Raw genomic sequence first — 53,490 nt, 5'->3', positions numbered from 1 at the left:
AACCGCCAGCCTGCTGGCCGAAATCGACGGCGAGCGGCTCGGAGACGGCGCGGTTCAAGTCCTCCAGTCGCGCCGTGAGTTCGTCCTGTGCGTCGAGATACTCCGCCATGACCGGCAGGGAGTGAAGTTCCTGCTGGGCCTTCTGGACCTCCGCCACGTCGTCTTGGGTCGCCTCGCCCGTCTGTCGCGCGAGCATGAACTCCTGTCGGAGCTGTTCGAACTCCTTGATCCGCTCCTGTGCCTTCTCGTCGGCTTCGACGGCCGCCTTCGTCTCCTCGAATCGCTGGTAGACGGGGCTTTCCACGATCGCCTCACCGAGTTCCGTCGCCAGCCGTTCGATATCGGACTGCTCCGCGGTCTCCGTCGTCGTGTCGACGCTCATGTCTCGGGATTCGGGCTGAAGGACTTTAGGCCTGCCGAATCCCGAAATCGAGCAGATCGGGAAAACCGAGAACGCCGAGGTTAAAAGTTCTCGCCCGCAATGAGGGGATAATGAGCAACGAAAGCGAGTACAGCGAGGGGGACCTCAGGAACACGGGGATGTCCCTCAAGCACGACCGGGAGTGGGACTACGAACTCGACCGCATCATCGAAGCGGTCGAGGAGCGCGACGCCGACAAGGTGGGGTTGCAGTTCCCCGAGGGACTCAAACGCCGCGGCCCGCAGGTGGCGGACGACCTGCGCGAACTGCTCCCCGACGACGTGACGATTCTCCTCTCCGGCCAGCCGTGCTACGGAGCCTGTGACTTGGACACCTACCTGATGAAGCGAACCGACGTGTTCGTCCACTTCGGCCACTCGCCGATGAAGAACACGGACAAGGTCATCTACGTTCCGCTGTTTTCCAACGTCGATGTCTTCCCCATCATGGAAGAATCGCTGGAGGAACTCGAAGTCGGCGACGTCGGCCTCGTGACGACCGCCCAGCACATGAACCACTTCGAGAAGATGCGCGAGTGGTTGGAAGAGCGCGGGTTCGACGTACACACCCGACGCGGCGACGACCGACTGACACACGAGGGGCAGGTCTTGGGATGTAACTACGCTTCGGCGGACATCGACGCCGACCAAGTGCTCTACGTCGGCGGCGGGAAGTTCCACCCGCTCGGCTTGGCGATGGAGCACCCCGATAAGACCGTCGTCATCGCCGACCCCGTGAACAACGTCGTCACCGTGGCGGACACCGAAAAGTTCCTCAAACAGCGCTACGGCGCGGTCCACCGCGCGATGGACGCCGAGAAGTGGGGCGTCATCTTCTGCACCAAAATCGGGCAGGGCCGCTGGGACGTCGCACAGGACATCCTCGACGAAAACGAGAACGCCTACCTCATCACGATGGACGAGGTGACGCCCGACCGACTGCGAAACTTCGACATGGACGCCTTCGTCAACACCGGCTGTCCGCGCATCACCACCGACGACGGCCCGCGCTTCCACAAACCCATGCTCACGCCCGGCGAGTACGAAATCGCCGTCGGCAACGAGCCGCTGGACTCCCTCGAATTCGACACCTTCCACGGCACGTGGTAGGAAAATTTTTGTAGCTATCGTTTCCTTTCTCTATCATGTCCCCTCGCCCGGATAGCCCTCTCTCCCGCAGACGAGTTCTCCTCGCCGGAGGGTCGGTCCTCGGCCTCGGTTCGGCTTCATTCGTCACCAATACCATGCCCGCACCGGTCGTGGACGCGCGGACGAAACACGTCGGAATCCCGTCCATCCCGCCGCGAATCGAGATTCCCGCGAGTCACGTCCGAGTCGCAAAGGCACACGCACAGCGGATAATCGACGAGGCGAAAACGGAGTGGAAACGGGCCGACAAATCCGCGTTGAAGGAGTTCGACCGGGACTATCTGAACGATTTACCGGACCGATCACGAGCCACGATAGACGACATTCAGGATGGTTCCGGAACGCCACAAACCCTCGAACGGTGCCAATGGGCGGCGAGCACCGCGGCCAAAACGCTCGGAACGGCACAGTATCTGAACGACGAGTACACGGAGAAAAATCCGAAACGGTCACAGACGAAACTCGAACGCGAAATCGACTCGTTTCGAACGAACATCGAGTACGAGTGTGACGACCCGAACGACTTCCTCGTTCACGTCGGACGGGTCGAACGGCACACACAGCAGGCCGCGTCCTTTCTCGACCTCGATTCGCCGCCCGAAGACGCGATGGAGGCGGGAAAATCGCTCAGAGATATCGAATCGGCACGACGGGATTTTGATGATGGCAGACGCCTCTACGAGCGGTATCGTGGCGGTCTGAAGGATCCGAACCCGTTCGGAGACACACTCGCACGGAATCGAACGCATCTCGAACAGCAGGCGGAGGAACTTCGCTCGAAAGGGGACGACAATGCGGACGACGACCTGCCGAAAAGCCCGTATCGGCGACTTCGGGGTCGCATTTACACGCACGGATGGTTCTACGGCCGAAGTACCCTCTGGGACGCAACACGGTACCGGGAAGGCGGATACGAAGTGCTTTCGGCCACGACGACCGCCGACGCACTCCAGCACTTTCTCGCGTGGCGAGACGCGAAACGACGTGTCGATATCCCGGAAGAATCGGGCGAAATCGGTTCGAAACGCGTCTTCCGAGCGAAGAAACTGGCGGTGTCCGAACTCCGCACAGCGCTATCGAAAACCGACGACGGGTCGTTCGCTCGCATCCTTCTCGATACAGCACACGGTCTCATCGATTCGGGCGACAGCACGGTCGATGACGAGGATTTCCCCCACGCCGAAGCCTACGGCCGGTATCTGCTCGGGTGGGCGTATTCGAAGCACGCCGCGAACACCGCCGAACGGCTCATTCGGCGGTAAATTCACGAGATCTAGTCAACGCTTACATTGGCTGGCTCTCGTTCGTTCCTCCGTCACTCACGAGAACTCCGGTTCGCTATGCTCACTGGAACTGCGCGCGAGCAAAGCTCCCGCTGGCTCTCGTTCGTTCCTCCGTCACTCACGAGAACCGCGAAAAAGCTCCGCTTTTTCTGGCATTCGCTCGTTTCACTCACGAAAACTCCGTCGGAACGAGTTCCGACGTGCTCTCGTTCGTTCCTCCGTCACTCACGAGAACTCCGTCAGAGCAAAGCTCTGACTTGCTTCAGTTCACGATGCTCACTGAAACTCCCCAACAACGTCAGCCATACACCCGTCGCCGGGTTCGTGGTACGAGAAGTGGTCGGGGACGTAATCGACGTTGTGGTCCTCGTAGTTCGCGGGCGGCGTCCCCTCACAGCCCTCCTCGCCGACGGCGGCGTCGAATTCGCCGGTCGAGTACGCCCAGTTGAGCACGTTGTCGTCCGATTTCCAGAAATTGTCGAACTGTTCGACGACGTTGGCGATGGCGGGACCGTATTCGCCATCGACCGCCACGGCATCGTTGTCGGCGGCACCGCCGAGCAGGGTAGCCGACGCGACGTAATCGCGGTAGCCGAGCGAGTCCAACGCTTTGATGGTCGCCGGAACGACCCGCCCGCCGAGCGAGTGGCCGATGAGGCGCACGTCGGCACCGGTCCGGGCGCGGTAGTCGGTGATGAAATTGGCCAGTTTCGCGCCGTTTCGCTCCGCGATGTCCGTCGCGGGCCACCACTGGTCGAGGCGGGTGTCCGAGTCGTAGCTGAACCCGATAATGGGGTGGGTGTAACCGTTGTTCCGAAGCGAGGTCTTGACCGTCTCGAAGTGGTCCGGAGCCTCGTCCGATGCGACCAACCATCCGTGGACCGAGATGACCACCTCGTCGGGGGTCGCGCTTCCGTAGCCGGGGATGTCTCCCACGGTGTCGTAATCCCACTTCGTGTGCCCGTCCGTTAACTCCTCCTCGTACAGCCAGTTGATGTCGAAGTGACCGCGCGTCGTCGCACGGGGGAAGTCCGCTGGGCCGGTGATGTCTCCGTCGTCGCCCTCGAACCCGGCGACGCTTCCGGTGAACCCGGCCAACCCGACCGCCGCGGTGGCGGTCCCTTTCAGCATCGTTCGACGGCTCATTCCGGTCCGTCCGTTTGTATCGTCCGTGTCGCGTGGCATGAATACACATACCTAATCGGCGAATTTAATTCTATCGTAAATATTATTATATTTTATCGGATAGAGGAGTTCACTTTCTCGGCTTCGCGTTCTCACCCGTCTACTGGTGTGATTCTGTATGTCTCGCCCTCGTACTCGATGACCCCCGTGTCGGTGGAGAACGGGCCGGTCTGTTCAGTGTCGAGACGAACCCTTTCGACGCCCGATTCGAACGACGCGAGGAGGTTGCGAAGCGCGGGGAGACGGACGGCCTCCTCGGGCAGCACGCGCCGCGGGTCCTCCGCTTCCGACTCGTCGATGCGCGTGGCGACGAACGTTTCCCCGCCGTCTCCCTGCCGGACGCGTTTCTCGTCGCCGTTCCGTCCGACCACTTCGAGGTCGGCGGTCGGCGCGAGTTCGAGGTCGTCACCGTTCAGTTCGAACCGGGCGGCGACGCCGATTGCGTTCTCGTAGCCTCCCTTTTGGAACCACCCGTCGATACCGAAGGCGTAGGTGCCGCCGCCGAGTCCCACGAGCGCGATGTCGTCGGTTCCCTGTGAACGGGCGCTCGCGGCATCGAGGTCGGTGTTGTCGATGGTGAGAGTCCACGTGTGCGAATCGCCCGATTCGAGCATCATCGCGGGTTCGGGGACGATTTGGGGCGCGATGTGGAACCACTCGCCGTCCACGTGCTTCGATACGGACCACCCGTAGTAGTTCGTCGTGAACGTCGCCCCCGTCTCGTTTCGGAGGGTGAACGAAACCGTCGCTTTCGGAAGGTCCACCCGCGTTTTCGACGGTACCATCTGCAACGTCGTCCCGTCGTCGGCGTCCACGGAGCAGACGACCCGCGACTCGCCGAACGACGGACAGTGGTTTTCGGCCGGGATTTCGAGGGTCGGCGAGGCGGGTGTTCCGGTGGAGGTGTTCGGCTGCTCGGTGGTCGTGGTCGTTCCGTTCGTCGCGTTCGACGCGGCGGGGTCCGACCCGCCGGGTGTCGATTCGGAGAGACACCCGGCGAGGAGGACGGACCCGACGCACGCGAGGGCACGTCGTCGGTTCATGGCATCACATCTCCCCTCGTTCAGTAAGTACTTTCAGGTGACTGAAACGGTCGTTTGACCCATATTCAATTACTACTGGACATACACAAACCTTTTTGTATTCCCAGTAGGTATTGTGTGGTAGCCATGAGCGCCACTCGTCCCTCGACCATCGAAACCGCCATCGAACGCTGCCGACCCGCGGACAAGACCCCCGTAACGCTCGACGCGGCCGCGCTTCCGTCAGGACGCGACGACCTGCGCGACCTCCAAGCCGAACTCGCCGCGAAGGAGTACGTCCCCGCCGAAGTGACGGTGGATGCCTGCTTCGACGCCGACTGTTCGTTCGCCACGCAGGACGAAGCGGACCGCATCCGCGAGTACATTCGAACCGCTTCGTTCCTCGGCGCGGGAACCGTCACCGTCGAGTTCGACACCGTGGCAGACGAATCGAAGGTCCGTCCGTCCCTCGCCGCGCTGAAGGAGCGCGCCCGCCGCGAGGGCGTCACGCTCGAACTGGACGGCCCGCTGACACTGTAATTCGACCCTCGACCCTCGCATTCCGAATCCTGCTTCTTACGTCACCCCGTCGCGTTCGCCCGACCATGGGGAAACGCGCGCTGGAACGACGCCTCTCCGCCGTCACCGAGTTCGAGGACCCGCGGGTCGAGTTGGAACAGTACCCGACACCGGCGGACCTCGCGGCTCACCTCGTCCACCTCGCCGACGTGCACGGCGACATTGCGGGCGAAACCGTCGTCGACCTCGGAACGGGCACCGGCATGCTCGCCATCGGCGCGGCGACGCGCTCGCCCGTCCGCGTCGTCGGACTCGACCGCGACCCGGCGGCGTTGCGCCAAGCGACGGAGAACGAACGTCGGGTGGAACCTGCCCGTTCCATCGACTGGATGCTCGGCGACGCGACTGACGCACCGCTGTGTCCCGACGACCCCGTGACCGTCCTGATGAACCCGCCGTTCGGGGCACAACGGGGCAACGAACACGCGGACAGGGAGTTTCTCGAAACGACCGCCGCCGTCGCCGACGTGTCCTACTCGATTCACAACGAGGGGAGCATGGCGTTCGTCGAGTCGTTCGCTGCCGACGCGGACGCCGCGGTGACGCACGCCTTCCGCGCCGAGCTACCGCTCTCGCGGCAGTTCGAGTTCCAGCGAAGCGACCGAACGGTTCTCGACGCCGAGGTCTTCAGAATCGAGTGGCGATAGTTTCCGTATCGGTGGCGCTATTTTCGGTACTGTTCCTTCGCGGCGACTTGAACCCGCGTGTCGTTGATGGACGCCATGATGCGGCGTTTCTCGCGGGTGAACCGGATGCCGTCCACCGTGACCGTCGCGTTCCGCGTCGGCATCGGCGCGGTGCCGACGGTGGTGTTGTTCCGCGAGAGTCGAAGCGCGAACCGTCCCTTTTGCGCGACGATGGAGACGTTGTTCCCGGCGAGGACGGGACTCGCGGTCGCCGGTCCCGACGAGAAGGCGCGTTTCCACTGGCCGTCCGCCGGGCGAAGCCACACCTGATACGCCGTCCCGCCGCCGGTGGCGCTCCAGCCGGTGCGCTTTATCCGCACCGCCTTCGACCAGCCGACGCCGCCGACCCTAACCGTCGCTCCGCCGGAGTACGCGAGTTGTCCCTTCGACACCTCCCGCGACCATATCTCCCGGTCCGGGTTGACGACGATGACGCCGCTCGTGTTCACTTGCGTCGTCTCGCCGCCGACCGACACGTCCACGACGGACACCTTCTGATTCGGTACGTCCTCGGCGTACGTCACCGTGTATCCCCGCACCGACACGCCGGAGAGCGCGTTCTGACCGCCGTGTTGAACCGACGTGAGGTTGATGGGCACGGCGACGCCCGCCATGGCGATGAGCGGAATCAACAGCAGAACCGCCCCTACCTGTCGAGTCTTCGGGGAGAACGCGTTTCGGTCGGTCGTGCGGACGGCGAGCGCGACCAGCGTCGCCAGCGCGAGTACGAAGATGACGCCGAGGCCGCGAAAGAGAACGAACGTCTCCATCCCGCGGTACCACCACAACGCCCACAGCGACGACGAGACGAGGACGATGACGCCGCCCGCCCACGTCCTGAGCGCGCTCGGCCGGACGTCACGCGTTCGGAGGAGGTAGACGCCCGCGACCGCGCCGAGGAAAAATCCCAACGTGTGGCCCTGCACGGCGATGCCGAACCACCACGGGCGCGAGAAGTGCGTCGTCGCTTCGCCGATGGTTTGGGGACTCCGAAACGCCACGTACAGCGTCTGAATCACGTCTTGGGCGGAGAGGGCGACGACTGTTCCGAGCGGGTAGCGAACGAGGGCGAACCCGGCGAAGGCGAAGAAGACGCCGGAAAACCCGATGACCGGTCCCCACGAAAACAGGCCCGTACAGAGCGCGATGACGACGACGCCGAGGGGAAACAACACGAACGCCCTCACCCACGGGTTCGTTCGCCACGAGGAAAACGAGGTCTCGCCCCGCTCCGGGGGGTAGTGTCCGAAGTAGTACTCCGCCAACGGCGCGACGGCGAGCGTGCTGGTCATGTTGCCAAGGAGGTGGCTGGGGCCGACGTGCGAGAACGGCCCGGCGAGCATGCCGAGCGGGTAGAGGTACGACCACGACGCGAACGCCACCGTGACGGGGTTGTACCAGTGGTTCCAGCCGTCCTGTACGAACAGGTACACCGCGACGACGCCCGTGACGCAGACGAGGGTGCCCCACGGGACGCCGAACAACAACCGCCTCCGGAGGACCGTTCCCCACCGTCCACGCGGACGGTCCAATCCCCAGACGATGAGCGCGGATACCAACAGGCCGAGCGACATACCGAGTTGCATCGGCCACCCGTCGAGCGGCGACACCATACCCGGAGTGTGTGACCCCGATACCATAAAACGAACACGTCTCGATTTACCGACCCTCGCGCCGAAGACCCGGAGAAAACGTTAGGTGGATTCGTGTGAACGAATAGGCATGACAGCCACGCCGACGGAAGGCGAGACGAGGACCTTCTCGCGGACGTTCACGGCCGCGGACGTCGCTTCGTTCGCCGACCTCTCGGGCGACCGCGGGAGCCACCACGTCGAGGAGGAAGAACCGATGGTACACGGCCTGTTGACGGCGACGCTCCCCACGAAAATCGGCGGCGACATGGATTTTGTCGCCCGGACGATGAGCTTCGAGTTCCGCCGCCCGGTGTACGTCGGCGAGGAGATAACGTGTGAAACCACGGTCGAGAGCGTCACCACGCGCCCCGAGCGCCACGAGATGGTGGTCTCGTTTTCCTGTACGAACGAGTCGGATGCGGTCGTCCTCGCCGGTGATATCGACGGTGTGATATTTCGGGAGTCGGCCGAGGATTAGAAATCGGGCAGGTCGTCGGGCGCGTCGAACTCCGCCTCCCAATCCACGTAGTCCGCTTCGAGTACGTCACAGACCACCTGTCCGAGTTCGGTTAGGGAGGCGTTGATGGACGAGACGGCGTTCCACGAGTCGATGTCCGGGTGGATATCCCTGACCTTCCAGTCCTCGGGGATGCCCGGCGCGTGGTACCCCACGCGGTCCGCGAAGTCGTCCCAGAAGAAGTCGAACTCGGCGAACAGGTCCAGATCGACCGCGGTTTCGAACTCGCGTTCGTCCAACTCGGTGTCCGCGGCCCACCGGTCGAACGACTCCTCCCACGCGCCCTCGTGGAGGAATGCTTCCAGTTCGTCGCGGTGGTAGTCGTTCTCCGCCGCCACCGACACGTCGTCGTACTCCTGCACATCTGCCTCCGGACGAAGCGTCGGCGGGTCCGGGGTCGGCACGTCGAGTCCCATGGCCCCGGATAGAACGGGATGTCGGATAAGCGTTCCTTCGACCGCCGAGGGCCGGACGCCGCTACCGCCGCGTTAGGCGAGGATTTCGACGCGACGGATTCGCCAGAAACGGGAGTTACCGGGCTCGAAAACCGCCATTATGCGGATGGACGGTGTGGGCGCTTTATCCTCGTGGTAGCCGACGATGCCACTGGAATGAGGGAAACAACACGCACACTCGGAGTCGGATTGGTCGCACTGTTGGTCACACTCAGCGTCGGCTTCGCCGGCATGGGGGCGATGGCCGAAGGAAATCAGAGCGGTGACGCACAGGTCCGCATCGCGCACATGTCGCCCGATGCGCCGCCGGTTGACGTCCTCGTGGACAACGAGACGGTAGTCTCCAACCTGTCCTACGGGAACGTCACCGACTATACCAGCCTGTCGGCAGGAGAACACAACGTCACGATTACGGCCGCTGACGACCCGAGCACGGTCGTCTTCTCGGACAACGTGACGTTCGACGCCGACACGAACTACACCGTCGCGGCGACCGGCCTGATTTCCGGAAGCGGCGACACCGCCTTCGAACCGGTCGTCTACGAGGACAACTTCACCGCGCCCGACCAGGGCAACGCCTCGGTGCGCCTCGTTCACGTCTCGCCCGACGCAGGACCGGTGGACGTGACAGTCGCGGAGACCAACACCACGCTGTTCGATAACGTCTCGTTCCGCAACGCGACCGCATACAAGCAGGTCCCGGCGGGCGACTACACGCTCGAAGTTCGCCCCGCGACGGCGAACGATTCCGGCGAGGTGCTGAAGACGTTCAACGTGTCGCTCTCCGACCGCACCGTCTACTCGGCGTTCGCGGCGGGCTACGCCGACAACAGCAGCGTCCCGGCCGGAAGTCCCGATAGACCGCTCGACCTCATCCTCGTGACCGACTTCACGGCGGCCGCGAACGAGACGACGACCGCCGCCCCCGCGACGACGACGGCGAACGAGACCACCACGACGATGACCGAGACGACGACTGGCGAACAGACGCCGACCACGACGACCACCGAGCAGATGACGACCACGGCGATGAACGAGACGACCACCGAGCAGATGACGACCACGACGATGAACGAAACGACGACCGGAGAACAGATGACGACGACAACGACGGCGATGAACGAAACGACGATGACGAACGAGACCACAACGACCAGCAAGTAGGCCGACGGTCGAATTTTTGCGGACGTTTTTTCGCGGTCAGTCGATTCGGTCAACCACGTTCTGGAGCTGTTGGAGTCGCTCCTCGCGGGCCGAATCGCGGAGCGCCTGCTGGTTTTCGTCCGGGCAGTCGATATCCGGGACGGGCGTCGGATTGCCGTCTTCGTCCAGCGCGACGAACGTGAAAAACGAGGTCGTCGTCTCGCGTTCCTCGCCCTTCCGCGGGTCTTCCGCCCGGACGTTCACCTTCACGTCGATGCTGGTCCGGCCGGTTTCGAAGACGAACGCCTCCACCACGGCCACCTCGCCGCGGTCGATGGGCGAGATGAAGTCCACGTGGTCCATCGACGCCGTGACGCACTGGTTCCCACAGAATCGCATCGCAGCGATGGCCCCGCAGATGTCCATCCAGTGCAACACCACACCCCCGAGCGCCCGACCGAGGTTGTTCGTGTCGTTCGGCAACAGCAGTTCGGTCATCTCGGTGTACGAATCCATCAGGGTTGCCGTGTCTGCCATACCCGACCATTCTCGGGCGGCGTATTTAGTTGGCCGCGGTTCCCCGCGCGCCAGAGTTATCCACCTCGCTAACGGCTAGTATCGCAATGAGCGAGGAGCGGGAGGAGGGGGAAAAGGAGGGAGGGACGGATGAACCCCGACTGTTGGCGACCGAAAAGGTCGTCGCCGCCATCGGGGACGGAATCTACCAACTCGACCCGGCCGGTCGCTTCGTCTCGGTCAACGACGCCACGGTCGAGGCCACCGGATACGACCGCGCGGAACTGCTCGGCGAACACGCCTCGTTTCTCGTCGATGAAGCGTACGTGACGCGGGTCGAAGACGAAATCGCGGACCTGCTGGCGAACGACCCGAACGGGGTTCGGGCGATGGAGGCTCCGATCCGAAACGCGGACGGGGAACGGGTTCCCTGTGAACTCCGGTTCTCCGTGGTGCTCTCCGACGGCGAATTCGAGGGAACCGTCGGCGTCGTCCGCGACATCTCGTGGGAAAAGCGGCGGGACGCGGCGCTGCGAGCACAGCGCGACGAACTCGAACAGCTCCGTCACATCAACGCCGTCGTTCGGAGTATCGACCGCGCCGTCGTCCGTGCGGACACCGCGGACGAGATAGAGCGAACGGTCTGTGACCGCATCGCCGACGCCGACCCTTATCGGTTCGCGCTCGTGGCTCGCTTCGACCGGGAGTTGGAGACGTTGACGGTAGTGTCGCGGGCGGGTATCGACGAGGAAGACGCAGAGCGGCTCCGGCGGATGGACTTCGACGCGTCGGACGGACCGGCCATCGAGGCGATTCGAAATCGGTCGGTGTGGGTGGTACAGGACGCTGACCGCGGCGACGAGTGGGGCGCTTCGGACTCCGACGCCGGTCGCTGGTCGATGGCGTTCGTTCCGTTCCGGTACGACGATTCGATTCACGGCATCCTCGGCGTCTACGCCGACCGTGCGTTCGCGTTCGAGGGACCCGAACGCGAGGTTCTGGGGGAGCTCGGGGAGATGGTGGGCTACGCCCTCTCCGCGGCCAAAACGCGACAGGCACTCGTCTCGGAACGGACCATCGAACTGACCTTCCGGTTCTCGGAGGACGACTATCCGTTTACCGCGCTCACGAAACAGGTCGGTGGGACATCCCGGTTCGAAGACGCCGTACTGCACCCTGACGGCTCGCTCCTGTTGTACGTCTCGACGGAGGGTAGCGACCCCGAGCGCGTCTTCGAATTCTTCGAAGAATTCGAGGGCGTCACGCACTTTCGAGCCATCACCCAGCGGGAGGACGAGTGTCTGCTGGAGGTCCGCTACGCCGGGCCGATGGCGTTTTCCACGCTCGCAAATCACGGTGGCATCATCCGTTCGGCGGTTGCGGAGGAAGGGGTTGCGCACGTCACCGTCGGCATCCCGGAGTCGGGAGACGTTCGAGAGGTGGTCAACGCCATGACGGGCGTGTTCGAGGACACGGAACTCGTCTCCCGACAGACGGTCGAACAACCGACCGAAACGCGCGCGCGGTTCCGTGATACGCTCGACGACCGTCTCACCGAACGCCAACTGACCGCCCTCACGACCGCCTATCGGGCCGGATACTACGACTGGCCGCGCGGAAGTACCGGCGAGGAACTCGCCGAATCGCTGGACATCGCGCCGCCGACCCTGCACAAGCACCTCCGAATCGCGGAACGAAAAGTCCTCTCCGCCATCTTCGACGAGCCGGAGCGAGACTAATCGTTTAGCCCTCTCACTCAATGCCCCTCGGTGTCTGGGTTCTGGTATGACAATCGAGACAATCCCGGGGGACGGTAGCCGATGGGACGACGCTACGACTCCCTCGCTGAACGCCATCTTCAAGGTGCTCTCGGCGCCGACTCGACGGGAGGCGTTGGTCGTCATCCGCTCGGAAGACGAGCCGATTCAGGTGTCGGAGCTCGCCGACCGACTCGAAGGCGAAACGGACCGGATGCGAATCGCGCTCGTACACGTTCACCTCCCGATGCTCGCCGAGGCGGAACTCGTGGCGTGGGACCCCGAACGCGAGTCGGTCGAAATCGCTGATTTCCCCGACGCGTACGAGGACTTGTTTGAGTTTGTCGACAGCTCCGTCCGATGAAATTCTGCTCACATTTCTGCCCCTATTTAAAAACTCAACCATTAAACGCACAGTAGCATGTGCGTTCGAATCGTCGAATCGATTCATGAACGACCCCGTGTTACAAGGAACGCCCGAACCGGTCGCGTCGGCACAGTACTCGTGGGGCGGCGAAATGACGCTCGTCCAAACCATCGTCGAGACGCTCTCGTCGGCGAGCGGTCGTGCCCCCGAAGAACTACAACCCCTCCACCACGTCGTCGATGTGGACGCCCTCGAAACTATTTTCGGTCCCCGCGGCGACGGCCAACTCCGCCCCGTCACGGGTGAAATATCGTTCGTCGTCGAGAATCACGAAGTCGTCGTCAAGAGCCACGGCCGTGTTCTCGTTCGCCGAGCGGATTAATTCGATTCGCAACCGAAACGGGTAGAAAAATTGCCTTGTCATCGATACTGGTAAAAATGGAGGGAGAGTATCGTCATTGATGACCGACCAGCACCCGCCGTCATCCGGTGGCGGCGAGGGAAACGTACGAGTCGTCGGAACGGCCCACGTCTCGGAAACGAGCGTCGAGCGAGTGGAAGAAGCCATCGAGGAGGATCAACCGGAAATCGTCGCCGTCGAACTCGACGAGGGACGATACCGGCAGATGCAGGGGGAAGTGGCTGACGACCTCGACCCGTCCGACCTCCTTCACGGAAACACCGTCTTCCAGTTCTTGGCGTATTGGATGCTGTCGTACGTCCAGTCGCGCATGGGTGAGGAGTTCGATATCCAACCCGGCGCGGACATGAAGGCCGCCATCGACGCCGCCGAACGACACGGTAGCGGCGTGGCGCTGGTGGACCGCGACATCCAGATGACGATTCAGCGCTTCTGGGCGCGGATGAGCGCCCGCGAGAAGTTACGGATGGTGGGCAGTCTCGCCCTCGGCGTCACCGACCCGCTCACCATCGGCCTCATCGGCGGTGCCGTCTTCGGCGTCTTCTTCGCCATGATATTCGGCATCTTCCTCTCGCCGCTCCTCGGATTGAACGCCACGCTCACCCTCGGTGCGGGAAGCGGTGCGCTCCAACTCGTCGGTGGTCTCGGTGGCGGCACCGTCGCCGGACTCGTGCTCGGCAGCCTCGCCCTCTCCGTCGGCCTGACGAGGCGCATCGATATAGCGCTCGGCGGCGGCCTGGTTCTCGGAATCGTCGGCGGCCTCGCGGTTGGCACCGGTGCCCTCGGCGTCGTCAGCGCCGGGACGCTCGTCGGAATCGGCGGCGTCGTGCTCCGAATCCTCACTTCGCTCGCCGTCGGCGTCGGCATCGGCATGGTGCTCGGCGTGCTCGGCGGGGTTCTCCTCGGAAGCGGAACGGTCGAGGAAGAGGAGTTGGACGAGGAGTTCGACATCGAGGACCTCACCGACGGCGACGTGGTTACGGCGATGATGGAGGAGTTCCGTCGGTTCTCGCCCGGCGGTGCGGAGGCGCTCATCGACGAACGCGACGCCTTCATCGCGCACAAACTCGTCGCGCTCCGCGAAGCGGGCCACGACGTTATCGCCGTGGTCGGTGCGGGCCACCGCGCCGGAATCGAGAGCTACCTCGCCAACCCGAGCACCCTCCCGCCGATGGAGTCGCTCGTCGGCACCGAGAAGGGAAAGCGCTTGTCGCTTTTCAAATTCTTCGGCTACTTCATCATGGTCGCCTTCTTCGCCTTCTTCATCCTGCTGGCGATGGCGGGCGTTCGAAACACGTTTCTCATTCAAGTGTTCGCGGCGTGGTTCCTGTTCAACGGCGTCTTCGCGTTCGGACTGGCGAAACTCGCGGGGGCACACTGGGGCAGCGCCCTCGTCGGCGGCGCAATCGCGTGGTTGACCAGCATCAACCCGCTGCTCGCACCCGGTTGGTTCGCGGGCTACATGGAGCTCAAGTACACGCAGGTCAACATCGGCGATATCGCCAAACTCAACGACATCATGAGCGACGAGGAGTTGCCCCTCGCCGACGTCATGTCCCGGATGCTCGACGTGCCCCTCTTCCGGCTCATCGCCGTCGTCGCCATGACGAACGTCGGGAGCATGATAGCGACGGCCCTGTTCCCCTTCGTCGTCCTACCGTTCCTCGGTCCGCAAATCGGCGGCGTCGATGAAATCACGCGGCTGATGGTCGAGGGCGCGCACAACAGCGCCGACCTCATCTGGGGTGTGCTGACGTGAACATCCGCTTCAGCGCGCGCGAACTCCGCGACCTGCTGGTCGCGTGGGGCGCGCTCGGCCTCGCCTTCACCCTCTTTCTCCAGCCCGGATTCGGACAGTCGCTCCTCCAGCCCGGCATGGGATTCTCGTCGGCGACGTTCGTCGGAGCGTTGGTCGTCTCGCTGTTCACGGCGGGTATCGGCTTCCTTCTTCACGAGTTGGCCCACAAGGTGGTGGCGATTCGGTTCGGCCAACTCGCCGAGTTCCGCGCCGATTACAATATGTTGTTGCTCGCCATCGTCGGCGGACTCGCCGGGTTCCTCTTCGCGGCACCCGGCGCTGTGTATCATCGGGGGATGGTGACGGAGCGGGAAAACGGCCTCATCGCGCTGGCCGGACCCATGACGAACGTCGTCCTCGGCGTTCTGTTCTTCCCGCTCATCTTCGTCGGGCCGTCCCTCGTCACGGAAATCGGCTACCGCGGCGCGCAGATTAACTTCCTCCTCGCGGGCTTCAACATGCTCCCGTGGGGACCGCTCGACGGCAAGAAGGTCCAGCAGTGGAGTACGACCGCCTTCATCGCTACGCTCGTTCCGTGCGTGTTGCTCGCGCTGTACGCGCTGCTGGTGCTGTAGCCGAACGGGACAACGGCAAACCTTTACTCGCCCGGAACACGCGTTTCACCATGACCGAGGAAGAGGAACTGACGTATTCCGACGCGGGGGTAGATATCGACGCGAGCGAAGCGGCGACGGCAGCCCTCGTCGGCGCGGTTTCGGACATCGACAACACGACCGACTACGCGGGACTGCTCGACATCGGCGACCAGTACCTCGCGCTGGCGACGGACGGGGTGGGGACGAAACTGCTCGTCGCGGAGGCGCTCGGCGACTACTCGACGGTGGGCATCGACTGCATCGCCATGAACGCGAACGACCTCGTGGCGAGCGGCGTCGAACCCGTCGCCTTCGTGGACTACCTCGCCGTGGACGAACCCACCGAGGAGTTCTCCGAGCAGGTCGGCGAGGGACTCGCGGCCGGTGCGGAGGAAGCGGGCGTCGCCCTCGTCGGCGGCGAAACGGCCGTCATGCCGGAGGTCATCTCGGGGCTGGACCTCGCGGGTGCCTGCGCCGGGCTCGCGCCGAAGGACGCCATCTTCCCCGGCGAGGCCGAGGTGGGCGACGTTCTCGTCGGCTTCGAATCCAGCGGGATTCACTCGAACGGCCTCACGCTGGCCCGCAAAGCGGCGACGAAGGACCACGACTACGACGACGACTTCCCGCTCGGCGAGGGAACCGTCGGCGAGGCGCTGCTCGAACCGACCCGCCTCTACACCTACCTGCTTCCCGCGCTCCGCGAGCGGGACGTGCACGCCGCGGCGCACGTGACGGGCGGCGGGTGGACGAACCTGCTCCGCATGGGCGAGCACCGCTACGAAATTGACGACCCGTTCCCCGCACAGCCGGTGTTCGACTTCGTGCAGGACGGCGGCAACGTCTCCGACGAGGAGATGCACCGCACGTTCAACATGGGCACCGGATTCGTCGTCGCACTCCCCGAGGACGACGCCGAATCGCTCGCCGAAGAGACGGACGGACGGATTATCGGCACCGTCGCGGAGGGCGAAACGGTGGCGATTCGCGGGTTGAGTTTGGACTGATAGCTGGATAATTTTCCATCCGAGCGGGGACGTGCTGTGGGGACGGAACGGTGTTTCTCCCGACGCGGAGTTGGTAGCTCCCACTCTTTGTTCCAGAATGCTTATTTAAACAGAGTGTGGTGTTCTCGCCATGTCCGGTCTGACTCGTCGCGCCCTGCTCGGTTCCGCCGGTACGTTCGCCGTCGCGGGGTGCGTGTTCGAGTCCAAGACGAGCACGTTCGACTCGGACCACACCATCTGGCTCGAAAACGGGTACGACGAGGAGCAGACGGTTCACGTCTGGGTGGTGCGGAAGGGGGCCGACGAAACCGTCTTCGAAGTCACCCGTCAGGTCGGACCGGCCGACACCGCCGCGCTGTACAACCTCGAACGGACGGGGGCGACGGACGTGGAAACGTTCCGCGTGTGCGTCCAACTCCTCGACGCCAGTTCGAGCGACACGGGTTACAAGCAGTGTACGACGGTCGAGACGAACGAGTGTTACGGAAACGTCCACATACAGATACAGAAGGACGGGGCGGTCGGTATCACCTACGCCATCTGTTGATTCCACCTGTTGATTACGCCACTCGTGCCCCACCGTCGCTCACCATCTTCTCGTCTCACATCACCATTTCCGTCTCACACCTCTTTTACGTACATGTAGCCCGCCGTGTCGACCCGCTCGTCGTAGAACTTCTCGTCGCGCCGGTACCCCGCCGACTCGTAGAACGCGATGGCGCGTTCGTTTTCGGCCATGACGCCGAGTTGGATTCGCTCGCCGCCGCGCCGCTCGACGGTTCGCTCGACGTGGGCGAGTAGCCGTCCGCCGATACCCTCGCGCCACCGACCGGGGAGGACGTAGATGCGACCTAAATCGAACGTCGTGGACCCCTCGACGGGATTCGCGCCGACGAATCCCACGACGCCAGTGTCGCCGTCCACGGCGACGTCGAGGATGGACGCTTCGGTTTCGATGAGCGAGCGAAACGTCTCCGCGTCGTAGTAGCGTTCGAGGAAGTCGTCGGTCGCCTCCGTGCCGATGATGGGCGCGTGAGCCGAGTGCCACGCCCGCTCCGCGACGTGTCGTATCTCCTCCGTATCCCTCGGTTCCGCCGAGCGAATCTCGATTCCCATGGCAGGCAATCGGTGACTTCGCGGAAAAAACTGTCGCGGAGACCGAAATACCGCCGCTCGGTTCCCCCCGACATCGCCCGTATTTCAGCGTTGGCCGACGGGCGAACGCGGCGTTGGGACGGTCACCGAACGACGCGCCGAACCGTCGTCAGCAGTTCGCGGGCGACCGGAAAGTCGTCGTACGCCCAGAGCAGAATCGTACACGCCGAAATTACGCCGACGAGGGCGAAGTACGACGTGAAGTCGTGGTGAACGAGGTGGGTCCGATACTCGCCGAGGAACTGCCGCACCGTTCCGGTGAACCCCGGACTCTCGTCGGGCGGGAGCACGACCACCGGCCAGAGGACGTGTTCGACGCCGTACCAGAGTCCGTCGTTCATGTGTTCGAGCGCGTCGCCGACGTTGTGCGAGAGAAAGCCGAGGCCGAACGCGAGACCCAATCGCGGACGCGATGTCCGTCGCGCGACGGCGTGGGCGACGGCGACGACGAGCAGACTGACGAACACCGAATGACCGAGGGCGTAGCCGTTCCGGAAGACGCCGTACTGCCAACTCAACGGTTTGTCGATGAGGTCGGGAACGACCGACGCGACGGCGGCGACGACGACGGCGGTCCCGCCCGGCGGTTCGTGATGACGAACGTGAACGTATATCGAATAACAGAGGTACGCAAAAATCGCGGATTCCCACGGCCACATGCGTCGCTCTACGATGTCGCTCGGAATACGTTTGTGGTGAGAAACGGTATCGTCCGACACGGAAAATGGAAGACCGCAACCGACCCGACACCCTGTTTCGTCGTTAGGACAGCCGTGCGGCGATGTCCGCTTCGGTGACGATGCCGATGGTTTCGCCCTCTTCCGTCACCATCACGGCCTTGTAGTGGTCCAGGAGGTTGCTGATTTCGTTGAGCGTCGCCGACTTCGAGACGGTCGGGAAGCTCTCATCCATGAACTCGCGGACCGCCTCGTCGCGGGCGTCTTCGCTGACGTGAACGAGGTCGCTCTCGCTTATCGAGCCGACCGGGACGCCCTCTTTGATGACCGGGAGTTGGGAGTAGCCCGCTTCCTGCATCTTCTGGACCGCTTCGCTCACGGTGTCGGTGGGTGCGACGCTGACGACGGACTTGTGCAGGAGGTCGCCCGCCCGCACGATGTCGCCCTCCGATTCCTCCAGCGCGTTCACGATTCGCCGAAGCGTCGAAAGCCGCGGGTCCACGTCGTCGCCCTCGATTCTCGCAATGAGGGGCTGTGAGACGCCCGCCCGCTCCGCGAGTTCGCTCTGTGTGAGCCCCAAATCGGTTCGGTGTTCCCGAAGGTCTTGGGGTGTCGGGAGTTCCATGCGTAGAAATTACCAATGGTTATGGTATAAATCGTTCGGACTGTTCAGGCGTCGCCGAAGTCTATCTCCTCGTCCTCGTCGAATTCGATAGTTTCGACGACCGAAAGCGGGACGTCGCGGAGCGCGCCGCCGACTTCGCTCTTGGCGATGCGCTGGGCGTGTTCCTCGCCCTCGGCGTTGAACACCTTCATTTCGAGGACGAGGCCGACGAGCGCGGTGTGGGCCGCGATGAACGCCGAATCGAACGGTTCGCCGCAGGCCGGACACCCCGTCGCGCCGACTTCGACTTCGACGTAGTCCATGTTCTTCTGGTTCAGCCGTTTCCCGGCTTCGCTGACCGCAACGCCAATCGCGTCGTCGATATCGCCGACATCACGTACCAACCATGCCGCCTCCATCGCAACGAGGTAATTGCTCATACTCGAACCAGACACCGGAGGGTTTCGTGTCTTTTGGTTTGCGGGCCGAAAACCGACGGCTCGGTGTTTTCATTCGACCGATATGTCCCGCCGCATCTCCACGCACGCGAGTTCGACGCCACCGGTCACCTCGTGCGTCACCGTCGAAACCCGCTCGTAACCGTGTTCCTCGTAGAAGGGAACCGCGTTCAACGAGGCGTGGAGCGTCAGCGAATCGACCCCCGCGTCACGTGCCACCGATTCGAGGTGCGAAAGGAGCGCCGAACCGACCCCGTTCCGCGCGTAGTCGGGGTGGACGTACACCGCCGAAACCACGCCTGTATCCAGTTCGACGCGGCCGAACCCGGCGAGTTCGCCGTTTCCTTCGGCCACGGCGACCGACTCCGATTCGTTCCGTATCGACTCCAGATACGGCGCGCTCCCGAACGGATGTGCCGCCCAGCGTTCGACCTGCTCCTCGTGATACCGTTCCGTGCCGAACGCCCGGATGGACGCACAGCGAAGGTCGAGAATCGGCTTGGCGTCGGCTTCCGTCGCGCGACGAATCGAGGGCATGGAATGCGAGACGACGGAGCGAACCCTAACGGTATCGGCGAAAACGGTGGTCGCTCATCGGCACCCAACCGGCGACCGGCGGAATTACGAGACGCCGATGATGGCGTAGATGAACAGGAACCCGAAGTACAGCAGGACGAGGACGCCGAGCGCCTTGAGACGGAAGTGTTTGAGTTCCTCCGTCTCGGTTTCGTAGGCGTCGTAGAACGCTTCCACCTCGTCTTCGGGCAGTTCGTCCCCGTGTTCTAACCCGCGGTGGAGGACGAGGTACTCCTCCTTCCGAAATGGGTGGCCGCAGTAGGCACACTCGTGGGGCGATTCGCCGGACGGAACGCTGTAGTCTGTCGTCGTAGTCATGGTGGTGTGAGCGTCGGTTGCGAGACGATCCACATGCTCGTCATCGTGTACAGTATCATCACGGCGACGAGCGGATACTGGCTTCGTATCGCCTGTAATCGGCTCGGAAACACGTCGTAGGCCGTGGCGTGGGCCACCCACACCGCGAGGAGGTGGCCGAGCAGGACGAACCCCATGTTGACGGCTCCGAACCACGCAGGCAGAACGATATAGACGGCCTGTGGCGGGTCGAACGGACTCGACAGCACGCCCAGGAGGGTCGGCGAAAGCGAGAGGAAGTAGCTCACGTAGTGGGCGAGGTGGTAGCCGACCGCGATGGGCAACAACGAGGGCGCGAAGCGGCGGGCGATGGTGGCAGGGGTGAGATAGGTGTCCGCGGTGTCTCGGGAAAGCCGCGTTGCGAGTCGGTACGCGCCGAGGAAGAGGCCGTATCCGCCGAGCAGTGCCGTGAGATACGCGGCGGTCAGCGGGATTCCGGCGGCGGCGACGGGGCGCGCGACGTCCGACCAGAGCGGGGTCGAGACGAAGCCGTCGTAGGTCGTCACCCAGAGGATGGCGATGACGAACCCCACTTCGTCGAACCCGGTGACGAGTTTTGTCTCGGTCAGGCGCGCACCCGGCAGTTGAAACTCGAAGCCGGATTCGGTGCGCCGGAGCGGAGCGACCCGCCCGTAGTAGCGAAACACGCGGGCGATGGGGTCCACCGTCCCGAACCAGCGGTCGGTGCCGTACCAGAGGGTTCCCGCGATGGTGACGACGCTGTAGAGGACGATGATGTCCGCCAGCATGTCGGGTTTGTCGGCGAGCGGGCTGATGACTTCGAGCCAGACGAGCGCGAGCAATCCGGCGACGCTCGGCCACGCGCCCAGTTTCTCGGGATAACTCGCGTCGCGGGTCGGCAGGAACTCCCCGACCGTTCGCCACGGGTTGAACGCGGGCCACGTGTTGCCGACGACGTACACCGATATCGTGTACGCCGCCCACCACCCGACCCAGACGGCGAGGATGGCGAGGTTTTCTCGGGGGGTTTGCGGACCGAACCATCCGGCGGCGACGATGGCGACGAGGGAGACGACGCCGACGACCTTCGTCACGGTGCGGAGTTCGTCGGCCGACCGCGACGTGAACCGCTGCCACTGGTGTATCGTTCGGATGAACGACCGGTCGGTAACGAAACTGGCGAGCAGGAACGACGCGCTCACCACGCCGCCGCCGGTGAGAATGAACAGCCAGAGCGGGACCGAGAGGGATTTCGAGGACCCCTGCAAACTTGCACCGTGCGCCAGTGCGTGGCCGGACAGGGAAACCAGAAGCCACAGCACGGCGACCAGACGGGTCGAATACCGAATCGTCGTTCGGCGGTGCATCGGTGGCACTAGGGGCGTCCGCGGATAATAGTTTCCGAAAGCGAACGGCAGGCGTCAGAGCGGAGAGAGCGAAAAAGTGAACCGTCGAATCCGACCCGTCTCTAGTGGTTCGGCTCTTCGGTCGGCGCTTCCATCCGGTGTATCTTCAGGATGAGGATGTTCCGGGTGTCGTCCTTGCCGTCGACGGCCCCTTCCACGACGAGTTTCGAGAGGGGCGTCGGACCGACTTTCACCTCGTCACCCTCGTGGAAGTCACGGACGGAGCCGCGAAGGTGAATCTCGGCGCGGCAGAGTTCGGGGTGGTGAACGCTCGTGAGGTCTATTTCCTCGATGTTGCTCTGTTCGACCGGTTCGCCGTCGTGTTCGAGGGGAACCTCGGCGGCCGTGTCCAAGTTCTGGATGTCGAGCGCTTCGAACGCCGTCGCGGTCGGCTTGTACCCGCCCTTCGGGCCGGGGACACCCTCCACGAGCTGGAGCGCTTTGAGGCTCTGCATCTGGTTTCGAATCGTACCGGGGTTGCGGTCAACCTCTTCGGCGATGTCCTCGCCCTTGACTGCATCCTCGGTTTCGCGGTGCAAGTTTACCAATGCCGTCAGTATCGTCTCCTGACTAGGCGTCAACTCAATACTAGACATTACTCGAATCTTGGTAATTGATTTCCTTAAATCCGCCGAATATGGTGGGAGAATCGCGGTACCTTACCCGTCAGTACTCCGCTCTTAAATAGAGTTCCATCCGGTCGAAAGGGAGCTTTTGAAACCCCCCCGACCCGTCCATTCGATCATGACGAAACCCGTCCAGATAATCGGGGCACCGGTCGACTACGGCGCGAACCGACGTGGTGTGGACATGGGACCATCCGCGATTCGCTACGCGGGGTTGGCCGAGGAACTCGCCAATGCCGGTGTGACCGCCATCGACTCCGGCGACCTGACCGTTCCGCGAGCCGAAGAACGCGACCCTGAAACCGAGGAGCCGAGGGAGGGCAAAGCCAAGTTCCTCCGCGAGACGGCGGACGTGTGTTCCCGCCTCGCCGACGAGGTGGCGGACGCCATCGACGACGACGCCTTCCCGCTCGTCCTCGGCGGCGACCACTCCATCGCCATGGGGACGCTCGGCGGTGCGGCCCGCGACGCCGAAATCGGTGCCATCTGGTTCGACGCGCACAGCGACTTCAACACTCCGAAGACCTCCCCGAGCGGGAACGTCCACGGCATGCCGCTCGCGGGCGCGCTCGGCATCGACGACTTCGCGGATACTGACTGGGCGAACGCTCCCGGCTTGCGCGCCGAGAACGTCGTCCTCGTCGGCCTCCGGAGCGTGGACGACACCGAAGTCGACGCCATCCGCGAGAGCGGCGTCACCACCTACACCATGTCCGACATCGACGAACACGGCATCACCGAAATCGTCGAGAAGGCACTCGACATCGCCACTGACGGCGTGGACGGCATCCACGTCAGTTTCGACATGGACTGGCTCGACCCCAAGGAAGCGCCCGGCGTCGGGACGCCGGTCCGCGGCGGCGTCAGCTACCGCGAAGCCCACTCGGCCCTCGAAACCGTGGCGACGCGCAACGAGGCGGACGGCATCCTCCGGTCGCTCGAATTCGTGGAAGTGAACCCGATTCTGGACGAACACAACGAGACCGCCACGCTCGCCACCGAACTCGCCGCGAGCGCGCTGGGGAAGCGTATCCTATAGCACCTTTTGCCGCGTGAGTGCGTCTTTGGCGCACTCACTGGCAAAATCTGCACCAAAAGCCTCCTCTTTCATTTCGATGGCAGACGCGCGGCGCGTCTGCCATCTCCATTCAGTCGTCGGCCCGAAAAATCGGAGATTTTTCGGAGAGATAGCTAGCGACGAGCGGTTGTGTTAGTTTCGTCGCCTTGGTGGCTGTGAAGATTCCGATTTCGGTGATTCCTCAAATTCCGATTTCGGCGGCCGCGACAATTCCGCTGCTTCGATGGTGTGCTGATCCGATGGTCGTGATGACGAGCGCCACGAACCCTGAGAAAAGAAAATGTGTTCGAAAAAACGGAGCGTCGCTACTCGTCCGCGACCGGTTCCGATTCCTCGGCCGTCTCGGCGTCGTCCGGGACCGCTTCCGCGGCTTCGGCGGGAATCACGTCCACGCTCGCCACGCGGTCGTCCTCGTCTACGTCCATCACGGTGACGCCCATGGTGTTCCGGCCGACCTCCGAGATGTCTTCCGCCCGGATGCGCATTATCTGGCCGCGCTCGCTCATCAGGACGAGGTGGTCGTCCTCGATGACGGTCTTTATCTCGGTGACGTGGCCGTTCCGGTCGCCCGTCTTGATGTCGATGAGTCCCTTCCCGTTGCGGGACTGGGAACGGTACTCGGTGAGTTTCGTCCGCTTTCCGTACCCGCGCCGGGTGACGGTGAGGAGGTCGTCAACGTCGCCGTTCGCGGCGACCATGCCGACGACTTCATCGTCGTCGTCCAGTCGAATACCGTGAACGCCGCGGGCGCTTCGGCCCATCTCGCGGGCCTCCGTCTCGTCGAAACGGATCGTCATCCCGTTCTTGGTGGAGACGAGCAGGTCCTTCGTACCGTCCGTCACCTTCACGTCCACGAGTTTGTCGCCGTCTTCGAGTCGCGCGGCGATGATGCCGGTCGAGAGGATGTTCTCGAACTCCTTCGCGGCGGTCCGCTTGACGTATCCCTGCTGGGTGACCATGCTCAGCGACTCGTCCTCCTCGAACTCGTCCGTCGTGATGACGGCGGTGATGTCCTCACCCTTATCCAAATCGAGGATGTTGACGGCCGACTTGCCGCGCGCCGTGCGCGACATCTCGGGTATCTCGTAGGTCTTCAGGCGATAGACCTGTCCGTGGTTCGTGAAGCAAAGCAGGTAGTCGTGCGTGTTCGCGCGGAACACCTTCGAAACCGTGTCGTCCTCCTTCACGTCCGCGCCGATGATACCCTTGCCGCCGCGCCCCTGCGCGTCGAACTGTTCGATGGGCATGCGCTTGACGTAATCCTGCTCGGTGACGACGACGAACACGTCCTCCTCGGCGATGAGGTCCTCGCGGGTGACTTCCGAGGTGTCCTCCACGATTTTCGTCCGCCGCTCGTCGGCGTACTTCTCCTTCATCTCCAGCAGTTCCTCCTTGATGACGCCCAGCAGTTCCGACTCGTCGCCGAGGATGGTTTCGAGGCGCTCGATGCGCGCCGTCACGTCCTCGTATTCGGCCTCGATTTCCTCGGATTCGAGCGATGTGAGGCTCCCGAGTTGCATCCGAACGATGTGTTCGGCCTGCTTTTCGGAGAAGTCGAAGGTCCCTTGGAGTCCCGACCGAGCACCGTCGCGGTCGTCGGCGTTGCGGATGAGTTCGACCACATCGTCGATGTTGTCGAGCGCGCGCAATCGGCCTTCGAGAATGTGCGCCCGTTCTTCCGCCTCGTCGAGTTCGAACTCGCTTCGTCGCCGAACGACATCGCGGCGGTGGTCCAAGTAGTGCTGAAGCAGTTCCTTCAGCGTCAGGACTTTCGGCTGGCCATCGACCAGCGCCAGCGAGATGATGCTGAACGTGCGTTCGAGGCGGTGGTTCAGCAGTTGGTTCTCGACGACCTCCGGAATCGCGTTCTGCTTGAGTTCGACCACGACGCGGATGCCGTCGCGGTCGGACTCGTCGCGCAGGTCGCGGATTCCCTCGATGGTGCCGTCGTTGACGTGGTCGGCGATTCGTTGGATGAGTCGCGCCTTGTTCGTCTGGAACGGCAGTTCGGTGATGACGATGCGGTCGTCCTGCACCTCGTACTCGGCGCGGACGCGGAGGCGTCCTCGGCCGGTTTTGTACGCCTGGTGGATGGCGTTTCGTCCGACGATGTTCGCGCCGGTCGGGAAGTCCGGTCCCTTGACGTGCTCCATCAGGTCCTCGACCGTCGCGTCCGGGTTATCGATGAGTTCGACCGTCGCGTCGATGACCTCGCCCAGGTTGTGCGGCGGGATGTTCGTGGACATCCCGACCGCGATACCGGACGACCCGTTGATGAGGAGGTTCGGCACCGCCGACGGGAGGACTTCCGGTTCCTCCAATCGCCCGTCGTAGTTGGGCTTGAAGTCCACCGTGTCCATCTCGATGTCGGCGAGCATCTCCTCGGACAGCGAGTCCATCCGCGCCTCGGTGTATCGCATCGCCGCTGGCGGGTCGCCGTCCACGCTGCCGAAGTTCCCCTGCCCATCGATGAGCGGGTACCGCATGGAGAACGTCTGTGCCATCCGGGCGAGCGCGTCGTAAATCGACTGGTCGCCGTGCGGGTGGAAGTCGCCCATGGTATCCCCGACGATGTTCGAGGACTTGCGGTGACTCGCGTTGCTCGTCACGCCAGACCGGTGCATCGCGTAGAGGATGCGCTTGTGCACGGGCTTCAACCCGTCACGCACGTCGGGGAGGGCGCGACCCGCGATGACGGACATCGCGTAGTCGATGTAGCTCTGTTCCATCTCGTCCTCGACGCGGACGCTCTTTACCTTCTCCGCGACCTCGTCGGGGAGGTCTGATGTGTCTGAACTCATATATCGACCCACTCCGCTTCGGTGGCGTGGTCCTGGATGAACTGCTTTCGCGGCCCGACGGCGTCACCCATCAGCACCGAGAACATCTTGTCCGCCGCCGCGGCGTCCTCGATGGTTATCTGCTTGAGGATGCGGTTTTCGGGGTTCATCGTCGTCTCCCACAGTTGCTCCGGGTTCATCTCGCCCAGTCCCTTGAACCGTTGGACTTGCGAGGGGTTGCCGTCGCATTTCTCCTCGATGATCTCGTCGCGTTCCTCCTCGGTCATCGCGTCGTACGTCTTGCCGCGGTAGCGGACGCGGTACAGCGGCGGTTGGGCGGCGTACACGTAGCCCGCCTCCAACAGCGGCCGCATGTACCGGTAGAGGAGCGTCAGATAGAGCGTTCGGATGTGCGCTCCGTCCACGTCCGCGTCCGTCATGATGATGATTTTGTGATAGCGCGCGTCGTCGATGTCGAACTCCTCGCCGACGCCGGTGCCGATGGCGGTGATGAAGTTTCGAATCTTCTCGTTCTCCAGCACGCGGTCGAGACGGTGTTTCTCGACGTTCAGCACTTTTCCGAACAGCGGCAGGATGGCCTGGAACTCGCGGTCGCGGGCCTGCTTCGCGGACCCACCCGCCGAGTCGCCCTCGACCACGAACAGTTCGGACTTCGTGGGGTCGCGCGACTGGCAGTCGGCGAGTTTGCCCGGGAGCGCGCTCGATTCGAGCGCGCTCTTCCGGCGCGTGAGTTCCTCCGCCTTCTTCGCGGCTTTCCGGGCCTTCGCGGCCTCGACTGCCTTGCTGATGATGGCCTGTGCGGTGTCCGGGTGTTCCTCAAAGTAGACCGACAGTCCCTCGTGGACCGCGCTTTCGACGATACCGCGGACTTCGCTGTTGCCGAGTTTCGTCTTCGTCTGCCCCTCGAACTGCGGGTCGGGGTGTTTCACCGAGATGACCGCCGTCAACCCCTCGCGGATGTCCTCGCCCCGGAGGTTCTCGTCGAGGTCGCCCAGCATGTCGTTATCGTTCGCGTAGTCGTTAACGACGCGCGTGAGGGCGGTTTTGAACCCGGTCAGGTGGGAACCACCTTCGCGGGTATTGATGTTGTTGGCGAAGGCGTGAATCGAGCCCTGAAGTTCGTCCGTGGCCTGCATCGCCACCTCGACTTGGATGTTATCGTCCTCGTCCTCGAAGTAGATAACCTCGTTGTGGAGGGCGGTTTTCGTCTCGTTCAGGTACTCGACGAACTCGCGGATGCCGCCGCTGTAGTGGAACGTATCGCCTTTCCCCTCGTCGCGCTCGTCGGCGAGCGTGATTGCGACGCCGGAGTTGAGGAAGGCGAGTTCGCGGAGTCGGTTTTCGAGCGTGGAATAGGTAAAATCCGTCGTCTCGAAGATTTCCGTATCGGGCCAGAATCGCTGGTACGTTCCCGTTTCCTCGTCGTCGCGCATGTCGCGGACGCGCTCCATTTCGCCGGCCGGGTCGCCGCGCTCGAACGTCTGTTTCCAGACGCCGCCGTCGCGTTTCACTTCGACGTCGAACTTCTCCGAGAGGGCGTTCACCACGGAGATGCCGACGCCGTGGAGGCCGCCGGAGACCTGGTAGGATTTGTTGTCGAACTTCCCGCCGGCGTGGAGGACGGTCAAAATGACCTCCAACGCGGGCATGTCGTACTCCTCGTGGCGGTCCACGGGAATCCCGCGTCCGTCGTCCGCGATGCTGACGGAGTTGTCTTCGTGAATCGTTACGTCGATGCTGTCACAGTACCCGGCCAACGCCTCGTCGATGGAGTTGTCCACCACTTCGTAGACTAGGTGATGTAACCCACGAGAGTCGGTAGAACCGATGTACATTGCCGGGCGCTTTCGAACGGCTTCGAGCCCTTCGAGGACCTGAATCTGCCCGGCGCTATACTCATTTCCGTCGCTCATAAATTCTGATTTTTAGTAGGCAGGCACCACTGATAAAGCTCACGCACGCGCGCGCGGTGCGAATTAAAATTATCCACCCCTCCCCTTTTCATGTCCCCTCGTCAGGAGAGAGAAAGACCGAACCGCCACGTCGATTCCGAGTCGTTTCGCCGAAACGCGCGAACGAACTCGTACGTCCCGGCGGGGAAACAGGACGCGTTCTCCGGGTGGTTCCACAGTCGATACGGTTCCCGCCGCGTTTCGCCTCCCGCGAGCGTTATCGACCGTTCCGTGTCCGGCATTCCCCTCGCAAGCGTCCGCGCGTCGGGCTGCCAACAGCCGTCGGTCCGGTTCCACTGTTCCCCCTGGCCGACCAGCAACAGGCGAGCGTCGCCGTTCGATTTCGACCCCGTGACGACGTTCAACCCTCGCGGGAGCGTGTACGAGAGCGTGACCGACGCCGACGTTCGATTGCGCAGCGAGAACACCACTTCCGCGGTGTGGTCGGCGGTAATTTCCGACTTCGTGAGGTCGATTGCGACGGAGACGTCGCCCGCTTCGAGCGTTCCCGCGTCCGCGACCGTGACCGTCCGGTTCGCGCCGCCCCTCGACCCGGATTCGGTCGTCGTTCTCGTTTCGTCCGTCGTGCGCGTTTCGGTCGCGGTTCGCGTTTCGGCGGTCGTCCCCGTCGATTCGGTCGAGGACGAGTCGGTATCGGACGCCCCACCGAGGCACCCCGCGAGCGTGCTCACGCCGGACAATCCCGCGGCGAGGAATCGTCGTCGGTTCATGTTTCGACCATCGTGTTCGGGAAGGAAAGCGACACCGATGGCTCAAACGACGATTTGAGATACTTCGAAGAAAACCAATCGACGCACGGCGGTTCGGGCGGGGAAAATCTCGGTGTCGAAATCGGCAAAAGGGGAATTCGGAATGGAGACGGCGCGTCGGCTTCACTTTCACTTTCACTCCACCCCATCGGCGCAGTTTTAACGTCCCCGACGATAAATACGCCCGAAGAATGCCTTCGATGCAGTCTACGCTCGGCGACGAGGGGATCGCCGAAGAGTTGGCCGAAAGCCAGCGACAGATCTCCATCGCCGAGTTCTTTGAGAAGAACAAGCATATGCTCGGCTTCGACAGCGGTGCCCGGGGGTTGGTCACCGCCGTCAAGGAGGCGGTCGACAACGCCCTCGACGCCTCCGAGGAAGCCCGATTGAAGCCGTTCGTCCGCGTGAAAATCGAGGAAGTCGGCGACTACTATCGACTCATCGTCGAGGATGAGGGACCGGGGATTACCCGCGAGCAGATTCCGAAAGTGTTCGGGAAACTGCTCTACGGGTCGCGGTTCCACAAGCGCGAGCAGTCGCGCGGGCAGCAGGGTATCGGCATCTCCGCCGCCGTCCTCTACTCCCAGCTGACGAGCGGGAAGCCCGCCAAAATCACGAGCAAACCCAAGGGAAGCGACCGACAGCGCTACTTCGAGCTCATCATCGACACCGACGAGAACGAGCCCGAGATTCAGTCCGAATCCGACACGCCGCCGGTCGGCAGGGAACTCGTCGGCACCCACGGCACGCGCATCGAACTCGAAATGGAGGCGAACATGCGCGCGCGCCAGCAGCTCATCCGGTACATCAAACACACCGCCGTCGTCAACCCGCACGCGAAGATCGTCTTCGAGGAACCGGGGATGGAAGACGGCGAGGAGATGGTGTTCGAACGCGCCGACGGCGCGAGCCTCCCCGCCGAAACCGAGGAGATTCGCCCGCACCCACACGGCGTCGAACTCGGAACGCTCCTGAAGATGCTCGGGAGCACCGACTCGCACAGTATCTCCGGGTTCCTGCAGGAGGAGTTCACCCGCGTCGGAAAGAAGACGTCCGAGAACGTCATCGAGAACTTCCGCGACCGGCACTACGGCCGGGAGGCCGCGTGGCGAGCGCCCCAAGCGCACGAGGAGGTTGACATCGAGTCGGCCGTCGAGGAAGCGGTGGCGAACAAGGGTGCCGAGGCGACCGACGCCTTCGCGGCCGCGGTCGCGGAGAAGGCCGCCGAGAGCGACCGAATCTCGCACCACCAACTGCGGGCGATCATCGCCGTCGCGGCCGACGAAATCGAAGCGGAGTTCGGAACCTCGTTCGGTGCGACGGTGCAGGAAAACGCCCTCGATTCGGCGTGGGCCGCGATCACCGACGACCGCGTGACGGACCTGTACGAACTCGTGGACGACGCGACGAGCGTCCGGAAGGACGACGAGACGGTTCGCGCCCTCGCGGAGCGAATCGCCGCGAAGTTCGAGAACGAGGACGGCCACGACCGCGCGACGGAAAAACGGCTCGAAGAATACGTCGGCCGCGCGGCCGACATGACCGAGGAGCGCGAGGACGTGACCATCGGAGAGACGGCCCGCGAGAACGTCGTCGATGCCATCTGGGATTCGATGGTGACGGTTCCCGACGACGTGCCGAAGGTCCGCGAAGTGGGGGACAGCCGCGATATCGCGAGCGAACTCCTCGACGCGATGAAGGAGACGGACATCATCTCACCGCCGACCAACTGCCTGTCGCCCATCACCGCCGACCTCGTGGAGGCCGGACTCCGAAAGGAGTACGACGCGGACTTCTACGCGGCCGCGACCCGCGACGCCGACGTTCACGGCGGCGACCCGTTCATCGTGGAGGCCGGAATCGCCTACGGCGGCGACCTACAGGCCGAAGGGTCCGCCGAACTGCTCCGGTTTGCGAACCGCGTGCCGCTGGTCTACCAGCGCGGCGCCTGCGCGACGACGGACGTGGTGAAATCCATCGGCTGGCGTAACTACAACCTCGACCAACCCGGCGGCCGCGGCGTCCCGAACGGCCCGGTCGTCATCATGGTTCACGTGGCGTCCACGAACGTCCCGTTCACGAGCGAGTCGAAGGACGCCATCGCCAACGTCCCCGAAATCGAGGACGAAATCGAACTGGCGATTCGGGAGGCGGCCCGCGAACTCAAATCCTACCTCAACAAGCGCCAGTCGCTCAAGAAGCGCCAGAAGAAACAGAACGTCATCGCCACCATCTTGCCCGAAATGGCCGAGAAGCTCTCGGCCGTGACCGGCCGCGAGGACCTCGAAATCGGCGACTCGCTGGCGCGCATCATGAACAACGTGCTGGTCGAGCGCGAGGTCGAGGAGGACACGGTGAAACTCGTCGTGGAGAACCACGGTTCGACGAACGAATCGCCGAAACTGACCGACATCGTGGCGACCAAGCCCGAAAACCTGTCCGACGGTGCGAGCGCCGTCGAGATGGACGGCGAGTGGTTCGTGACGTGGGAACCCACCGTCGAGAGCGGTGAGGAATCCGTTCTCGAATATCACGTCGCCGAAGACGTATCGTTCGACGCCGTGACCGTCGAAGGAATCGAAGACGAACGACTGACCAACAACACATGAGCGCAGACAACGACAACGCAGACGCCCAAGCGAAACTCATCGACCTCGCCGCGGAGTTCTACGACCAGTTCGCGGGCGGGCAGATTCCCGAGATGTCCATCCCGACCCGGACGAAGAGCAACATCGAGTACGACGAGGACGCGAACGTGTGGGTGTACGGCGACCGGAAGAGCACCCGGAGCGCGAACAGCGTCCGCGGGGCCAGAAAGCTACTGAAAGCGGTGTACACCATCGACTTCCTCACGAATCAGTTGGAGGAAGACCGCTCTTCTACCCTTCGTGAGTTGTACTACCTCTCGGAGTCGTGGGACGCCGACGAAGCGCAGTTTTCCACCCAAGACGAGTCGAACCAGCTCATCGAGGACTTGGAAATCGTCTCGGAGGTCACCCGCGAGGACTTCCACATGCGACCGGAGGAGTCCGGCGCGAAGGTGATGGGTCCGCTGCTCCTCCGGGAACAGACCAACCGGGGCGACCGGGAGATTCACTGCCAGGACGATGTGGGACAGGGCGGGTACCAGATTCCGAACAACCCGGACACCATCGAGTTCCTCGACAACGACGCGGATTTCGTCCTCTGTGTCGAGACGGGTGGGATGCGCGACCGACTCGTCGAGAACGGGTTCGACGAGGAGTACAACACCATCATCGTCCATCTCGGCGGGCAACCCGCGCGGGCGACCCGCCGCCTGACGAAGCGACTGCACGAGGAACTCGACCTGCCGGTCACGGTCTTCACCGACGGTGACCCGTGGTCTTACCGCATCTACGGGTCCGTCGCCTACGGGTCCATCAAGAGCGCGCACCTGAGCGATTACCTCGCCACGCCCGAGGCGAAGTTCATCGGCATCCAGCCGAAGGACATCGTGGAGTACGACCTCCCGACCGACCCGCTGAGCGATTCCGACAAGAACGCGCTCGAAAGCGAACTCGAAGACCCGCGCTACCAGACCGACTACTGGGAAGAGCAGATAGAACTCCAACTCGACATCGAGAAGAAGTCCGAACAGCAGGCGCTCGCCTCCCACGGACTCGACTTCGTGACCGACACCTACCTCCCCGAGCGGCTCTCGGACATGGGTATCATCTGAACCGACGGTCGCTTTTTCCGAATCCGCCCCGTCGAGAGAATTCTTTCGCGTGATGAGTAGGTAGTCTCATCAATGGTCGGTGCGTACGAAAGACGCATGCCGAATGGGCTGAACCTGAAACTGACCGGCGTCGGCGCGATGATCTGCGGGGTTGTCTGGGTGCTGACGACGTACTCGGTGCGCGTCTCGAACCCGTTTCTGGCGCGACTCGCGGGCGTGGTCGGCGTCGGCCTCGCCGCGCTTGCAGTCGTCGATGCGCTGGACGGCGGCCTGTCGGACTGACCGCGCTCAGACGAACTCGGTTTCGGCGGTCCCGGTAGCGTCGGCTTCGACTCCGGCACCACCGGATTCGAAGTCCCCGCGAGCGCACGACCGACAGTAGTGGTTGTCGCCCTCGTTGACCGTCCGCACCGGGATTCCGGCGACGTACGTGCGCTCGTGGTAGGTTCGCTTTACCCCGTTTCCGACCGGTTCGGCACAGACGGAACAGGGTGTGGCCGGTTCGAAGACCGTCTTTTCGTCCGTCGAACGGACGCGACCGAATGTCGTGGGAGATTTGAAACCGGGGACGTGCTTGGGGGCGAGCAAGAGTAAAAACAACCCGAGCAGGAGTGAGGCGGTCCCGAAGACCAATCCCGCACCGGCCCAGTTGGTCAAGAGGAGGAACGACCCGAACAGGACGCCGAACAACCCGAAAAAGGAACTCACGAGGAATCCGAGGGCGCTTTTCGCCGACCAGCCGGTCGAAACGCCCTCGTTTTCGAAGTACTCCTCCGAGCCGTCCGCACGCAGTTCGATTCGCTCCGCGCCCGGCGAGTAACAGTACCACGCGTAGAGCAGGTTGCCGACGCCGCTGGTGGACATGAGCAGGAGGATGTGGAGCGGAATCGACCCGAACCCGCGATTCACCATCACCACGCGCTCGCCGTAATCGTGTTTCACGTCCCATCCTTCGACCGTGAGGTCTTCCACCCGGCGGCGAAATCCGGGGTCCTGCGGATGGCGGGTGCCCGCACCGTGTGTGTAGCGGCGACCGTCACCCGCCGCTCCGACCGCACTCCCGCATTGCGAACAGAACGAATCGCCGGGGGAGAGCGCCGAACCGCACTGCGAACAGAAGTTGGAGGTTCCGTGGGGACGCATGGAGGAACCATCTCGGCCGCGGGGCAAGAAGATTGTGTTGAAGTGAACGGTTCGAATCGATGAACGAATCCCCGTTCCGATTTTCAGTCCTCGTCCAGCGCAACCGTGATACCCCTGTTCTCGACGTCCTCCGCGAACGCGGCCGAATCGGTTTCGAGCGCGGCGAACGTGCCGTAATGAATCGGCACCACGAGGGCCGGGTCGAGGTCGGCGGCCAACGCGGCCGCCTCGCGCCGGTCCATGGTGAAACTGCCGCCGATGGGCGGGAGGAAGACGTCCACGTCGAGCGCCCGGTGGCCCGAGAGCGCGTCGGTGTCGCCCGGCCAGAAGACGGTCGTCCCGTCGAGCGAGAGCAGGTAGCCGATGCCGAATCCCTTCGGGTGGAACGGCTCGCCGTCGTCCCCGGTGTGCGGGCCGTTTTCCTCGTTGTAGGCCGGAATCGACCACGCGTCACAGTCGCCGACCGTCAGGTGGTCTTCCTCGCCGATTCGCACTACGTCGTAGGGCAGTTCTGACGGCGGCATCACGTCCCGCCCGATAGCACCTGCGTCCACGCCCTCGTAGACGACGACCGTGGCGTCCTCGCCCGCGACGCGCTCGATACCGTCCGAATCGTAGTGGTGGTCGTGGGTGACGAACACCGCGTCGCCGTCCGCCGCGCGGTAGTCCACCGGGTCGGGATGGGGCGCGTCGGGGCTGTCCGGTTCCCACTCGCCCGTCAGCACGCCGTACCGCCCGGGGTCGATGTACGCGACGAAGCCGTCCGCGGTTTCGAGGCGCACGGTCGCGTAGCCGAACCATTCCACCGTCACGTCGTCGTGTCGAACCGTCACGGGTTTCGATAGGGCGGGTTTCGAAGAAAAGCGTTCGGATGGCGGCCGAATCCGACGACAACGTACCGGAGCCAGAGTCCGACCGCGACCGCCGACCCGCTCGCCTACTGCATCTCCGCGAGGCGTTCGATTCGTTCCAGCGAATCCGCGCTCTCCGGCGTCTTGTCGTCGCGCACCCCGAGGAATCGCGGGAATCGGAGGGCGAAGCCGGACGAGTAGGTCGGCGACTCCTGTATCTCCTCGTAGCCCACCTCGAAAACGACGTCCGGCGATATTTCGACCGTTTGGCCGTCTTGCGTGGCGATGTGGGGTTCGAGCAGTTCGGTCAGTTCGGCCAACTCCTCGTCCGTGATACCCGTCGCTACCTTGCCGAGGGTTTCGAAGTCGCCGTCCTCGGTCCGCGCGGAGAGCAGGAAGGTCCCGAGGAAACTCGCCCGGCGGCCCTCGCCCCACTCCGCGCCCGTCACCACGAGGTCAACCGTCTCCACGTCGGGTTTCCGCTTCCGCCAGTTCTTCCCGCGGCGACCCGGCGAGTAGGTCGAGTCGGGGTTCTTGAGCATGATTCCCTCGTGGCCCGCGTCGAGCGCATTGGCCTCGATGTCGGCGATTTCGTCCTCGTCGCCCGTGACGGTCAGCGCGGACACGCCCCCGGACAGAATCTCCTGCAGTCGGTCGTGGCGCTCGACGAGCGGCGCGGTGAGCAGGTCCTCGCCGTCGGCGTGCAGGCAGTCGAACGCCCGGAGTTCGACGGCGACTTCCTCTCGGGCGCGGGCCACGTCGTGCTTGCGGCGGAACCGACGGAGCACCTCCTGAAACGGGAGGGGTTCGCCGTCGTCCATCGCCACGACTTCGCCGTCCACGATGGCCGGTGCGGCGAGGTTCTCTTCGGCGTACTCGACGACCTCCGGTAGCGGGTCCGTCACGTCCTCCATGTTCCGCGAGAAGATTCGAACCGTCTCGCCGTCGTAGTGCAGTTGCACCCGCGCGCCGTCGAACTTCCACTCGACGCCCGCCTCCTCCCAGTCCTCCAGCGCGTCCGTGACGGTGCCCGCCTGCGCCAACATCGCCTGCACCGGCCTGCCGACTTCCAGTTGCAGGTCGTCCAACCCGTCTTCGCCCTCCGATTCGGCGACGCGGGCGACCCGTCCGTAGTCGTTCGACACCTGCAAGGCCCGCTGAACCGACTCGACCGGCACGTCGAACGCCGCCGAGATGGCGTCCCGAACCGTTCCCTCGCCGACGCCGATTCGCATCTCCGAGAGGACGAGGCGGGCCAGATACCGCGCTTCGAGCGATTCCGTGCGGTTGAACAGCCCGAACAGGATATCTATCTTCGTGTCTTGACTGCCCGACCCCTCGGTCGTGGCGAGCGCGTCGAGTTCCGTCGCAACCTCCGCGACGGTCAGTTCGTCCCGCCCGCCGCCGAAAGCGGCGAGACCCTGCTGACCGCCGAACTCGTAACTCGCCGCGACCGCGCCGATATCGCCCATCTCGGCGAGGCGGTCCTCCACGTCGTCCGCCGAGACGTTCTGCCCCGCGGCGCGGGCGATGGCGGTGTAACACAGGTTCGGCCCGATGTCGAGCGTCGTGGAATCCCACGCCGGGAACACCCGCCCCTGCACGAACCGGGCCAGCACTTCGAGGTCGTCGTTCGCCGACGAGAGGAGGTCGGTGACGGCATCGATGATGTCGCTATCGGCACTCAATTCCTCTATCTCCGCGGCCGTGTCGGCGAACTCCCCGAACTCCATTATCGGCCGTTGCCGTCGGTCGGAGTTAAGCCTACGGCTTTCGATTTCGAGGGAGTTCGTGACTCAAACGCTCGTTTTACCGTTCCGATAGTTTATGGCTGAACACTTCGAGGGGGTATGCATGCGACGCCGCGAACTGCTCGTCTCGACCGGGGTTGCCGTGACCGCTGGTTGTATCGGGGGCTTCGTGGGCGGACGATGGTCCGAGGGACACGTTCGTGGCGTGGATTTCTCCGTCCAAAAATCTCCCGCGGATACCGAGGTAGACGCACCGCCGACCGTCGAATTTCGGCCCGAATCGAGTCGGGTCGTCGTCACGGGAACGCTTTGGGTCGGTTCTAGCTCGTGTAACGAGGCGAAGTTGGACGATGTTTCGTACCACGAGCGGGACGGAAGGCTCGACGTCGCCGTTACGTCCGGCGAAAAGGGTGGCCTGCTCCACGACGTCCCGCTCCTGCCGGTCGGCTGTACGGCGGACATGTCCGCGGACGCGTACGAACTCGTCGTCACGTTCCGCGGCTCGTTCCCGAAAACCGTGGTCGCGGTCGAACACGACGGCGAACCGGAACGAACGAAGGCGACGAAGCCCGTGGATTGAAGCGTCTGGCACTCTCACCCCCTCGCATGACGTCCGACCTTGCGTCGCAGGTAAAAGACGTGGCGACGGTAGACAGGGAGGAGTTTCAAACTCGTGTCGAGGAGGACGCAGAGGTCATCAAGCGAGAACTCGAAGACGGGACGTTCGACAACCCGCAATCGATCGTCGGGTTCGAGTACGAGTTCTACGCGGTGGACGCGGAGACCAAAGCGCTCTCCCGCGTCCCCCGGCGACTGCTCTCGCTCATCGGCTTCGAGAAGGAACTCGGCCTGCACAACGCCGAGATGTCCACGAGTCCGCAACCGCTGAACGAACACGGCTTGGCCGCACAGGAGGCGGAGGTGAAAGCCCGCCTCTCGGCGGCGGAAGCGCGAACGGGTGCGGAGGGAATGCGCCTCGTCAGCGACGGCCTGTGGACGATTCCGCCAACCGGCGAGACGGCCACCCGGTATCTCACCGACGGCGTGGACGACGACGGCGTTCAAATCGCGTCGAACATGAGCAACTCGGTGCGCTATCACGCGATGGCGAACACGGAGGAGGCCGTCGGGATGGAACTCGACGCGCCGCACGTCTCGCTCTCGGCGAAGACGGTCATGCCCGAGAGCCTGATAACGTCCATCCAACCCCACTATCAGGTGCCACACGCCCGCGACTTGCCGACCTACTTCCAGTACGCGGTTCGAATCGCGGCCCCGCTGTTGGCGCTCGGCGTCAACTCGCCGTTCTTCCCGCCGGACCTGTACGACGACGTGCCGCCGGAGGAAATCGTGGACGAGGCGTGGATGGAGAACCGAATCCACGTTTTCGAGTCGGTGTTGAACGCGTTCGACCCCGGGAAAGTGCGCTTCCCGGAGGACATCGATTCCGCGGCGGACGCCATCGACAACATCGCGGCGGACCGGACCATCGTCCCGATGCCCGTCTCGCGGTCGAACCGCTTCGACGACGAGTTCGCCCACTTCCGGCTGAAACACGGCACCTACTGGCGGTGGGTGCGCCCGGTCTTCGGCGGTTCGACGCGCGCCGACGCGAACGCGCGCATCGAGTTCCGCCCCATCGCCGCCCAGCCGACGGTCCGTGATTCCATCGCGTTTCAGGCGGCCTTCGCGGGGCTGTTGGAGAGCACCTTCCGCCGGGAGCACCCGGTTCACCACCTCGATTGGGTGGTCGCGCGGGACAACTTCTACGCCGCCATGCGCGACGGACTCGACGCCGACCTGTACTGGATAACGAACGACGGCAAGGAGACGACGGAGACGGACGACCTGTTCGCCGACCTGTTCGCACACGCGAAGGACGGCCTGCAAGCGCGCGGCCTCTCGGACGAGCAGGCCGCGAAGTATCTCTACCCGCTCCGACAGCGCGCCCGCCACGGCGTGACGCCCGCTGGATGGAAGAAACGAGAGGTTCGGGAACGGCTGGACGACGGCGAGACGCTCGCCGATGCGATTACCGGCATGCAACGCGCCTACATCGACCAGCAAAAGGAGACGTTGCTCGACGGAAGTTTCACCGACTGGGATTAGAGTACGTCGTCGAAGTCCTTGTGTCCGGTAATATCGACGCCTTCCTCCGTGATTTCGGCGAGGAACACGCCGTTACCGCTGCCCGTGTCGCGCTCGACGGCGCTCTTGATACCGCGGGCCGCGACCATTTTTGCTTCCTCGTTCGAGAGACCTTCCTCGTAGTCCTGTTCGAGGACACCGTAGGCGAGTTGCATCCCGCTACCCGTGACGGTGTAGTCGTCGGACATGACGCCACCGGCGGGGTCGAGGCTGTAGATGTGCGAGCCTTCCTCGTCGATACCGCCGAGGATGGGCGAGACCATGAAGAACGGGCCGCCGCGGAGCATGTTGCCCGCGAGCGTCGAGAGAGCCTGCATGCTCATCTGCTCGCCGCGTCGGGACTCGTAGAGGTTAGACTCGATGCGCATCGTTCGGATGAACGACTGTGCGCCACCGACGGACCCGGCCATCGTCAGGGCCGCCGTCGGGTGAATCTGCTCGACCTTCTGGACGTTCTTGTTGGAGACGAAACGTCCGGCGAGGCTGGCGCGCATATCCGTCGCCATGACGACGCCGTCGGCGGTCGTGAGGCCGATGGTCGTCGTTCCGGTCTTGTTGATGTTCTCCATGTCCTTTTTCGAGTACTCGTTGTCGGGGAGCGAGCCGATCTCCGGCTCGTACGGACTCGTATCGTTACCGTTCAGGCGCTCCAGATTACGCGAGAAGTCGGAACCGTGCATTGGAGTACGCATTACCCGAACGTAATCCGTCAGCACTGATAAAACCAACCCTTCCGGGGTGTAACGAGGGATAAAACGAGCGGCGATATCAGGGCTGTGCGTCCTTCGTCTTCTCGTAGGACGTCGCCAGGGACGCCACTACTCGGTGCATGGGAAACGGAACTCCTGCCCGTCGAGCGACGAGAGCGACCGGAAGCAGGCAGATTCCGGCCAAGACGCTGAGCTGGTACAGGGCAAACAGTGTCGCGCGTCGAATCGGTGCGAACATTGCAACTTCACCCGAGCCTGAGCCACACCTGTATAAATAGATTATCGCTTGGCAGAATTCATAACTATTTATAACTCCAAAGTACCCCACTCCCGTCTTGCGATTCAACCGTGTTTGTGGAGTGTCCAACTCGATGTGAATTCGCGGGGGTCGAACGCGGTGGTCACGGCGTTCCAACGCCGTCAATATGCGTAAGTTATGCGCATCATCATCGTCTCGTGCGCGGCGGACCCCCGCGAATGGCCGAAAGGATTGACGCATGCCGTGCCCTATTGTCCCTCGTGAACGTCGTCGTCGAACTGCGACTCCCACATGACGAGTTCGCGCTCGGGGAGTTGTTCTCGTATCGGTCCGACATCCGTATCGAGTTGGAGCGTATCGTGCCGACGCGGGAGTGCTCGATGCCGTTCGTCTGGGTCGCCACGGACGACACGTCATTTCTCGCCGATATCACGCCGGAGACACCGGCGCTCGAATCCATCGCCGTCCTCAGCGAAACTGAGAACGGGGCGCTCTGCCGCCTCGTCTGGTCGGATTCAGCCCAAGGTATCCACGAGATTCTGACCGAACAGGACGCGACGCTCCTCGATACCGTCGGGAACGAGGAGGGCTGGCTGTTCCGGGTTCGGTTCCCGGACCACGACTCGACCACGCGGTTCCGTGAGGCCTGTGACGAGCGGTCGATTTCGTACGAAGTCCGTCGCATCTACCCGGTGGACGAGTTCCCGACGAAACGATACGGGTTGACCGACGAGCAGCGAGAAGCCCTCTCGACGGCGTTCGCATCGGGGTACTTTCACGTTCCCCGCAAGACCTCGCTCTCGGAACTCGCCGAAACGCTCGATATCTCGCCGCAAGCCGCGTCCGGTCGCCTCCGGCGGGGATTGGAGCGAATGCTCGAAGCGACGCTGTTGCCCCGCAGCGACTCGGTGGAATCACGGGAGGGGTAATAAAGATATGAACTACGAAACCCCAAACATTCCGTTTATGGTACGCCTCCAAACAAAAGATGCGAGCGATATCGTTTTCCGTGCGAGCGCAAGGAGGTATTTGACATGAGCCGGGAGTCGAACGAGCATCGGACGCCCCTCCACGAGACGGTTCACGAGGGCGGTCCGATAGCCGAGACGGTTATCGACGCTATCGCCGAAGTGACTGACAGCAGTTCGACGGAGATAGAACCGCTGTACGAGAGCATCGACCCGGATGCACTGGAGGACCTGTTCGGTCGCCACTCCGAGAAACGCGTCCCGAGGCGGGTCGAGTTCATCCACAAAGGGTTCGCCGTCGTCGTCGAACGAAACGGTCGAGTCACCATCTACGAGGACTCGTAGCGCCCACTACGCTTTTGGCCGTGTTCGACGTATTCGCCCCATGCCAGAGAACGAGTACGACGTGTACCTCGTCCCGAGTGGCAAACGGGGGAAAGATCAGAACATCGTATCGCCGGTCGAAGGAGACGAACTCGAGTTCTACGACACGGGGGTTTGGCTGCACCGAAAAGGCGGGAGAAACTTCTTCCCGTACGAGCAGATTCGAACGATTCGAGAACACGGGGGAGAGGAGGTAGAAGCGAGCGAGTAGGCGAGAAAGGAAAGAGCCGAAGAGTGAGAAAGAGCCAAGGGAGTAGGAAAGAGTCGAGAGGAATGTCGAAAATTCCCGCCGACTATTCGGGCGTCAGGCCGACGATTTCACGCGAGAAGATGTCGGCGTAGCCCGAGAACGACAGTTTTAGCGAGGGGACGCCGGGGAAGGTCAGCGTCTGAATACCGATCATCGGCCGTTCGACGTCCGTGCCGAGGCTACGGAACGCACTCTCGATGGCGGTGTACAGCTTCGCCGTTTCCTCGACTTCGAGGTCCGAGCAGACGCCGGCGATTCGAGTCGGGAGTTCGGCAACCACGTCGCCGTCCCTGACGACCGCCCAACCGCCGCCCATCTCGTTGACGTGGGCGACGGCGCGTCTGAGGTCCTCGCCGCTCCCGAGCGCAAGCACGCCGGGCGTCTCCCAGACGAGGCTGGTCGCAACCGCTCCTTCCACCGGACCAAAGCCGGTCACGAAGCCGGTGAAACCGGTTCCGTCCCCGTCCGGGTGCCGGTCGAGAAGGGTGACTTTCAGCAGGCCGTCTTCGGGTGCGGCGACGAGTTCCCCGTCCTCGACCGGCGGTCGAACCCGCGTCTGGCCCGAAATCAGGCCTTCGCGGTACTCGATGGCGCGAACCTCGCCGTCGTCCGCTACGTCGGCGGGCACGCGGAACTCCTCCGGGTCGGTGCTGACGTTCACGCTGTCGTAGAAGTGGTCCGGATACTCGTAGGAGCGCGGGGCGACGGTCGTCTCGTGGTTGTTGTAGACGACCTCGCCGCCGTTGATGACCGTGGTGACGTTGACGGTTTCCAGGTCGTCGATGAGCAGGATGTCGGCGATGTTGCCCGGCGCGAGCGACCCGAGGTTCGGCAGGTCGAAGTGGCGGGCGGGGTTGAGCGTCGCCATGCGGATGGCGTCCGCGGGCGCGACGCCCTCCTCGATGGCTCGGCGCACCACCACGTCCATGTACCCCTCGCCGATGAGTTCGCGGGGCCACATTCCGTCAGTCGAGAGCGAGATTTCGGCCGCGCCGACCTCCTCGTAGGCCTCGCCGACCGCCGCCATGTCGTCCCGAATCGACCCACAGCGACCCACGGCGTGGATGCCGTTCTCGACGCGTTCGATGATGTCTTCGCCCGTTATGGACTCGTGGTCGTCGTCCACGATGGTGGCGAACGCCTGTAGTTTCTCGCCGGAACAGCCCGCGCCGTGGCCGGTGACGGTCTTGCCTTCGAGGTGGGCGCGCTCGTACAGTTCCTCCGTCGGCGAGTCGCGGCCGACCGCGTGAATCCAGTCAGTTTCGCCGACGCCGACGACGCGAGCGTCGCCGAGGAGGTCCGTCAGCGATTCGGCGTCCCCGCGCGCCGGTTCGAACGTGTCGATGAGGGGTTGGGGCGGGACCGTGGCGAACACCCGAATCGGGAGGTAGGAGGTCGCGGCGAGCAACTGTTCGACGCCCTCCACGCCGAATGTGGGACCGAACCCGGAAACCTCGGTCACGACCGTCGTCGTGCCGCCTTCGAGGGCGTAGTGGTAGGCGTTCTCGAACGTCTGGTGGAGGTCGATGTGCGTGTGTGCGTCGATGAAACCGGGGGTGACGACGCGATCACTAGCGTTGATGACCGTCGTCTCGTCACCTATCGACTCGGTGCCGTCCTCGGGCAGCGCTGCGACGCGATTGTTTTTGACCACGACGTCGCGCGCCTGAAACTCGCACAGTTCCGGCATGAGGACGCGACCGTTCCGAATCACGAGGTCTGCGGGTTCGTCACCGAGCGCGACAGGTTGCAGTTCGTTCATTGAGTTACTCCTTCGTACACGACGACGCCACCTTGTTCGTGTCGGTTCACTTCGCCCCGCTCTTCGAGCACGTCGAGGTGTCCCACCGCCTCGCTCATTCCGGGGAAGTACTCCGTCGCGGGGAGGTCGCCGAACAGTTCGGTCATCACGTCGAACGCGGTCGTCGGGCCGTCGACGAGCGCACGGACGTTCTCCGTCCGCTCTTCGTGTGCGGCGAGGATTTCGTCGATTCGTTCCGCCGGGTCCGTTATCTCCTCGCGGTGGCCCGGCAGGAGGTAATCGAGGTCACGGTCCCGGAGCGCCGAGAGCGAGCGATTGAACGCCGGGAGGACGCGCGGACGACGGTCGCCTTCTTCCGCGGGCGGTTGGAGGAGCGGGTTCGGCGTGATGTCGGCGAGCACGTGGTCGCCGACGATGGCCTTCGATTGTCCGTCGTGCTCGAACGTGAAGATGGTCTCGCCGGACGAGTGGCCCTGCACGGCCTCCGCAGTCAGTTCGACGCCCTCGACGGTAACGGACTCGCCGTCGTCGAGTTCGAGGTCGGTTTCGACGCCGGGGGCCACAGAGAGGTAGGCCTCCGGCAGGTCGGTAACCGTTTTGGCGGTCGTTTCGGCCATTCCACAGCGGTCGAAGAAGTCGGCGAAGTATTCCTGTTCGTACGCGAGTCGGTCGCCGAAGTCCCGGACGATGGCGGCCGCTTCGGTACTGGCGACGATGCGGGCACCCGATTCTCGAAGCCGTTTTGCCGACCCGAAGTGGTCGGGGTGGGGGTGCGTGATGAGCACCTGTTCGATGTCCGTGGGAGCGAGGTCGTGTCGCTCCAATCCGTCGAGCAGCGCGGTCCATGCTTCCTCACTTCCCGGACCCGGGTCGACCAGCGTCCGCCCCGCGAGATAGGCGTTCACCGGTCCGATTTGAAACGGCGTCGGAATCGAAAGCCGCGTAAACATACATGCGTTCTTTCTTGGCCCGCGGTAAAACCGTTTTTGAACCGACACTCCCGCCGAATACCGACGGAACGATTATATCTGACCCGCGCGTAGCAACATAATCGGAGAGAACGATGAACGCACACTTCAAAGACGCGTGGCACCACCTCCGACATGCCGGAAGTCATCTCGGGCGTGGAGTGCGCGAAGAACTACGACCCGTCGAGCGAAAGGCCCGCGAGGTGGCCGGACGAGAGCGACCCGCCGAGCCGTCACGACGCGAACGAATGCGCGAAAACCTCCGCGACGCGGAGCACAGAGCGAAAGAACGGTCGCGGTCCGCGATGCGGGACGCGAAAAAGCGGATGCGGATGAGCTAGCCGTCGAAGCCGATACATTCACACGCGGTGAAATCGCTGTCCTCGACGCGCGGCTCCGACGCGTTTTTTCTATCCACATCGACGCGCCCGCCGAACGTCGAGTTCCGGAACGTCGCGTCGTCGGCCTTGACGAGCACCGTCGTGCCGTCGGCGTCGTGCGTCGCCGTCACGCCGTCGAAGACGGTTCGCGTCCCGAGGACGTTGATGCCGTTGCGATTTTCGTCCCCGTTCCGAAACGCGAAGCGGCAGTTCCGAAGTTCGGTGTTTTCCCGCCACAGTTCGACGGCGTAGCCGTGTTTCGACCCGTCGCCCGAGTCCACGAGTTCGACGTCCTCCAGCACGACCGGCCCGTCCCCGTCGTTGACCTTGATGGGGCGCGCCGACGAGGTGCAGTCGATTTTCAATCCGCGTACGCGGGCGGAGCGACTCGAAACGCGGAGACCGTCGTTGTCACAGTTCGGCAGGCGGAGTTCACCGCCGGAGACGCGGCAGTCACCCTCCTGTAGCCAGAGGCCGCACCCCGTGTAGCTCGTCTCGTCCACCTCGATTCGCACGTCGCGGGCTTCGTCGCCGTCGCCCAAGCGGAGGTTCGCGTTGCCGTTGTTCTTCCAGAGGCCGCCCTCGACGAGACACGGACCTTCCCCGCCCGCGAGGTAGCCGCCGTTGTTCACCCAGCCTTCGACGCGGCAGTCCCGAAACGTCAACTCGCCGCGGTGGTCGTCGGAGACGTTGACCCCGATGGGGTGGCTGGTCTGGGACTCCGCGGGCGACTGGTCGGGGTAGCTCTCCGGGGCGAACGCACAACCGTCCGGGAGCGAGACGGACACGACGCCCGCCCCCTCCGGATGCGTGACCGCCGCGTAAATCGCACCGAGGGCCTTCTTCCCCGCCGAGGCGCACTCGCCGTCGACGGTCACGCCCTCGATTTTTAGGTCCTCGCTCGCCCGCGCCGAGACGGCTTGTGCGCCCACGCCGTCAGCCGTCATATCGAACGTGAGGTTCCGGATTTCGACCGTCGTCGCCGACGCGTCGAGTGAGACGCCCCAGTCGCCGCCGACGTCGAGGCAGTACTGCTGGTCGGGGTCGCTCACGACCAGCGTGGCGTGCGGGTCGCCCACCACCGCAATCGCCTCGCAATCGTTGTGGACGAACGGCCCGTCGAGGTGGTAGCGCCCCTCGGGGAGCACGAACTTCGTCCGCGCCCGCGCGTGGGCCGACAGCACCTCGTTGAGGGATTTCGAGCCGTCCAGAACGCCGGGGTCCGCGTCGGCGACGTTTATAACGGTCCAGTCGGTCATGCTCGGGGGTCGGCATCGACGGCCCTTGGTCGTGGTGGCCGCCCGCTCTCGAAAGCAAGCCTTAAGTCCGGTGCAGGAAAACGATGAACTGCGTGCGGGTCGGTAGTCTAGTCCGGTTATGACAGCTCCTTCACACGGAGCAGATCGGCAGTTCGAATCTGCCCCGACCCATTCTGACGACGCTACACGACGAGCGTAGCGAGGAGTCTGCGGCGTCGAAATGGTCCAGCAGTTCGAAGTCGGGGAGTCGCATGCCCGTGGAGTGAACGAAGTGAACGAGCAGGAACGTCTCCACAAAGTTCGAAGTAGACGAGACGTGGTTCGAATCTGCCCCGACCCGTTTCTGACGATTCTGTGCGCTCAGTAGGATTCAACGTCGATGCCGTCGATACGCTCGAAATGCTCGCTGTTGCCCGTTACGACCGGTTCGTCTTCTCGAAGGGCAGTTGCGCCAATCGTCGCATCACCGATGTCGATTCGATTTCCGTCCCGGCGTAGCGTCCCATCGATGAGTCCCGCCTTTCGAGCGATTGCTTCCGTGGTTTCGAGAACAGGACGAGGTTCGATGACCGCTTCGATTTTTTCACGTTCGGACTTCGGGAGGTCGCTGGCACCGATGCCGATGAAGAGTTCCTGTAGCGTCATGGCCGGTATCTTCTGGGCATGGCCATTTGACTCCAGTTCGTCCACCTTTTCGAGGGCGTCCGAGTCGCTGTTCATCACGTCGATGAGAAACGACGTATCCAGAATCATTCGAACCTGCGACGGAGTTCTTCGTCGTGATCAGCGTGACTTTCCTCGATAGCTTCTCGGAACGTATCGGCTTCGTCGTCGGACAGGATTCCGGCGAGTTCGCGGAGCGAAGGCCCGCCGATGAGACGCTCGATGGCCTCGGAAAACGTCTCGTCGTCGTGCTTGTGTGCCTCGATCATCGAGTGAACCTCGTCGGTCACTCGGATGGACTTGGTCATGGTGTATACGTGTGTATACGTGACTAACAATCTTTGGCTACGTACACGGTCGACCACGAACAGGTTGCTCCGTGAGGTCGTCTTGCGGTACGTCGCCTAAGTGGCTCTCACTCGGGAAGACCTGTCGATATTCATCCACCGGGCGGTTCTTCCACCATCAGGAAATCAGCTATCGAACGATCTAGTTGGAAAGGGATGGATTTTATATTTTTCCGTTCCGAAAAATATAATAATATAACGTCCTTGAATCCAAAAGCAATGAGTGAGAAAGAATTCGGACGACGACGTTTCCTCCGATCGACTGCGACCGCCGGAGTCGGGGTTGCCGGTGGAATCGCCGCGACCGGGACGGCAACGGCAAATACGGATGAAATACGGGTCTATTCCAATAGTAATTACTGGGAGTACCAGGTGCACACTGCCACAGGTTACGACGACCTAGAAAAGGGTGGTCAGGCTAACGGAGATGACGACATTCTCGGTGTGGGAAAGGACTTCGTGGATGGGCAGGTTAGTGACGGCGGGGTAGACAACTACTGGATGGACTCTGACGATTCTATCACCCAGATTAATGTCACTTATAACGACTACGGATGGCTAACGATCGATGTGACGACAGCAAATCTCAAAGCAGCAGTTTCAGTAGAGAGAGACGGGAATCCGGATTGGCCCGGATACGATTACACCATCGACATCAGTGGGCAGGTGCAACCTCACGATGAGTATTTCGACCCTGGTCAAGATGAGATTCAGAACGGTGACGCCGGTCCGTTTGTCGGAACTGTCGACCCCGGCGATATAGACGCGGTCTGGAGAACGGGCGTTCCGACACGCGTATTTATCGAAGATCCAAATTCTCCCGGCCTTGGGTTGACCATCTCTCTTCCGGATTGACGCATCTGTATAAGTTCCGCATGTATCGCGCACGAAAACGCGAAGAACGTTCTTTTAGCGGACCGCAGAAGCCGAGACGACGATTCTGATACCGATCCGGAGCACCTCGCCGAGTCCACACGATGGAGGACAGCGGACTTCGCGTGACGGACGTTCTCGGCGTCACACCCTCGGACGGTTCGCGGATGGACGATGGACGCCACTACGAACTAGCGGTCACGAACGGGAAGGATACGTTACGGACTGTTCTTTCTCGGCATGTTCATGATCGTTGCCGGGGTAGTCCTCAGCATCGGTGCACTTCAGTACGAGTTTAAACAGGGTTCGAGCGGAGAGTATACGGGGCAACCGGTCTACGAATACGGGATGCTCACGCCACAGGAGCAGCACGTCGTCGACGGTGCGCTCAACGGAAAGACGTACGCCTTTGATTCCAGTGAGTCGCTTCCCGGTGCGTCCCGGTTTTCGGCCGAAGAACGTGAAGGTGCACGTGCGGGGAGCGGACCGCACGTTCACCTATCGAATCGTCTTCCCGGCGACGTCACCGAAAGGGCTGGGGACCATCTCGCTCATCGGCGGCGGCCTGCTGGCGATGTTCGAAGCGGTCCGTCGCCAGCACTTCTCGACGTCGTGGCCGTGGCAGACCGGCTGAGGACGACGCGTCCGTGGTGATGGTCGGCCTCGTGGAGCGGTTTTTACGGTCGATGTGTTCGCCAACAAGAACGAACTTTCGGAACTCCCTACGCGGCTAGCCGATGTCCACACGGCCACAGCCGCATGTACTCGGGGTCTATCACGCCATCTTTCTGACGCGTTCGTCACAGAACGGACAGGTTTTCGGGAGCGGTCGCCGAGTGGTACGCTTTTCTCGCGGAGAATCCCTGTCGAACAGGTTTCGGTGACTGCCCGAAGTAAACGAGGTAGGTGTTCCAGCACCCGCCTTTACGGCGATATCTCGTTCGCTTCGTCCTACATATCCGCGTCCGGAGGATTACTGGCATAGACCGACAGGTTCGAATTCTGTCGGAGGGTGCCGAACTGCTCCCGTCCGAAATCGTTCGAATCATCGAGCGAAACCATTCAATTCCAACACCATATACAAACGCTCGCAAATATTGGAACGAAATCGAAAATTGGCGATACCATGAGAGATATATTTCCCCGCCGTTTGGGAGGACATGTGATAATCGCCGAAATCACCGTGCAAACACCTGTTCTCGAATCCACACTTGCGGCGCATCCCGACGTGACTATCGAGGTGGAGCGCGAGCGGAGCGTCGGCTCGGAGGAAACCGTCCAGTTGTTGTTCTGGGCGCACGGTGACGACCACGACGGGTTCGAAGCGGCCATGGCGGACGATTCGTCGATTGCGGAGTTCGAACACCTCGCCGAGGACGACGGTCGTCGGCTCTATCGTGCGAACTACTCCGAAGCGGTGAGTGCCGCGTCGTCGAATCAGGTGTGGGTCGATCTCGGCGGCGTCCTGCTGGATGCGGTCGGGACGCGGGACGGGTGGGAGGCCCGATTCCGGTTTCCCGACCGCGATGCGTTCGCGTCGTTCGCCGACTGGTGGCAGGACAACTACGACACCCTCTCCGTCGATGCGCTGTACAGCAGTGCGGACGACTCCGGCGGGATGGAGTTGACGGAACTCCAGCACGAAACGCTCCGACGGGCGCTGGAAGCGGGGTATTTCGACGTACCGCGACGGACGACGCTCGAAGAACTCGCGGAGGAATTCGACATCAGCGCGCAAGCGCTGTCGGTCCGCCTGCGCAAAGGGACCGCCGCGCTGGTCGAGAACAGCGTGACGGAAGACACCATATAAAGATTTGAGACGTAAACCAGCGGACACACCCCTCGGGAGGCGGAAGAAGCGTGTGTAATGGACCACGGACTCCCACTGAGTCGTTCGTTCGACGTTCTCTCTCATTATCGCCGTCGTCTCGTTCTCTACCACCTTCTCGAAACGTTCGACGGCGCGGTTCACCACGACGCGCTGGCCGAAATCATCGTCAACGAAACGGACGGAATGGAAGTCACGGCCGAGACACACGACCGCGCGATGACGAGTCTCAGGCACGTTCACTTCCCCAAGTTAGCCGATGCGGGACTCATCGAAAGCGGCCGCGAGGAGAACACCGTCCGCTTGCGAACGCTTCCGACGATGGTCGAACGACTGCTGGACCTCTCTTCGGACTACGAGATGGGCACCCCGAGTCGGCGCTGACGCGAATAGGACGGGTATCGAGAACGACGGGTATCGAGCGCGGCGGAAACCGGATATCGAGTATCGATTATCCTCACGCCGTGCTCCGGTCGTTTCGGCGGTAGATGACGACCATCGTGAAGGCGGCGAATCCGACCACGATGGCGAATAGACCGGCGACCCAGACGCCGACCAGTTCGGCGAGATACGGAACGACGAGCAGAGCGAGAATGAGATACTGACGGTACTCGATTCGGCGAAGTCGTTTTTGTAGTTCGACATCGTCCATACGTAATCGAACGGGAACCAGTAGGAAAAATATCACCCTCGGTTTCGGGCGTCCCGATAGCTGACGAGGCCGGAGAAGAGGACCAACCCGATGCCGATGGCTCCTCCGACGAACAGCACCGTCCTCCCCGAAAAGAGGAACAACGCGAGCGTGAACAGCCCCATCGCCACCGGGATGGAGGTCCCGACGAGTTCCGTCGCGCTCCGTCCGGCGAGCGCTTCGGTTTTCATCGGACGAGCGTTCGACTGACGAGCGATACAGTTGCGCGATAAAAGAAACGAGAATCGAACCGTTCGAGGACTGCTTACAGGAAGTCTTCGATGTTGTCCGCGACTTCCTCGGGGGTGTCGCCGACCGGGACGCCCGCGTCGTTGAGGGCGTTGATTTTGGACTCGGCGGTGCCGGTGCCGCTGCCGGAGACGATGGCACCCGCGTGGCCCATGCGCTTTCCTGGCGGGGCGGTGCGGCCCGCGATAAAGCCGGCGACCGGGGTGTCCATGTTCTCGGCGATGAACGCCGCCGCTTCCTCTTCGTCCTCGCCACCGATTTCGCCGCACATGACGACGGCATCGGTGTCGGAGTCGTCCTCGAAGAGCGAGAGGGCGTCGATGAAGTCCGTGCCGATGATCGGGTCGCCGCCGATGCCGATGGCGGTCGTCTGCCCGATACCGCGCTGGGTGAGGCTATCCACGACTTGGTAGGTCAGCGTCCCCGAACGGGAGACGAGACCGACGTTCCCGGACTCGAAGATGTTGCCGGGGAGGATACCGAGTTTGGCCTCGCCGGGCGTGATGATGCCGGGGCAGTTCGGGCCGAGCAGGCGCGTGTCGGTCTCCGAGAGGCGCTTGTACACTTTCGACATGTCCTGCGTTGGGACGCCTTCCGTGATGGCGACCGCGAGGTCGAGGTCCGTGTCGAGCGCCTCGAAGATTGCGTCTCCGGCGAACGCGGGCGGGACGAAGATGACGGACGCGTCGGCGTCCTCCTCCTCGACCGCTTCGTTCACGGTGTCGTAGACGGGCACGCCCTGCACTTCCTGGCCGCCCTTGCCGGGGACCGCACCGGCCACGACGTTCGTTCCGTACTCCATCATCTGTTCGGTGTGGAAACTGCCCTCACCGCCAGTGATACCTTGGACGACCACTCGGGTGTCGTCGTCGACGAGAATGCTCATTGTTCTTCCTCCGCGTTTTCGACGGCACGCTGAACCGCGTCTTCGAGCGTCGCTTCGACCTGAACGAGGTCGGTATTCAGGATGTCCATTCCTTCCTCGGCGTTCGTCCCGGCGAGTCGAACGACGACGGGTTTCGGAATCTCGTCGAGCGATTCGAGCGCCTCGTTGATACCCTTGGCAACCTCGTCACCGCGGGTGATGCCGCCGAAGATGTTGAAGACGACCGAATCGACGTTCTCGTCCGAGAACACCATGTCGAGCGCGTTCGTCACGCGCTCGGCTTTCGCGCCGCCACCGATGTCGAGGAAGTTGGCGGGTTCGCCGCCGTAGTAGTCCACGAGGTCGAGCGTGGTCATGACGAGTCCGGCACCGTTGCCGATGATGCCGACGTTGCCGTCGAGTCGAACGTAGTCGAAGCCGTACTCGCCGGCCTTGCGTTCGAGGTCGTCCTCGTAGGAGTCCTCCTCCATCTCGGCGAGGTCGGGGTGACGGAAGAGCGCGTCGTCGTCGATGTTGAGCACCGCGTCGGCCGCGATAACCTCGTCGTCCGAGGTGACCATCAGCGGGTTGATTTCGGCGTCGTTCGCGTCCTTGTCGGACCAGAGGTCGTACAGCGTCGTGAGGACGCCCGCGACGTCCATGGCGATGTCCTTGTCCACGCCCGCGTCGAACACGGCCTTACGAGCCTGGTACGGGTGCATGCCGAACGCCGGGTCGATGTGCTCCCGCGCGATGGCGTCGGGCGTCTCCTCGGCGACGGCCTCGATGTCCACGCCGCCTTTCGTGGAGACCATTGCGACCGGTTTGCCCTCGCCGCGGTCCATCGTCACGCCGACGTAGAGTTCGTTGACGAAATCGACGGCACCTTCGACCAACACCTGTTCGACTGTGTATCCCTTGAGGTCCATTCCGAGAATGTCCTCGGCGGCTTCCTCGGCCTCGTCACGGTCTTCAGCGAGTTTGATTCCGCCGGCCTTTCCGCGGCCGCCGACGTGTACTTGCGCTTTTACCGCGACAGGGTAGCCGATGTCCTCCGCCGCTTCGACGACTTCCTCGACACTCTCTGCGAGCGCCGAATCCGGCGTCGGAATTCCCGCGTCGGAAAACACCTCCTTCGCCTGATACTCGTGTAGCCTCATGCGTTCGAAAGGGGGTTTCCGCGCCGCTTAAATCCCGCCGGTTCACGCCCAAGGCGGTTTTTGCCGCGACCCGTTTTGACGTCCGGCCGGACGGTCTATCGTCGATTATTTCGCCGTATTTACCGCCCTTTTATCGGGGACTTCAGAAGACCGCCGACGTGTCGGAGACGATACCATCGACGCCGGCCTCCGCGAGGGTGGCCGCCCCCTCCTCGTCGTCCACCGTCCACGAGTTCACGGTCAATCCGGCCTCGTGCGCCCGCGCCACGAACGACGCGTCGCAGAGGTCCGCTCGGGGGTGCACACACGCGCAGTCCAAATCGACGGCAGTGTCGATGCAGTTCGGCCCGCGCTGGTTGATGTAGGCCAGTCGAACGTCCGCGTCCCGTTCCCGGAGGTTCCGGAGAACGCGCGAGTCGAACGAGGACAGCAGTATCTCGTTTTCGACTGCCCCCACCGCGTTCAACACTCGGTCCGCCATCCCGACGTGTTTCAGTTCGAGGTTGATGGCCGTCCCCGCCGGAACCGCGCCGAGTGCGGTTTCCAGCGACGGAACCGTCTCGTCAGACCCGAGAATCGAGAGGCCTCGGAGCACCGACCACGGTGTGTCCTGGACCAACCCGTACTCGTCGGTCAACCGTCCGAGTTTCGCGTCGTGGAAGACGACGAGTTCGCCGGTGCCACACCGCTGGACGTCCATCTCGATGGCGTCGGCGCGGTCCGCCGCCCGCTCGAACGCGAGCGGACTGTTCTCGGGATAGTCGTCGGCGAACCCGCGATGGGCGATGTGGTTCGGCGCGTCGGTTGGGGACATACTGTCACTGTGACCCCTGCGGACTTATTTTCCTTCCCATCGTGGCCCCACACATGCGCGCAGTACGCTATCACGAACACGGCGGGCCGAACGTGCTACAGGTAGACGACATCGACCGACCGGAACCCGACGACGACGAACTGCTGGTGGCGGTCCGCGCCGCCGCGGTCAATCCCGTGGACACCTACTTCCGCGAGGGGTCGTACTCGCCCGGCGACCTCCCGTGGATTCCGGGGTCGGACTTCGCGGGCGAGGTCGAAGCCGTCGGCGACGACATCGAGGAGTTCGAGGCGGGCGACCGGGTGTTCGGTACCGGCCTCGGGAACGACCGACCCGGAACGTGCGCGGAGTACGCCACGACGCCGACGGATACGGTCGCCCACCTTCCGAATGGCGTCGGCTTCGAGGAGGGCGCGGCGGTCGCCCTCGTCGGCGTCACGGCGTGGCGGGCGCTCATCGACCACGGCGACCTCGAACCCGCCGAAACCTGCCTCGTGCACGGCGGTAGCGGCGG

General features: G+C 63.2%; 60 protein-coding genes and 1 tRNA gene (2 of these 61 cut by a window edge). 29 read left to right on the top strand and 32 right to left on the bottom strand.

The annotated features are described in order from the left end of the window. Positions 1 to 382, bottom strand: the 5' portion of a protein-coding gene (locus OPC11_RS01345; RefSeq protein ID WP_264780787.1) for a YlbF family regulator. Its footprint begins 17 nt before the window's first position; only the first 382 of its 399 coding nucleotides appear in the window; the start codon lies at positions 380 to 382; its stop codon lies beyond the left edge, outside the window. A gap of 110 nt (positions 383 to 492) precedes the next feature. Between OPC11_RS01345 and dph2 the strand changes: the two genes are divergently transcribed. Then, positions 493 to 1,530: a diphthamide biosynthesis enzyme Dph2 gene (dph2, locus tag OPC11_RS01340; protein ID WP_007980433.1), complete on the top strand. Its 1,038-nt coding sequence runs from the start codon at positions 493 to 495 to the stop codon at positions 1,528 to 1,530. 35 nt (positions 1,531 to 1,565) lie between these two features. Beyond that, positions 1,566 to 2,831, top strand: coding sequence for a hypothetical protein (locus tag OPC11_RS01335; protein WP_264780786.1), 1,266 nt, complete (start codon positions 1,566 to 1,568; stop codon positions 2,829 to 2,831). Between the two features lie 297 nt (positions 2,832 to 3,128). Here OPC11_RS01335 and OPC11_RS01330 read toward each other — a convergent pair whose 3' ends face one another. Continuing rightward, positions 3,129 to 4,037 carry a DUF726 domain-containing protein gene (locus OPC11_RS01330; protein WP_007980431.1) on the bottom strand — a complete coding sequence of 303 codons (909 nt, stop codon included), beginning with the start codon at positions 4,035 to 4,037 and terminating at the stop codon, positions 3,129 to 3,131. Positions 4,038 to 4,129: 92 nt separating this feature from the next. Next, on the bottom strand, positions 4,130 to 5,080 hold the full coding sequence (locus tag OPC11_RS01325; RefSeq protein ID WP_264780785.1) for a hypothetical protein: 951 nt from the start codon (positions 5,078 to 5,080) through the stop codon (positions 4,130 to 4,132). A 126-nt stretch (positions 5,081 to 5,206) separates the two neighbouring features. On the opposite strand from OPC11_RS01325, the gene OPC11_RS01320 reads away from it, so the two are divergent. Next, positions 5,207 to 5,599 carry a hypothetical protein gene (locus tag OPC11_RS01320; protein ID WP_264780784.1) on the top strand — a complete coding sequence of 131 codons (393 nt, stop codon included), beginning with the start codon at positions 5,207 to 5,209 and terminating at the stop codon, positions 5,597 to 5,599. Positions 5,600 to 5,664: 65 nt separating this feature from the next. Next, positions 5,665 to 6,285 (top strand): METTL5 family protein, encoded by a 621-nt coding sequence (locus OPC11_RS01315; protein WP_007980426.1) that lies wholly within the window; start codon positions 5,665 to 5,667, stop codon positions 6,283 to 6,285. Between the two features lie 17 nt (positions 6,286 to 6,302). On the opposite strand, the gene OPC11_RS01310 is transcribed toward OPC11_RS01315, so the two are convergent. Next, the gene (locus tag OPC11_RS01310; protein ID WP_264780783.1) at positions 6,303 to 7,937 is read right to left on the bottom strand and encodes a rhomboid family intramembrane serine protease; all 1,635 of its coding nucleotides are present in this window, start codon (positions 7,935 to 7,937) and stop codon (positions 6,303 to 6,305) included. A 109-nt stretch (positions 7,938 to 8,046) separates the two neighbouring features. Between OPC11_RS01310 and OPC11_RS01305 the strand changes: the two genes are divergently transcribed. Then, a complete protein-coding gene (locus tag OPC11_RS01305; RefSeq protein WP_264780782.1) occupies positions 8,047 to 8,436 on the top strand; it encodes a MaoC/PaaZ C-terminal domain-containing protein in 390 nt (129 codons plus the stop codon). On the opposite strand, the gene OPC11_RS01300 is transcribed toward OPC11_RS01305, so the two are convergent. Beyond that, complete coding sequence (locus OPC11_RS01300; RefSeq protein ID WP_007980423.1) at positions 8,433 to 8,891, bottom strand: hypothetical protein; 459 nt, start codon at positions 8,889 to 8,891, stop codon at positions 8,433 to 8,435. The two genes, OPC11_RS01305 and OPC11_RS01300, sit on opposite strands and share 4 nt — an antisense overlap. 240 nt (positions 8,892 to 9,131) lie before the next feature. Between OPC11_RS01300 and OPC11_RS01295 the strand changes: the two genes are divergently transcribed. Then, on the top strand, positions 9,132 to 10,094 hold the full coding sequence (locus tag OPC11_RS01295) for a DUF4397 domain-containing protein (RefSeq protein WP_264780781.1): 963 nt from the start codon (positions 9,132 to 9,134) through the stop codon (positions 10,092 to 10,094). Between the two features lie 36 nt (positions 10,095 to 10,130). Here the strand turns inward: OPC11_RS01295 and OPC11_RS01290 are convergent, their stop codons facing one another. After that, positions 10,131 to 10,610 carry an acyl-CoA thioesterase gene (locus tag OPC11_RS01290; RefSeq protein ID WP_264780780.1) on the bottom strand — a complete coding sequence of 160 codons (480 nt, stop codon included), beginning with the start codon at positions 10,608 to 10,610 and terminating at the stop codon, positions 10,131 to 10,133. 86 nt (positions 10,611 to 10,696) lie between these two features. Between OPC11_RS01290 and OPC11_RS01285 the strand changes: the two genes are divergently transcribed. From OPC11_RS01285 to OPC11_RS01255, 7 genes are all read left to right on the top strand, one after another. Continuing rightward, positions 10,697 to 12,328 carry a bacterio-opsin activator domain-containing protein gene (locus OPC11_RS01285; protein ID WP_264780779.1) on the top strand — a complete coding sequence of 544 codons (1,632 nt, stop codon included), beginning with the start codon at positions 10,697 to 10,699 and terminating at the stop codon, positions 12,326 to 12,328. 46 nt (positions 12,329 to 12,374) lie between these two features. Next, positions 12,375 to 12,710, top strand: a complete 336-nt coding sequence (locus OPC11_RS01280; RefSeq protein WP_264780778.1) for an ArsR family transcriptional regulator — start codon at positions 12,375 to 12,377, stop codon at positions 12,708 to 12,710. 85 nt (positions 12,711 to 12,795) lie between these two features. Then, a complete protein-coding gene (locus tag OPC11_RS01275) occupies positions 12,796 to 13,095 on the top strand; it encodes a HalOD1 output domain-containing protein (RefSeq protein WP_018128722.1) in 300 nt (99 codons plus the stop codon). Positions 13,096 to 13,174: 79 nt separating this feature from the next. Continuing rightward, entirely contained in the window at positions 13,175 to 14,893 is a 1,719-nt protein-coding gene (locus OPC11_RS01270; protein WP_264780777.1) for a TraB/GumN family protein, read from the top strand. Then, positions 14,890 to 15,507: a hypothetical protein gene (locus OPC11_RS01265; protein WP_007980410.1), complete on the top strand. Its 618-nt coding sequence runs from the start codon at positions 14,890 to 14,892 to the stop codon at positions 15,505 to 15,507. The genes OPC11_RS01270 and OPC11_RS01265 overlap by 4 nt, the downstream gene beginning before the upstream one ends. A gap of 50 nt (positions 15,508 to 15,557) precedes the next feature. Beyond that, positions 15,558 to 16,532, top strand: a complete 975-nt coding sequence (gene purM / locus OPC11_RS01260) for a phosphoribosylformylglycinamidine cyclo-ligase (RefSeq protein ID WP_264780776.1) — start codon at positions 15,558 to 15,560, stop codon at positions 16,530 to 16,532. Between the two features lie 130 nt (positions 16,533 to 16,662). After that, positions 16,663 to 17,079: a hypothetical protein gene (locus OPC11_RS01255; RefSeq protein ID WP_264780775.1), complete on the top strand. Its 417-nt coding sequence runs from the start codon at positions 16,663 to 16,665 to the stop codon at positions 17,077 to 17,079. A gap of 74 nt (positions 17,080 to 17,153) precedes the next feature. Here the strand turns inward: OPC11_RS01255 and OPC11_RS01250 are convergent, their stop codons facing one another. The 8 genes from OPC11_RS01250 to OPC11_RS01215 form a co-directional block, all read right to left on the bottom strand. Continuing rightward, positions 17,154 to 17,648, bottom strand: coding sequence for a GNAT family N-acetyltransferase (locus OPC11_RS01250; protein WP_264780774.1), 495 nt, complete (start codon positions 17,646 to 17,648; stop codon positions 17,154 to 17,156). Positions 17,649 to 17,770: 122 nt separating this feature from the next. Beyond that, on the bottom strand, positions 17,771 to 18,346 hold the full coding sequence (locus OPC11_RS01245) for a metal-dependent hydrolase (protein ID WP_264780773.1): 576 nt from the start codon (positions 18,344 to 18,346) through the stop codon (positions 17,771 to 17,773). A 103-nt stretch (positions 18,347 to 18,449) separates the two neighbouring features. Continuing rightward, positions 18,450 to 18,989, bottom strand: coding sequence for a CBS domain-containing protein (locus tag OPC11_RS01240; RefSeq protein ID WP_007980401.1), 540 nt, complete (start codon positions 18,987 to 18,989; stop codon positions 18,450 to 18,452). Positions 18,990 to 19,033: 44 nt separating this feature from the next. Further along, a complete protein-coding gene (locus tag OPC11_RS01235) occupies positions 19,034 to 19,408 on the bottom strand; it encodes a DUF555 domain-containing protein (RefSeq protein ID WP_069450198.1) in 375 nt (124 codons plus the stop codon). Positions 19,409 to 19,477: 69 nt separating this feature from the next. Beyond that, positions 19,478 to 19,963 (bottom strand): GNAT family N-acetyltransferase, encoded by a 486-nt coding sequence (locus tag OPC11_RS01230; protein WP_007980399.1) that lies wholly within the window; start codon positions 19,961 to 19,963, stop codon positions 19,478 to 19,480. Between the two features lie 84 nt (positions 19,964 to 20,047). Continuing rightward, the gene (locus tag OPC11_RS01225) at positions 20,048 to 20,320 is read right to left on the bottom strand and encodes a hypothetical protein (protein ID WP_007980398.1); all 273 of its coding nucleotides are present in this window, start codon (positions 20,318 to 20,320) and stop codon (positions 20,048 to 20,050) included. Then, positions 20,317 to 21,687 carry a hypothetical protein gene (locus tag OPC11_RS01220; RefSeq protein ID WP_264780772.1) on the bottom strand — a complete coding sequence of 457 codons (1,371 nt, stop codon included), beginning with the start codon at positions 21,685 to 21,687 and terminating at the stop codon, positions 20,317 to 20,319. The genes OPC11_RS01225 and OPC11_RS01220 overlap by 4 nt, the downstream gene beginning before the upstream one ends. A 101-nt stretch (positions 21,688 to 21,788) precedes the next feature. Then, entirely contained in the window at positions 21,789 to 22,322 is a 534-nt protein-coding gene (locus tag OPC11_RS01215; RefSeq protein WP_007980396.1) for an Rrf2 family transcriptional regulator, read from the bottom strand. A gap of 148 nt (positions 22,323 to 22,470) precedes the next feature. Between OPC11_RS01215 and rocF the strand changes: the two genes are divergently transcribed. Next, entirely contained in the window at positions 22,471 to 23,391 is a 921-nt protein-coding gene (rocF, locus tag OPC11_RS01210; protein WP_007980394.1) for an arginase, read from the top strand. Positions 23,392 to 23,735: 344 nt separating this feature from the next. Here rocF and gyrA read toward each other — a convergent pair whose 3' ends face one another. The 3 genes from gyrA to OPC11_RS01195 all read right to left on the bottom strand — a co-directional run bounded on the left by gyrA (position 23,736) and on the right by OPC11_RS01195 (position 28,914). Further along, complete coding sequence (gene gyrA / locus OPC11_RS01205) at positions 23,736 to 26,231, bottom strand: DNA gyrase subunit A (RefSeq protein ID WP_007980393.1); 2,496 nt, start codon at positions 26,229 to 26,231, stop codon at positions 23,736 to 23,738. Then, the gene (gene gyrB, locus OPC11_RS01200; protein WP_264780771.1) at positions 26,228 to 28,144 is read right to left on the bottom strand and encodes a DNA topoisomerase (ATP-hydrolyzing) subunit B; all 1,917 of its coding nucleotides are present in this window, start codon (positions 28,142 to 28,144) and stop codon (positions 26,228 to 26,230) included. The genes gyrA and gyrB overlap by 4 nt, the downstream gene beginning before the upstream one ends. A gap of 101 nt (positions 28,145 to 28,245) precedes the next feature. Continuing rightward, complete coding sequence (locus OPC11_RS01195; RefSeq protein WP_264780770.1) at positions 28,246 to 28,914, bottom strand: hypothetical protein; 669 nt, start codon at positions 28,912 to 28,914, stop codon at positions 28,246 to 28,248. Positions 28,915 to 29,144: 230 nt separating this feature from the next. Between OPC11_RS01195 and OPC11_RS01190 the strand changes: the two genes are divergently transcribed. The 3 genes from OPC11_RS01190 (at position 29,145) to OPC11_RS01180 (ending at position 32,935) form a co-directional block, all read left to right on the top strand. Next, complete coding sequence (locus tag OPC11_RS01190; protein ID WP_026177732.1) at positions 29,145 to 31,562, top strand: DNA topoisomerase VI subunit B; 2,418 nt, start codon at positions 29,145 to 29,147, stop codon at positions 31,560 to 31,562. After that, positions 31,559 to 32,653: a DNA topoisomerase IV subunit A gene (locus OPC11_RS01185; RefSeq protein WP_264780769.1), complete on the top strand. Its 1,095-nt coding sequence runs from the start codon at positions 31,559 to 31,561 to the stop codon at positions 32,651 to 32,653. Before OPC11_RS01190 ends, OPC11_RS01185 begins: the two co-directional genes overlap by 4 nt. A 96-nt stretch (positions 32,654 to 32,749) precedes the next feature. Beyond that, positions 32,750 to 32,935, top strand: coding sequence for a hypothetical protein (locus OPC11_RS01180; RefSeq protein WP_007980388.1), 186 nt, complete (start codon positions 32,750 to 32,752; stop codon positions 32,933 to 32,935). A gap of 6 nt (positions 32,936 to 32,941) precedes the next feature. Here OPC11_RS01180 and OPC11_RS01175 read toward each other — a convergent pair whose 3' ends face one another. The 3 genes from OPC11_RS01175 to ligA all read right to left on the bottom strand — a co-directional run bounded on the left by OPC11_RS01175 (position 32,942) and on the right by ligA (position 36,380). After that, complete coding sequence (locus tag OPC11_RS01175) at positions 32,942 to 33,796, bottom strand: zinc ribbon domain-containing protein (protein WP_264780768.1); 855 nt, start codon at positions 33,794 to 33,796, stop codon at positions 32,942 to 32,944. Positions 33,797 to 33,879: 83 nt separating this feature from the next. Further along, a complete protein-coding gene (locus OPC11_RS01170; RefSeq protein WP_264780767.1) occupies positions 33,880 to 34,629 on the bottom strand; it encodes an MBL fold metallo-hydrolase in 750 nt (249 codons plus the stop codon). Positions 34,630 to 34,733: 104 nt separating this feature from the next. Then, the gene (ligA, locus tag OPC11_RS01165) at positions 34,734 to 36,380 is read right to left on the bottom strand and encodes an ATP-dependent DNA ligase LigA (RefSeq protein WP_264780766.1); all 1,647 of its coding nucleotides are present in this window, start codon (positions 36,378 to 36,380) and stop codon (positions 34,734 to 34,736) included. A gap of 121 nt (positions 36,381 to 36,501) precedes the next feature. Between ligA and OPC11_RS01160 the strand changes: the two genes are divergently transcribed. Continuing rightward, on the top strand, positions 36,502 to 36,978 hold the full coding sequence (locus OPC11_RS01160) for a hypothetical protein (RefSeq protein WP_007980383.1): 477 nt from the start codon (positions 36,502 to 36,504) through the stop codon (positions 36,976 to 36,978). Positions 36,979 to 37,004: 26 nt separating this feature from the next. Then, a complete protein-coding gene (locus OPC11_RS01155) occupies positions 37,005 to 38,507 on the top strand; it encodes a hypothetical protein (protein ID WP_264780765.1) in 1,503 nt (500 codons plus the stop codon). On the opposite strand, the gene psmB is transcribed toward OPC11_RS01155, so the two are convergent. Together psmB and OPC11_RS01145 are read right to left on the bottom strand one after the other, a co-directional pair. Then, on the bottom strand, positions 38,504 to 39,226 hold the full coding sequence (psmB, locus tag OPC11_RS01150) for an archaeal proteasome endopeptidase complex subunit beta (protein ID WP_007980377.1): 723 nt from the start codon (positions 39,224 to 39,226) through the stop codon (positions 38,504 to 38,506). The two genes, OPC11_RS01155 and psmB, sit on opposite strands and share 4 nt — an antisense overlap. 88 nt (positions 39,227 to 39,314) lie before the next feature. Continuing rightward, complete coding sequence (locus OPC11_RS01145; protein ID WP_007980375.1) at positions 39,315 to 39,494, bottom strand: hypothetical protein; 180 nt, start codon at positions 39,492 to 39,494, stop codon at positions 39,315 to 39,317. A gap of 281 nt (positions 39,495 to 39,775) precedes the next feature. On the opposite strand from OPC11_RS01145, the gene OPC11_RS01140 reads away from it, so the two are divergent. The 3 genes from OPC11_RS01140 to OPC11_RS01130 all read left to right on the top strand — a co-directional run bounded on the left by OPC11_RS01140 (position 39,776) and on the right by OPC11_RS01130 (position 41,078). Continuing rightward, positions 39,776 to 40,444, top strand: a complete 669-nt coding sequence (locus OPC11_RS01140) for a helix-turn-helix domain-containing protein (protein ID WP_264780764.1) — start codon at positions 39,776 to 39,778, stop codon at positions 40,442 to 40,444. Between the two features lie 105 nt (positions 40,445 to 40,549). Further along, positions 40,550 to 40,828: a HalOD1 output domain-containing protein gene (locus OPC11_RS01135; RefSeq protein ID WP_264780763.1), complete on the top strand. Its 279-nt coding sequence runs from the start codon at positions 40,550 to 40,552 to the stop codon at positions 40,826 to 40,828. A gap of 40 nt (positions 40,829 to 40,868) precedes the next feature. Next, a complete protein-coding gene (locus OPC11_RS01130; RefSeq protein WP_007980368.1) occupies positions 40,869 to 41,078 on the top strand; it encodes a hypothetical protein in 210 nt (69 codons plus the stop codon). A gap of 82 nt (positions 41,079 to 41,160) precedes the next feature. Here OPC11_RS01130 and OPC11_RS01125 read toward each other — a convergent pair whose 3' ends face one another. Both OPC11_RS01125 and OPC11_RS01120 read right to left on the bottom strand, forming a co-directional pair. After that, positions 41,161 to 42,879, bottom strand: a complete 1,719-nt coding sequence (locus OPC11_RS01125; protein WP_264780762.1) for an adenine deaminase C-terminal domain-containing protein — start codon at positions 42,877 to 42,879, stop codon at positions 41,161 to 41,163. After that, positions 42,876 to 43,829: an MBL fold metallo-hydrolase gene (locus OPC11_RS01120; protein WP_007980364.1), complete on the bottom strand. Its 954-nt coding sequence runs from the start codon at positions 43,827 to 43,829 to the stop codon at positions 42,876 to 42,878. The genes OPC11_RS01125 and OPC11_RS01120 overlap by 4 nt, the downstream gene beginning before the upstream one ends. Positions 43,830 to 43,942: 113 nt before the next feature. On the opposite strand from OPC11_RS01120, the gene OPC11_RS01115 reads away from it, so the two are divergent. After that, positions 43,943 to 44,188, top strand: coding sequence for a hypothetical protein (locus OPC11_RS01115; RefSeq protein ID WP_264780761.1), 246 nt, complete (start codon positions 43,943 to 43,945; stop codon positions 44,186 to 44,188). On the opposite strand, the gene OPC11_RS01110 is transcribed toward OPC11_RS01115, so the two are convergent. Continuing rightward, a complete protein-coding gene (locus tag OPC11_RS01110; RefSeq protein WP_264780760.1) occupies positions 44,185 to 45,486 on the bottom strand; it encodes a hypothetical protein in 1,302 nt (433 codons plus the stop codon). The genes OPC11_RS01115 and OPC11_RS01110 overlap by 4 nt on opposite strands. 96 nt (positions 45,487 to 45,582) lie before the next feature. On the opposite strand from OPC11_RS01110, the gene OPC11_RS01105 reads away from it, so the two are divergent. Then, a tRNA-Val gene (locus OPC11_RS01105) sits at positions 45,583 to 45,657 on the top strand. Positions 45,658 to 45,846: 189 nt separating this feature from the next. Here OPC11_RS01105 and OPC11_RS01100 read toward each other — a convergent pair. Together OPC11_RS01100 and OPC11_RS01095 are read right to left on the bottom strand one after the other, a co-directional pair. Then, positions 45,847 to 46,239 carry a type II toxin-antitoxin system VapC family toxin gene (locus OPC11_RS01100; protein ID WP_264780759.1) on the bottom strand — a complete coding sequence of 131 codons (393 nt, stop codon included), beginning with the start codon at positions 46,237 to 46,239 and terminating at the stop codon, positions 45,847 to 45,849. Next, positions 46,236 to 46,457, bottom strand: coding sequence for an antitoxin VapB family protein (locus OPC11_RS01095; protein ID WP_264780758.1), 222 nt, complete (start codon positions 46,455 to 46,457; stop codon positions 46,236 to 46,238). The genes OPC11_RS01100 and OPC11_RS01095 overlap by 4 nt, the downstream gene beginning before the upstream one ends. Positions 46,458 to 46,715: 258 nt before the next feature. On the opposite strand from OPC11_RS01095, the gene OPC11_RS01090 reads away from it, so the two are divergent. The 4 genes from OPC11_RS01090 to OPC11_RS01075 all read left to right on the top strand — a co-directional run bounded on the left by OPC11_RS01090 (position 46,716) and on the right by OPC11_RS01075 (position 49,581). After that, on the top strand, positions 46,716 to 47,351 hold the full coding sequence (locus OPC11_RS01090; RefSeq protein WP_232423717.1) for a hypothetical protein: 636 nt from the start codon (positions 46,716 to 46,718) through the stop codon (positions 47,349 to 47,351). Positions 47,352 to 47,835: 484 nt separating this feature from the next. Beyond that, positions 47,836 to 48,003 (top strand): hypothetical protein, encoded by a 168-nt coding sequence (locus OPC11_RS01085; RefSeq protein ID WP_264780757.1) that lies wholly within the window; start codon positions 47,836 to 47,838, stop codon positions 48,001 to 48,003. A gap of 528 nt (positions 48,004 to 48,531) precedes the next feature. Then, positions 48,532 to 49,179 (top strand): helix-turn-helix domain-containing protein, encoded by a 648-nt coding sequence (locus OPC11_RS01080; RefSeq protein WP_264780756.1) that lies wholly within the window; start codon positions 48,532 to 48,534, stop codon positions 49,177 to 49,179. A 57-nt stretch (positions 49,180 to 49,236) separates the two neighbouring features. Then, positions 49,237 to 49,581 carry a hypothetical protein gene (locus OPC11_RS01075; protein ID WP_007980347.1) on the top strand — a complete coding sequence of 115 codons (345 nt, stop codon included), beginning with the start codon at positions 49,237 to 49,239 and terminating at the stop codon, positions 49,579 to 49,581. A 73-nt stretch (positions 49,582 to 49,654) separates the two neighbouring features. On the opposite strand, the gene OPC11_RS01070 is transcribed toward OPC11_RS01075, so the two are convergent. From OPC11_RS01070 to OPC11_RS01050, 5 genes are all read right to left on the bottom strand, one after another. Continuing rightward, positions 49,655 to 49,849 carry a hypothetical protein gene (locus OPC11_RS01070; protein WP_264780755.1) on the bottom strand — a complete coding sequence of 65 codons (195 nt, stop codon included), beginning with the start codon at positions 49,847 to 49,849 and terminating at the stop codon, positions 49,655 to 49,657. A 32-nt stretch (positions 49,850 to 49,881) separates the two neighbouring features. Next, a complete protein-coding gene (locus tag OPC11_RS01065; protein WP_264780754.1) occupies positions 49,882 to 50,079 on the bottom strand; it encodes a hypothetical protein in 198 nt (65 codons plus the stop codon). A 74-nt stretch (positions 50,080 to 50,153) separates the two neighbouring features. Beyond that, a complete protein-coding gene (gene sucD, locus OPC11_RS01060) occupies positions 50,154 to 51,023 on the bottom strand; it encodes a succinate--CoA ligase subunit alpha (RefSeq protein WP_264780753.1) in 870 nt (289 codons plus the stop codon). Then, the gene (sucC, locus tag OPC11_RS01055; protein ID WP_007980340.1) at positions 51,020 to 52,162 is read right to left on the bottom strand and encodes an ADP-forming succinate--CoA ligase subunit beta; all 1,143 of its coding nucleotides are present in this window, start codon (positions 52,160 to 52,162) and stop codon (positions 51,020 to 51,022) included. The genes sucD and sucC overlap by 4 nt, the downstream gene beginning before the upstream one ends. 142 nt (positions 52,163 to 52,304) lie before the next feature. Next, positions 52,305 to 52,976 carry a glycerophosphodiester phosphodiesterase gene (locus OPC11_RS01050; RefSeq protein WP_264780752.1) on the bottom strand — a complete coding sequence of 224 codons (672 nt, stop codon included), beginning with the start codon at positions 52,974 to 52,976 and terminating at the stop codon, positions 52,305 to 52,307. Positions 52,977 to 53,029: 53 nt separating this feature from the next. Here OPC11_RS01050 and OPC11_RS01045 point away from each other — a divergent pair, with 53 nt between their 5' ends. Beyond that, positions 53,030 to 53,490: the 5' portion of an NADPH:quinone reductase gene (locus tag OPC11_RS01045; protein WP_007980336.1), read on the top strand. It continues 496 nt past the right edge of the window; only the first 461 of its 957 coding nucleotides appear in the window; the start codon lies at positions 53,030 to 53,032; its stop codon lies beyond the right edge, outside the window.

Source organism: Haladaptatus sp. T7 (assembly GCF_026008575.1).
GTDB lineage: Archaea > Halobacteriota > Halobacteria > Halobacteriales > Haladaptataceae > Haladaptatus > Haladaptatus paucihalophilus.
The sequence above is the reverse complement of the archived record's forward strand: the minus strand, read 5'-3'. Positions and strand labels throughout refer to the sequence as shown.

What these genes read in the sequence shown, in the direction of transcription:
- dph2 (WP_007980433.1), top strand. Translation starts at nt 493, where the DNA reads ATGAGCAACGAAAGCGAGTACAGCGAGGGGGACCTCAGGAACACGGGG.
- OPC11_RS01335 (WP_264780786.1), top strand. Translation starts at nt 1,566, where the DNA reads ATGTCCCCTCGCCCGGATAGCCCTCTCTCCCGCAGACGAGTTCTCCTC.
- OPC11_RS01330 (WP_007980431.1), bottom strand. Translation starts at nt 4,037, where the DNA reads ATGCCACGCGACACGGACGATACAAACGGACGGACCGGAATGAGCCGT.
- OPC11_RS01325 (WP_264780785.1), bottom strand. Translation starts at nt 5,080, where the DNA reads ATGAACCGACGACGTGCCCTCGCGTGCGTCGGGTCCGTCCTCCTCGCC.
- OPC11_RS01320 (WP_264780784.1), top strand. Translation starts at nt 5,207, where the DNA reads ATGAGCGCCACTCGTCCCTCGACCATCGAAACCGCCATCGAACGCTGC.
- OPC11_RS01315 (WP_007980426.1), top strand. Translation starts at nt 5,665, where the DNA reads ATGGGGAAACGCGCGCTGGAACGACGCCTCTCCGCCGTCACCGAGTTC.
- OPC11_RS01310 (WP_264780783.1), bottom strand. Translation starts at nt 7,937, where the DNA reads ATGGTGTCGCCGCTCGACGGGTGGCCGATGCAACTCGGTATGTCGCTC.
- OPC11_RS01305 (WP_264780782.1), top strand. Translation starts at nt 8,047, where the DNA reads ATGACAGCCACGCCGACGGAAGGCGAGACGAGGACCTTCTCGCGGACG.
- OPC11_RS01300 (WP_007980423.1), bottom strand. Translation starts at nt 8,891, where the DNA reads ATGGGACTCGACGTGCCGACCCCGGACCCGCCGACGCTTCGTCCGGAG.
- OPC11_RS01290 (WP_264780780.1), bottom strand. Translation starts at nt 10,610, where the DNA reads ATGGCAGACACGGCAACCCTGATGGATTCGTACACCGAGATGACCGAA.
- OPC11_RS01285 (WP_264780779.1), top strand. Translation starts at nt 10,697, where the DNA reads ATGAGCGAGGAGCGGGAGGAGGGGGAAAAGGAGGGAGGGACGGATGAA.
- OPC11_RS01280 (WP_264780778.1), top strand. Translation starts at nt 12,375, where the DNA reads ATGACAATCGAGACAATCCCGGGGGACGGTAGCCGATGGGACGACGCT.
- OPC11_RS01275 (WP_018128722.1), top strand. Translation starts at nt 12,796, where the DNA reads ATGAACGACCCCGTGTTACAAGGAACGCCCGAACCGGTCGCGTCGGCA.
- OPC11_RS01270 (WP_264780777.1), top strand. Translation starts at nt 13,175, where the DNA reads ATGACCGACCAGCACCCGCCGTCATCCGGTGGCGGCGAGGGAAACGTA.
- purM (WP_264780776.1), top strand. Translation starts at nt 15,558, where the DNA reads ATGACCGAGGAAGAGGAACTGACGTATTCCGACGCGGGGGTAGATATC.
- OPC11_RS01255 (WP_264780775.1), top strand. Translation starts at nt 16,663, where the DNA reads ATGTCCGGTCTGACTCGTCGCGCCCTGCTCGGTTCCGCCGGTACGTTC.
- OPC11_RS01250 (WP_264780774.1), bottom strand. Translation starts at nt 17,648, where the DNA reads ATGGGAATCGAGATTCGCTCGGCGGAACCGAGGGATACGGAGGAGATA.
- OPC11_RS01245 (WP_264780773.1), bottom strand. Translation starts at nt 18,346, where the DNA reads ATGTGGCCGTGGGAATCCGCGATTTTTGCGTACCTCTGTTATTCGATA.
- OPC11_RS01240 (WP_007980401.1), bottom strand. Translation starts at nt 18,989, where the DNA reads ATGGAACTCCCGACACCCCAAGACCTTCGGGAACACCGAACCGATTTG.
- OPC11_RS01235 (WP_069450198.1), bottom strand. Translation starts at nt 19,408, where the DNA reads ATGAGCAATTACCTCGTTGCGATGGAGGCGGCATGGTTGGTACGTGAT.
- OPC11_RS01230 (WP_007980399.1), bottom strand. Translation starts at nt 19,963, where the DNA reads ATGCCCTCGATTCGTCGCGCGACGGAAGCCGACGCCAAGCCGATTCTC.
- OPC11_RS01225 (WP_007980398.1), bottom strand. Translation starts at nt 20,320, where the DNA reads ATGACTACGACGACAGACTACAGCGTTCCGTCCGGCGAATCGCCCCAC.
- OPC11_RS01220 (WP_264780772.1), bottom strand. Translation starts at nt 21,687, where the DNA reads ATGCACCGCCGAACGACGATTCGGTATTCGACCCGTCTGGTCGCCGTG.
- OPC11_RS01215 (WP_007980396.1), bottom strand. Translation starts at nt 22,322, where the DNA reads ATGTCTAGTATTGAGTTGACGCCTAGTCAGGAGACGATACTGACGGCA.
- rocF (WP_007980394.1), top strand. Translation starts at nt 22,471, where the DNA reads ATGACGAAACCCGTCCAGATAATCGGGGCACCGGTCGACTACGGCGCG.
- gyrA (WP_007980393.1), bottom strand. Translation starts at nt 26,231, where the DNA reads ATGAGTTCAGACACATCAGACCTCCCCGACGAGGTCGCGGAGAAGGTA.
- gyrB (WP_264780771.1), bottom strand. Translation starts at nt 28,144, where the DNA reads ATGAGCGACGGAAATGAGTATAGCGCCGGGCAGATTCAGGTCCTCGAA.
- OPC11_RS01195 (WP_264780770.1), bottom strand. Translation starts at nt 28,914, where the DNA reads ATGAACCGACGACGATTCCTCGCCGCGGGATTGTCCGGCGTGAGCACG.
- OPC11_RS01190 (WP_026177732.1), top strand. Translation starts at nt 29,145, where the DNA reads ATGCCTTCGATGCAGTCTACGCTCGGCGACGAGGGGATCGCCGAAGAG.
- OPC11_RS01185 (WP_264780769.1), top strand. Translation starts at nt 31,559, where the DNA reads ATGAGCGCAGACAACGACAACGCAGACGCCCAAGCGAAACTCATCGAC.
- OPC11_RS01180 (WP_007980388.1), top strand. Translation starts at nt 32,750, where the DNA reads ATGCCGAATGGGCTGAACCTGAAACTGACCGGCGTCGGCGCGATGATC.
- OPC11_RS01175 (WP_264780768.1), bottom strand. Translation starts at nt 33,796, where the DNA reads ATGCGTCCCCACGGAACCTCCAACTTCTGTTCGCAGTGCGGTTCGGCG.
- ligA (WP_264780766.1), bottom strand. Translation starts at nt 36,380, where the DNA reads ATGGAGTTCGGGGAGTTCGCCGACACGGCCGCGGAGATAGAGGAATTG.
- OPC11_RS01160 (WP_007980383.1), top strand. Translation starts at nt 36,502, where the DNA reads ATGCGACGCCGCGAACTGCTCGTCTCGACCGGGGTTGCCGTGACCGCT.
- OPC11_RS01155 (WP_264780765.1), top strand. Translation starts at nt 37,005, where the DNA reads ATGACGTCCGACCTTGCGTCGCAGGTAAAAGACGTGGCGACGGTAGAC.
- psmB (WP_007980377.1), bottom strand. Translation starts at nt 39,226, where the DNA reads ATGCACGGTTCCGACTTCTCGCGTAATCTGGAGCGCCTGAACGGTAAC.
- OPC11_RS01145 (WP_007980375.1), bottom strand. Translation starts at nt 39,494, where the DNA reads ATGTTCGCACCGATTCGACGCGCGACACTGTTTGCCCTGTACCAGCTC.
- OPC11_RS01135 (WP_264780763.1), top strand. Translation starts at nt 40,550, where the DNA reads ATGAGCCGGGAGTCGAACGAGCATCGGACGCCCCTCCACGAGACGGTT.
- OPC11_RS01130 (WP_007980368.1), top strand. Translation starts at nt 40,869, where the DNA reads ATGCCAGAGAACGAGTACGACGTGTACCTCGTCCCGAGTGGCAAACGG.
- OPC11_RS01125 (WP_264780762.1), bottom strand. Translation starts at nt 42,879, where the DNA reads ATGAACGAACTGCAACCTGTCGCGCTCGGTGACGAACCCGCAGACCTC.
- OPC11_RS01120 (WP_007980364.1), bottom strand. Translation starts at nt 43,829, where the DNA reads ATGTTTACGCGGCTTTCGATTCCGACGCCGTTTCAAATCGGACCGGTG.
- OPC11_RS01115 (WP_264780761.1), top strand. Translation starts at nt 43,943, where the DNA reads ATGAACGCACACTTCAAAGACGCGTGGCACCACCTCCGACATGCCGGA.
- OPC11_RS01110 (WP_264780760.1), bottom strand. Translation starts at nt 45,486, where the DNA reads ATGACCGACTGGACCGTTATAAACGTCGCCGACGCGGACCCCGGCGTT.
- OPC11_RS01100 (WP_264780759.1), bottom strand. Translation starts at nt 46,239, where the DNA reads ATGATTCTGGATACGTCGTTTCTCATCGACGTGATGAACAGCGACTCG.
- OPC11_RS01095 (WP_264780758.1), bottom strand. Translation starts at nt 46,457, where the DNA reads ATGACCAAGTCCATCCGAGTGACCGACGAGGTTCACTCGATGATCGAG.
- OPC11_RS01090 (WP_232423717.1), top strand. Translation starts at nt 46,716, where the DNA reads ATGAGTGAGAAAGAATTCGGACGACGACGTTTCCTCCGATCGACTGCG.
- OPC11_RS01075 (WP_007980347.1), top strand. Translation starts at nt 49,237, where the DNA reads ATGGACCACGGACTCCCACTGAGTCGTTCGTTCGACGTTCTCTCTCAT.
- OPC11_RS01070 (WP_264780755.1), bottom strand. Translation starts at nt 49,849, where the DNA reads ATGGACGATGTCGAACTACAAAAACGACTTCGCCGAATCGAGTACCGT.
- OPC11_RS01065 (WP_264780754.1), bottom strand. Translation starts at nt 50,079, where the DNA reads ATGAAAACCGAAGCGCTCGCCGGACGGAGCGCGACGGAACTCGTCGGG.
- sucD (WP_264780753.1), bottom strand. Translation starts at nt 51,023, where the DNA reads ATGAGCATTCTCGTCGACGACGACACCCGAGTGGTCGTCCAAGGTATC.
- sucC (WP_007980340.1), bottom strand. Translation starts at nt 52,162, where the DNA reads ATGAGGCTACACGAGTATCAGGCGAAGGAGGTGTTTTCCGACGCGGGA.
- OPC11_RS01050 (WP_264780752.1), bottom strand. Translation starts at nt 52,976, where the DNA reads ATGTCCCCAACCGACGCGCCGAACCACATCGCCCATCGCGGGTTCGCC.